Below are 57266 nucleotides of genomic sequence, written 5' to 3'. Positions count from 1 at the left end.
AAGGTGAGCCCTGCATGCCGAAGTCCGATCAGGCGTCGGAAGAGCAAGGCCGGGCTGCCCTGAGGGCGGCCCTCTTTGTACACCGACGCGCGCCGCTCTCCCGTCTGCTCGCTCGCCGCGGGCTCGGTCCCTACCGCGGGTACGGCGAGCTCCTGGAGGCGATCGAGCGGCTCGCCGACCGCGGGGCGCAGGTCACGCTGATCGGGCGCTCGATCCGGGGCGAGCCGCTGCTCGCCGTTCACCTCGGCGCAGCCAGCCTGGCCGCTGCGCGCGGCGAGAAGCAAGCTGCGGGCCTCCTGGCGCCGAGCGCTCAGGGAGGACACAGCGTTGCGAACGGCGTCTCGCTCCATCCGCTCGATGGAACGCCAGATGGCACGCCGGATGCTAGTGCGGATCCCAATGCGGGTGCCGATGGCAGCCGCGCGCCGGGCGGCGTGGACGACCCGGCGCCGAGCGACGCCACCCTCGCTCAGCTGGCCGAGCGCGCCGAGCGCGCCAGCCTGCGCCCCTCTACGGGAGCCGGCTTGCGCGAGCGCGTGCGGACCACGGTGATCCTGTCCGGGATCCACCCCCTCGAGTGGATCGGCATCGAGGCCCACCTCGCGCTGCTCGATCGCCTCGCGACCCAGGACCTCGGCGGCCGGTCGATCCTCGCCGTCCCGATCGTGAACCCGGACGGGCTCCTCCGCGTCGAGATGAACCTCCGCGCCGGGCGGCACCGGTACGTGCGGGGCAATGCCCGGGGCGTCGACCTGAACCGGAACTTCGACGCGGGATGGTACGAGCGCGGCCTCATCCAGCGCTTCATCGGGCTCCTCTTCTCGCCCGGCAGCCGCCCCGCCAGCGAGCCGGAGGTGGAGGCCATCGCGCACGCGCTGTCGTCGCGCCGGATCGACCGCGCCTTGTCGCTGCACAGCGCCGGCGGCGCCGTGCTGTACCCGCCGGCGCACAGCCTCTGGCCCGTGGCCGACGCCGCCGAGCACCGCGCCTTCGCGCTGCGCGTCGCGCGCGCCGCGGACCGCAGGCCGTACCGCGCCATGTCCTACGTCCGCTTCGCCTGGGGCGTCCGCAAGGTGGGCCTGGAGATCGACTGGCTCCACGATCGCCACGGGGCGCTGTCGCTCCTCGTGGAGTGCTCGCGCGGCAAGCTCGGCCTCCGGCCGTCGCGCCTCGTCGAGCCGTTCGCCTGGCACAACCCCCGGCGGCTCGACGACGCCACGCCGCCGCTCGTCGACGCCCTCCTCCCTTTTGTGAAGGGTGCGCGCGCCTGAGCAGGCCGCTCAGAGCTCGATCGGCTCGCGGACGGGGATCTTCTGCAGGCCGAGGAGGACGCCGAGGGCGGCGAAGGTCGCCGCCATCAGGCCGTAGGCCGCGAGCGCCCGGTGCTCGATCAGCCAGCCGGCGCCGATGGGGCCGATGATCTGCGAGATGCTCGCCAGCGACTGGCTCACGCCGAGCGCCGCGCCCTGCTCGTCGCGGCCGACGCTCTTCGTGAGGAGCGTGGTGATGGCCGGCCGCACCACCGCCGCGCCGAACGCCGCGATCCCCACGAGCGTGAGCAGCACGGGCAGGGTGTACGCGACGCCGAGCAGGCCGTAGCCGACCACCATCGCGCCGAAGCCGAGCAGCGCGAGCCGCTCCTCGCCGTACCGCTTCGCCAGCCGGCCGATCAGGCCGCCCTGGATGCTGCCGCCGATGAGCCCGGAGAAGGCGTAGAGGTAGCCCGTCTCCTTGACGCCGAACGCGAAGCGCCGCTCGAGGAAGAGCGCAAGGCCGCCGATGAGCGTCGAGAAGGAGAGGGAGAAGGCGAAGAACTCGAGCAGCCGGCGGCGCGGGAGCGGCCGGTCGAAGTACCGGCGGAAGGCGTCCCCGCGGCCGAGCGACGCCGGCCGGGCGGCCGCGGCGGTCGCCCCGTCCTGGGCCGCCGGCAAGGGCGGCTTCGCCGGGAGCAGCGTGGCCGTGAGGAGGACCGACAGGAGCGACAGCGCCGCCGCGCCGTACGCCGGCGCGCCGTAGCCGAAGCGGCTCGCGAGCTCCCCCGTGATGGCCGGGCCGAGCAGGAACCCGGAGCCGAAGGCGATGCCGATCAGGCCGAACGCCTTGGTGCGCTCCTCGGGCCGGGTCACGTCGCTGATGTACGCCTGCGCGATCGTCAGGTTCCCGGCCGTGAGCCCGTCGATGATCCTCCCGAGGAACAGCATCCACAGCGAGCTCGCCGAGCCGAGCACCAGGAACCCGAGGAACGTGCCGGTCTGGCTCGCGAGCAGCGTCGGTTTGCGGCCCACCCGGTCCGAGATCCGGCCGAGGATCGGCCCGGAGACGAGCTGACAGACCGCGTAGCTCGCCGCGAGCACGCCGACCACGAGCTCGCTGGCGCCGAAGTGCTCGGCGTAGAACGGGAGGAGGGGGAGGACGAGCGTGAGGCCGAGGACGTCGACGAAGACGGTAAGGAAGATCGGCAGGAGCGGCGAGCGGAGCATGGTGGCTTTCGGTGGCGATGGACTGCGGTGACGGCCGCCGGCGACCGGGCCGGCGATGGCCGGGCCTCCGCGCCTGGACGGCGCTGTCCTCATGACGCATCTGCGCCGCGGCGGGTACCCTCCAGCGCGCGTCCAGCGCTCGTGCGGGGCACGGGCCGGGCCGCGGGCGGGCCCGGGGACGCCCGCGCCGCGGCTCAGCGCTCCGACGGGGCGACCGCGCGCGGGTCGGGAGAGCGGAGCGCGAGGGTCATCTGGATGTCATCCAGGATGGCGCCGTCGACCCGGAACGCGTCCTCCCGGGTGCCGATCGGGACGAACCCCATCCCCGCGTAGAGCCGCCTGGCGCGCTCGTTGTTGGCGAAGACGCCGAGGTCGAGGTACTCGAGGCCCGCCTCGTCGCGGGCCCAGGCGATCGCGGTCTCGAGCAGGCGCCGGCCGTGGCCCTGCCCGGTGTGGGGGCCGAGGATGCCCATCGCGACGACGGCGCGGTGGCCCTCGGAAAAGACGCGGCCGCCGCGGAGCTCGATGTGCCCGATGATGCGCGCCCGCGGCTCGCTCGACCGGAGCAGCCAGGCCCGACCCCAGAGCGGCTCGTCGAGCCTCTTGCCCCAGCGGTCGCGCGCGCTGTGCTCGACCTCGTCGGGGGCGAGCGACGTCGCGATGGCGAAATGGGGCACTCCGCGCCGGCCGGACTCGGCGACGTGCTCGATGAGGTAGGCCGCGAAGGCCCGCGCGTCCGAGCGGTGGGCCGGGGCGATGGCGTGGAGGGCGGGGGAAGGGATCATGCCGCGGCGCGCGCAGCGCCACGGCGAGCGTAGTGCCGCCCTGGCGCCCGCGCGACCTCCAACGGCAGCAGGCCGGGCTCGGCCATCTCGGGCCCGAGGGACGCGGACGGCCGGACGCCGCGCAGGGCGTCACCAACGTGAACGTTTACGTGGTCGTGAACGTGAACGTTTACGTGGTCGTGAACGTGGTCGTGGTCGTCAACGATAGGTCGTGAACGACCACGTTCGGATGTAGGAGAACGCTGCGTGAAGCTTGGTTGACGCTTGTGAGGGGGAGCGCGGGGCCCCGGCGCGAGGCCCCGGCGTGGGGAGGCGCGGATCAGTCGAGGTAGATGCCCAGCTGCTCCGGGTCGGCGAGGCCGAACTGGGCCATCATCTTGAGCAGGTAGTCAGGCACCGACTTGTAGCCCTTCAGCTCGTACGCGTAGTGATTCTTGTAGATGGTGAGCTGGGTGCAGCTCTCGTTGATGTTCTGATCACACGCCGGCACCTCCTTGAGCGGGCCGACCGCGGGCACGTCCTTGATCGCCGGATCCGGGATGATGATCGCGGTGCCGTCCGGGTGGTACGTGATCATCGCGCGCCCGTACTTGTTGAAGCCGGGGCCGTAGTTGGCGACATACGCGGGATCCGCGGGGATGCTGTCTGCCGGGTTGCCCGGCTGCGCCTCGTGCCGCGTGTCGAGCTGGTAGCCCTTCGCGGTGAGGGCGTTGGCGTACTCGAGCACGCGCGCCGCGATGCCCTTCTGCACCCACCTGCCGCCGGAGTCCTCGCAGGCCACCCTGTTCTTGCCGGCCCCGAAGAGGCACTCCATGCCGTACGTGCGGGCGTAGTAGACCTGCCCGGACGTCGGGTCCTGCCACTCGATGCGCTGCTGGAAGCCCGGATCCGCGTCGTTGCCGAGCCGGTAGACGCGCATCATGTCGAGCCAGTTCGTCTTGCCGTTCGCGGGGATGTTCGCGAGCGTCCACGCGATCAGGAACTTCTGCACCTCCCAGCCGATCTGCGGATCGACCGCGATGGTCCTGTCCACGACGGCCGGGTCGAAGTCGCCGCCGGTGTAGTTCGTGCAGAGGTTCTTCCCGTTGGTCGGGAAGCAGACCTGCGGCCCCTCGTTCGGCCACCAGCTGACCCAGCCCATCGGGCGCGCCGGGAACTCCTTCGCCAGCGGGTCGGGATCCTTGCTCGCCGTGTCGAGCACCGGGAGGCCGTCCTCGCCGGCCTCGAGGCGAGGCGCGAGCAGCGAGCGGTCGCCGGTGAGGGCGTTGGCGAGCACGCGGCGGTAGCCCTCGGGCAGCACGTCGGCCATGCCGACCGCGCGGAAGCGGGCGTCGTAGAAGTCGCGGCGGGACTGGCTCACGAACCGGTCCTCCGACTCGGAGAGCAGGATGGCCGTGTTGATCTTGTCGTAGTAGCTGCCCGCGTTGGCCGTGTAGTCGTTGTTGAAGTCGCCGTTGTCCTCCGAGTTCCTGTTCTCGAGCGGGTGACCGCCGAACCCGATGTCCTTCAGGTAGCCGGTCGAGCCGTTCGGGATCTGCACCAGCACGGGGGTGTTGGTCGTGCCGCCGAAGCCGCTGAAGTCCTCGCCGGCGCCGTAGTCGTCGCCATCGAGGTTCGAGCGCAGGACGTTCCACTCGGACCACGGGTTGCTCGGAACGTTGGCGTCCCAGTTGCGCAGGTAGTGCGGCCCCTCCTCCGGGCGGGCGAGCTGCCTGGTGAACTGATCGAAGGCCACCGTCGCGGCCACGACGTTCTCCTGGAGGCCGCCTTCGATGAGGAGCGGCCACAGCGTGTCGAACGACAGGCCCTGGTTCGTCGCGAGATCCTGGTAGATCGTCCCGAAGAACCCGATGCCGCCGGCGATGCCGAGCATCTTCTCGTTGTAGCGGCCGTAGGACCTGTCCGCCGCGCCGCGGACGCTGAACGTCGTGAGGTTGCGCCGGAAGTTGTCGAAGATGTGCCTGTTCTCCTGGGTGGTGATCAGGAACATCAGCTGCTCGTACGGGTCGGCGCCGTTGTCGTGACGGAAGACCGAGACGTTGCCGAGGTCGGCCCAGTTGTCTGTCGCGAACGCGTACGGCACGCGGACGCGGCTCTGGGCGTCGACCGCCGGACCGCCGCGGAAGGCGCCGAGCGCGGTCTCGTTGTCCTGCGGCATGCGCAGCTGCTTCCAGCCGACGTAGTCGACCGGCTGCTGGCGGCAGCGCTTCGTCTCCTCGCCGACCGTGACGATGCCGCCGTCGAGGAGCGGGTGCCACTTGCCGTCGAGCTGCTCGTTCCACGCCGCGGGCGGGGTCGCCTCCACGTCGTAGCAGTCGCGGATGACCTCGTACTGCGATTGCAGCTGGGAGTAGTGGAAGTCGTTGACGCTGGGCGCGTTCGTGGCGTTGCCCTTCGCGAACATGCCGTACTTGATGCCGGCCAGCCCGCCGAAGTTGTCCGCGGCGGCGAGGAGCCCGCCGCCGATCCTGCCGCCGGCGAGGTAGTTGCGCTCGCCGTTGTCGTAGACGCTCACGGTGTCGCCGTAGAAGAAGCGCGCGGCCGCGAAGTCGTAGACGCCCAGGCCGACCAGGTCCTGCGAGACGTCGCCCGGGTAGTCCATGACCGTGGAGTGCTGGAACATCCAGATCATGTTCTTCTGCTCTTCGTCCGTGATCGCGTCGAAGTAGCGGGGGCCGACGCACTCCTCCGGGCTCTCGTCCGCCTCACCGGCGCACGCCGCCTTGACCTTTCCGTTCTTCGTCCTGAGCTGCCAGTACTGGGGCCGGAAGAAGAGCGAGGCGTAGCTGCTCACGAAGTTGTGCCGGAGGCCGACGGAGTGCCCCATCTCGTGCGCGATGACCGCGTACTGGTAACGGCGCTGGATGTACTTGAACATCTTCTCGTAGCGCCCCCGCCTCTCGTCGGCCGTCTCCTCGTCGCCGACGGGGAACTTCTCGCGGAGCGCCTCCGCGAGGCCCGTCATCGCCGTGGCCTCGGGGGCCTCGTGCAGGATGCAGGCGCCGCGCTCGGCGAGCGCGTTGTCGTGCATGTGCCGGAGCTGCGAGTGCAGCTTCGGGTTGTTCATCCCGAACGGCGACGCCGCGTCCGCGAGCGGGCCATCGATGGGCAGGCCGGCGGGGACGCCCGCGCGCTTCAGCATCGCCGGGTTCATGAGCTCCGACTCGGCGAGGCTGCCCCGGGCGGCCTTCATGCGGGCGCCCACGACCGCCTGCTGCGGGGAGGGGATGTCGCCCCGCACAGCGATGTCGGCGACCTTCGCCTTCATCGGCTCGATGAGCGCCTTGAGCTGCGGGGAGACGCCCTGCGCGACGAGGCTCTCGTACGCCTCGGGGTCGAGCTTCGTGGCGCTCGCGAGCCGCGACGTGACCTCGCGCTTCGTCATCGTGGGCCCCTGGCCGCCGCCGGAGATGCGGCTCGCCTGGGCCCAGTCGCGGATGTACTTGCCGTCGGTGATCTCGGAGGTCGGGATCTCGCCGTTGATGTAGCGGACGATGTCGACCAGCTGCTGCGCCGCGGAGTCGGTGACGTGGCTCCAGATGTTGATGCTGGCGGCCACCTTCTCGCCGGTGAGCGGGTCGTCCGCGTCGGCCATGATGCCCCAGGGCGACGGCTTCTGCGGCTTGTTGACGATGAGCACGCTGTTATAGCGGAGATCGCCGAGCCGCGGGGCGACGCGCTCCTCGAGGGGAACGCTCGTGTCGCCGCAGGCGGGGTGATCGCCCTCGATGATGGGGTTGTGGCAGAGCACGATCACGGACGGCTGCGTGACGACGCCTCCGATCGCGAGCGTCGCCGGGTCGCCGCCGCGCCGCTGAGAGAGCTGCTCCACGGCCTGCCTGACCTGGTCGTCGCACGCCGGCGCGTCCCAGCCCAGCTCGCGGCGGCACGCGTTCAGCTTGCGCGTGAGCGCGACGGCCTCGTCGATGTCGTCCTGCTGGCCCTTCCACATCGGGAACTTCGCGTCGCAGTCCTCGCCGCCCGTCTTCCGGCACTCGACGAGGCGCGAGGTCTGGATCGCGGTCTTCATCGCGAGATCCCACTCCTCGGCGGCCCACTGGGTCGCCTCGAAGATGTCCTCCGACGTGTCGCCGCCGACGTACCAGGGGATGACGACGGCCTCGCGCTCCGCGTAAGGCAGCGTGCACTTCTGCTTGTACACGTCGCACTGCGAGCCCGCGCCGGCCGCCGCGCACGCGTCCGCGGTGCCGTCATTGTCCTTGTCGAGGTTCGGATCGGCGTTCACGTCGCCGCCCGGGGCCGTCTCCCGGGTCGCGCAGGCGATCGCGCCCTCCATCGTCTCGGGGTTGTCGTAGAAGTGGCTGCGCTTCCAGAGGTTGTAGCGGGACGCGAAGCGCCGCCACTGGTTGTCCACGATGCCGTAGTTGCGCTCGTAGCCGTAGCGGGAATCGGCGGTGAAGATGCCGAACGCCTGGAACCTCACGCCGTCGAAGTCGACCGGCTCGTAGTCGTTGTCGACCACCTTCTTGAACGACTGCCGGATCGTGATCTCGACCGGGTTGCAGTTGCCGTACGGGTCGGTGCCGCCGGCGAAATCGCCCGGGAGCATGCAGGCCGGGAACTTGTCGATGCCCCAGCCGAGGCTCGAGAGGTCGAGCAGGACGGGCGTGGCGAACGCCTTCGTCGTGACGTCGAAGTAGCCGTCCTCCGCGTCGAACCGCGGGGCGTCGGCGGAGGCGGGATCGCTGACGTAATAGGCGAGCGGCTCGTACTCGACACCTCCGTAGATGCCGAGCTGCGACAGGGTGTCGAAGTTGTAGGCGTCGGTGGCGAGGTTGCGGGACCAGTCGACGCGGAAGTACTCGCGCTCGTACCAGAGCCGGTCGCTCGTGTTCTCGACGATGACGTTGGACTCCTCGCCGGTCGACGGGTTGTACTCGCGGACGATGTCGAAATGCGACTCGATCGCGTAGCTCGCGACGATCTGGCCGTCGTTCGTCGTCTTCTTGGCGAGCCCGTTGTAGGTGTTGCCCTTGCCGTCGGTCCCCTCGATGCGCTCGTAGGCGAGCCGGGCGTTGAGCTGACGCTCGGTGACCTCCCACTTGATCCGGGAGACGGGCTGGGCGTAGGTCGAGGTGAAGAGGCCATCTTGGGCAGCGCCGTACCCGACGTCGACGACCGTTCCCCGCATGTAGAACTCGGGGTCATCGACGATGTCTTTGAGGTCCTTTCCGACGAAGAAGGTCTTGGCGAGCGCATCGCTCTGCACCCTTCTGATGGACGGCCGCTCCTCGGCGCAGCCCGCCCCCACGACGGTCAGCGCGACGGTGCCGAGGAGCACCGCACGCCTAAAAATTCGATTCATCAACGATCCTCCGGAAGCTGCCTGTCGAGATCGACGCACAAGCTGACCCTTCACGGCGCACAGGGCGCAGCGCGAGGCAGTCCCCTCCAGGCAAGAATGTTGCCAACGCTCGCCAGCGTTCGATCGCGAGCTCTTTCGATAAGTTAAGCACCTGTCGCACATGCGCACCGGGGGTGGCGTTAAAGAGTTAACTGTTGCCGGACGAGCTCGCGACCGGCGCCCGTCTCCGGGGTGACGGCGGTCGGAGCGGTGCTCGGGACGGTCGACGGCGCGGGCGCGTGGACGCGCGCCCACGCGCCGCCGGGGGCCGACAAGTCGTCGGCTGTCGAGTTCTTTGGTATGGTCGCCGCGTGCACTCTCCCTCGCATCGGACGCGCGGGTCGCGCGGGCGCGCGGACAGCCATGGGCGCAGCGCTCTCCTGCGCGAGGGGCACGGCCGCCCTGGGGCGGGCATGCGGCGCGGCCGCGCGGGAGCGGGCGAGCGGGGCAGACGCCGGCAGGTGCCGGGCGCATGAGGCATGAGGCGCTCCTCGGCCGCAAGGTGGCCGGGCGGTTCACGATCACCCGCTTCCTCGGCGAGGGCGGCATGGCCAGCGTCTTCATCGCCGAGCGCGACGCCGAGCCCCGCCGGGTCGCGATCAAGATCATGAACCCGGAGTTCACCGGGGACCGCGCGTTCATCCGGCGCTTCCAGCGCGAGGCGAAGGCCGCGGCGCGGGTGAAGCACCCGAACTCCGTCAAGATCTTCGAGTACGGGGTCGAGGGCGCCCTCAGCTACATCGTGATGGAGCTGCTCTCGGGGGACGATCTCTACGTCCTCCTCGAGCGCCACGGCGCGATCGGCCAGGCGCGGGCGGTCCGCATCCTCTCGGAGGTGTGCGAGGCGCTCGCGGTCGCCCACGAGATGGGCGTCGTGCACCGCGATCTGAAGCCCGAGAACGTCATGGTGGTCCCCGATCCCATGCACCCTCACGGCGAGCGGGTGAAGGTGCTCGATTTCGGGATCGCCAAGATCCTCGACACGGGCTCGTCCGGCGAAGCGCCCGAGCTCCTCGCCGACCCGCTGTCCGTCGTGACGCGCGCGGGCACGTTCGTCGGCACGCCGGCCTACATGGCTCCGGAGCAGTGCGGGCTGCTGCCGGTGGATCAGCGGGCCGACCTGTACACGTGCGGGGTCCTCTTGTTCCAGCTCGTCACGGGGCGGCTGCCGTTCGAGGGCGAGACGCCGCTCCACACGGCGACGCTCCACATCCATGCGCCGGTGCCGGCGCCGAGCAGCTGCGCGCCCGGGATCCACCCGCGCCTGGAGGCGCTGATCGTGAAGGCGCTCGCGAAGGAGCCGGCGGACAGGTACCAGACGGCGCGCGAGCTCGGGTACACGCTGCACTGCCTGCTGGCCGAGCTGCCCGACACGGCCGTGGGGCTCGGGCCGATCTCGCGCCGGCAGCCGAGCTCGCTGTTCTCGCGGGACGCGTCGCTGCTGCGGGGGCCGATGTCGCTCCCGCCGTTGACGTCGCTGCCGAGCTCGACGTCGGCGCCGATCTCCGGCCAGGCGCCGAGGGCGGAGCTCTCGATCGAGTCGGCCCGGACGCTCGTCTCCGGGGGAGCAAACGCCGAGGCCGCGCGCCCGCCGCCGGTGGTGCTTCACCACGCGCCGCCCCCCTCGGAGCTCCCGCAGACGCTCGATCCGCAGGCGGTCGCGCCGGGGGCGGACGCCGAGCCGCAGCGCTGGGCCGGGGAGTCGGTGCCGGAGATCTCGCTGCAGCTCCCGTCGTGGTCCCACGGCCCCAGCGAGGCGCTGCTCTCGGGGAACGGCCTGGCCGAGCCGGGCGCGTACGACGACGCGAGCGGGGACGACGACAGCACGCTCACCATGGTCCGCCGCGACGAGCTCCTCGGTCCGGCGAAGGTGCGAGTCCACACGGCGGCCTATGACGAGGGCGACGAGCTCGACATCACCCCTCCTGGCCGCGACGTGAAGGCGACGCTCCGCTCCGCCGAGGACTTCGGGCTGGGCACGCCCGAGAAGCGGGCCGAGGTCGGCCTGGTGCGCGTCGATTCCGTGCCGGTCCCGGCGACGCCGCAGAGCCCGCTCGACGGGGCGGCGGCGGGGGTGTGGGACAGGAGATCGCCGCGCGCCACCAACACGCTCCGGCTTGTCTCGTCCCACCCTCCGGCCGAGAGCCAGATGCCCACGGTGACGCCCGGCGAGCTCCAGGCGGCGAGCCCGCAGGGGTTCGGGGCGATGGGGTTCGGCGCGGCGAGCGCGGAGACCGTCGGGGACTCCGCGGCGGTCGTGCGGAGAGCGCCGGCCGCGGCCGACAGCGCCTCGCCGGCGGCCCCGGCGGCGTCGGTGCCGTTCGAGCTCGCCGCGACCATCGCGGAGCAGCGCACGGCGCTGGAGCGCCGCGCGACGATGCCCGATCACGTCGTCGTGCCCCAGGCGCCGCCTGCGCCTGCGCCGGCGCCTCCGCAGGCGCGGGAGCCGAGCTGGCTGGCCGGCAAGCGAGGGCTCATCATCGGCTTCGTCGCCGGGATGCTCCTGACGGCGCTGGCGATGTTCCTTGTGATGCGCCTGCTCTCCTGACGTTTCGCACGTTTCGCACGTTTCGCACGTCTCGCACGTCTCGCACGTCTCGCACGCGCCCTCCCGCGCGGCGCGCCCTCTCCGACACCGCGCGCCGCTTCAGGGGATGTCGTACGTCAGCAGCCGGCACTCGATCGGGCCGTTGAACACGGTGAGCGAGCGCTCCGGCCTCCTGCGCATGGCGTGCTCGATGTCCTCGGTGCCGGCGAGGATGGCGACGCGGTGGCCCGCGAGCCGCGACAGCGCCGCCGCCATGTCGCGGTAGAGGGCCAGCGTCCCCGGCAGGCGCTCGCCGTACGGCGGGTTGGTCAGGACGTGGCCCGGCGGCGCGGTCGGGGCGAGCGCGGTGATGGACTGACAGCGGACCTCGATCTGCACGCCGGCCATCCGGGCATTGCCGCGGGTGATCTCAGCGGCGCGGGGGTCGATGTCGGCGGCGACGATCGCGGGGCCCTCGGGCCGGATCCGCGCGCGGGCGGCGTCGCGGAGCTCGGTCGTGCGCCGCGCTGCGGCCTGATCGTGGCACGCCCACCGCTCGAAGCCGAAGCGCTGCGCGCGCAGGCCGGGGGCGATGTCCCGCGCCCAGAGCGCGGCCTCGAGGGCGATGGTGCCGGCGCCGCACATCGGGTCGACGAACGGGCGGGCGCGGTCCCAGCCGGAGAGGCGGAGCAGCGCGGCGGCAAGCGTCTCCTTGAGCGGCGCGCCGCCGATGTGCGTGCGGTAGCCGCGGCGGTGGAGCGCGGCGCCGCCGAGATCGGCGTAGAGCGTCGCGCGGTCGCGGACGAGGTGGAGGAAGAGGGCGAGATCCGGGTCGTCGAGGTCGACCGACGGGCGGGCGCCGACGCGGCGCCGGATCTGGTCGACGATGGCGTCCTTGGTCCGCTGCGCGATGAACTGGGTGTGGGTCAGCGCGCTCGAGCGGCAGGAGGCGCGGACGGCGAGCGTGTGGACCGGGCTCAGGTAAGGGGCCCAGTCGACGCGCGAGACGCCCTCGTAGAGCGCGTCCCCGCTGGGCGCGTCGAAGGAGGCGAGCTCGACGAGCACGCGCACGGCGGTGCGGAGCTCGATGCACGCGCGGAAGCCCTCGTCCGGCGGGCCGGAGAAGTGGACGCCGCCGCGATCCGCGCGGACGCCGCGGAACCGGTGCTCGCGGAGCTCGTCGCGGAGGGCGGGCTCGGTTCCTTTGGCGGCGGTCGCGAAGAAGTCCATGGCGACGGGGCTTCTAGCCGAACCGCCGCGCGGCGGCCCTCACGAACGCGGCCTCTGGCCGCGCGCCCGCTCCCGGGGCGAGGCGCGTGGCACTGGATTCGCACGGCGTTCGCTGAGCTCTGGGGTGTGTGGACCGGGCGCAGGGACGCCGGCGCTCGGCGGGTGGGGTGAGCGGGCTCCGCGGTCGGCGGGCCGAGGCCGCTCGGGCAGGACACCTGGCCTGAGGCCGCGGCGAGCGGGCAGAGCGAGGGCGCCGGGGCGTCGCGCGGCGGAGGCGCCGGCACGGCGATCCGCGAGGGAGGGAGCCAATGGAGCATCGGATGGCGGCTTTGCGTGGCATCAACATCGCGCTCGGGATCTGGCTGTTGATCTCCGCGTTCCTCTGGCGCCACGGCCGGGACGAGTTCACCAACACCTGGGTGGTGGGCGCGCTGTGCGTCGTCTTCGCCCTGATCGCGCTCTGGGCGCCCAGGGCGCGTTACGCCACCGCGATCCTGGCGGTGTGGCTCTTCGTCAGCGCCTGGACGATACCGGCGCTGCTGATGGCGACGGTGTGGAACAACGCGCTCGTCGCCGTCGGCATCCTCGTCGTGTCGCTCCTCGCGACCGACGTCGCGGTGCGGGGCTCGCGCGCCGCGCGGCGCGTGTAGGCGCCGAACGGCCGCGCCGCGCGGGGAGCGCCGCCTCGGCCGGAGGGCCGGCCCGGGGGCGCCGGCGGCGCTCTCCCAGCTGCGCGCTCGGGGCGCGCTCCCGGCCGCGCGCCGGCGCGCGGCGTGTTCGCCTCGCGGCGTCGATCGTGTATAGCGGCGTCGCGAGCGCCGCGCACGGGCCGGCGACAGGATGTCCCATGAAGCTCAGCGTCAACGTGAACAAGATCGCGCTCCTGCGGAACTCGCGGGGACACGATGCCCCGAATGTCCTCTCCTTCGCCCGGAAGATCGTGGACTACGGAGCCCACGGCATCACCATCCATCCGAGGGCGGACCGGCGGCACATCACGCCGGACGACGCGCGGGCGGTGACTCGCCACATCACCACGGTGGAGACGAACTTCGAGGGTGATCTCCGCGAGGAGTTCCTGGACCTCACGCTCGAGCTCAGGCCGACGCAGTGCACGCTGGTCCCGGTCACGCCGGGCGAGCTCACCTCGCACCGCGGCTGGGACGTCGCGAAATGGCGCTTCGTCCTCCAGCCCGTGGTGAAGCGGCTCAAGGAGGAGGGGATCCGGACAAGCCTCTTCGTCGAGGCCGACCCGGCGGTGGTGCCCCTGGTCGCGGACATGGGGGCCGATCGCATCGAGATCTACACGGGCCCTTACGCCCAGGCGTTCGATCGCGGCGATCACCGCGCGGAGCTCGACAAGATCGTCGCGACCGTGAGGGCCGCCGTGGCGGCCGGGGTCGGGATCAACGCGGGGCACGACCTCACGGTGGAGAACCTCGCGCCGCTCGTCCGCGAGGCGCCGCAGATTCAAGAGGTGTCGATCGGTCACCACCTCGTGGCGCACGCGCTCGAGGTCGGGATGAAGCAGTCCGTGCGCGATTACCTCGCGGCGGTCGAGGGGCGCCCCGCGCCGGCGCCGTAGCGGGGCGGGGGCCGGCCGAGCGCGCCGGCCAGCGCTGCGCCGGCCGAGCTCGCCCCGCCGCGATCGCGTCGCCGGCGGCGCCAGCCCTGGTCAGCTCCGGTGTCTGCTCAGCGGATCGACCGCGACGTCATCCACCGGCGCGGCCGCGGACGGGCGGGACGCGGGGCTGCGCACCGGCAGCTCCACGATGAACTCCGCGTGGCGCCCCTTCTCGGTGTTCCCGAGCCGGATCGTGCCTCCATGGCCGTGACGCACGATCTCATAGCAGATGGAGAGCCCTAGCCCGGTGCCCTGCCCGTTGGGCTTGGTCGTGAAGAAGGGGTCGAAGATCCTCTCACGGATGAGCTCCGGCACCCCGGTGCCGTTGTCCCAGATCCGGATCTCGGCGATCGACCCGACCCGGCGCGTCGACACCCGGATGCGCGGTTGCTCCGCCGCGGCGCCCCTCTCCGCGCGCACCCGCTCACCCACCGAGTAGAGCGCGTTGTTGACCAGGTTGATGATCACGCGTGCGAGCTCCTGATCCATCACCTCGACAGGCGGGAGCGAAGCGTCGAACTCCTTCTCGACCACCACGTCCAGGGCGGGCGCCGCGGCGAGCTTGCCGACCATCGCGAGCTCGACCGACTTCTCGACGAGCGCGTTCAAATTCACCGGCTCTCGGGCGCCCGACAGGACACGGGAGTGCAGCAGCATGTTGTTCACGATGGCGTTCGCGCGCTTGCCGTGCTCCGCGATCTTGTTCGCGTTGAGCCTCAGCATCGGGAGCACCTCCCTGATCTTCGCCATGACCTCGCCGGTGCGCGGGCCGTCGAGGTGGAGCTCGGTCGAGAGGCTGACGAGCTCATCCGAGAATCGAACGGACAGCTCAGCGAAGTTGTTGACGAAATTGAGCGGGTTCTTGAGCTCGTGGGCGACCCCCGCGGTGAGGTTGCCGAGCGACGCCATCTTCTCCGCCTGGATCAGCTGCTGCTGGGTCTGCTGGAGGTGCTCGAGCGTCGACGCCAGCGCGATGTTCTTGCGCTTGAGCTCCTCGGTCCGCTCGTCGACCTTCCGCTCGAGATCGTTGTAGAGCCGCGCGTTCTCGATCGAGATCGCGACCTGCGACGAGAGCAGACGGAGCACCTTCAGCCGATCCGAGGTGAAGGTGTCGGTGATGAGGTTGTTCTCGAGATACAGCACACCGACGAGCTGTCCCTGATGAACGAGCGGGGCACAGAGCACCGACCTCGGCTGACAACGCACGACGTAGGGGTCGCTGACCAGCCGCTCATCCCGCGCCGCGTCGCGCAGCACGACGCTCTCCCGCGTCCTGGCGACGTAGTTCACCAGCGCGTGCGGGAGATCCGGGCTCTGATCCATCGGTATCGACTGCAGCACGGTGACCTCGCCGGACGCGACCGTCCCCTTGGCCTCGATGACGAGCTGGCCGGCTTCCTTGATGAGGAGGACGCCCTTCTCCGCGCCCGCGTTCTCGAGCATGATCTGCATGATCCTGTCCAGGAGCCGACCGAGCATGATCTCGCTGGAGAGCACCTGGGACGCCTTGACGACCGTGGTCAAGTCGAGGTCCTGGGGCGTCGGCGACACCGACGCGGCGGTGCCGCTCTGGTGCTTCACCTGCGCCGGAGACGACCGCATGAGGAGCACGGGATACTGCTCGTCGAGCGCGCGGACCTTGGTGTGCGCGCCCCAGGTGAGATAACAGCCGCGCGCCTCCTGGAGGTACGTGCCGGCCAGCTGCGGCTTGCCCCTGCTCAGATGGAACAGCGCCGCGCGCTCGCACGCCAAGGCCACCTCGTGGAGGTACTCGCTCTTCCGCGCCGCGGAGATCGCGTCGTCGTAGAGCCTCGCCGCCTGCCTGGATCGGCCCTCCACGCGCGCCTCCTCGGCCAGGACCAGCGCAAGCTTGTGGCGGGCGTTCACCGCGCTGTGCTCGGCCCACTTGTGCAAGATCCGCTTTGCCTTGTCGATCGTGCCGCGCAGGCGGCGCCTGTCCGCGCCGTCCGCGTCCGGAACCAGCGAGAGCGCCGCGAGCGCCCGGTAAAACGCGTGGTGCGGAACGAACGCCGAGCTCGGATCCAGCATGTCCTTGTAGGCCTCGAGCCGCGACGCGATCTCCAGCACCTCGTCATATCGCTCGAACAGGTAGCCGATCTGGAGCGCCAGCAGCAGGTGCTGCGCGCGCTGCATGTCCTCGGTGACGTATGCGTCCGGATCGAGCGAGTGCTCCTTCGAGCGCAGCGCGGAGGGGTCGGCGTCCTGCAGCTCTCGCGTCCAGCGCAGGGTGATCTGCATGCACTGGATCACCTTCTGGGCGTCGGTCCGCCGTCCGAACTCGAGATAGCGGCGCGCCTGCGCGGCCACCTCGGCGATCGGGGTGTCGACCAGAGAGGCCCAGTAGATGTTCAGGCACATGCAGTACGACGCCTGCACCAGGTTGCCGGAGTCGACGGCGCACTGGATCGCCTCCGCGAGCAGATCGAGCGCCTCGCGCAGGTGGGACGAGAACACCTCCAGGAAGCTCGCGATGACGAAGAGCGTCCTGCACGTCACCGATGGATCATTGAACTTGCGCGCCAGGACCAGGGCGAGCTTGCCGTACGCCGCGCCCGTCTTGGGATCGCGGAGCACCGAGCTGTTGAACATGCCGAAGCAGGCGAACGCGAACGAGGAGGCCTCGGTGTTGCCGTAGGTGAGCGACAGCTGCACGAGCTTGAGGATGATGAGCCCGATGAGCTGCTCGCGCTGCAGCAGGTAGGCAGGGAACCAGAGGGTGATGAGCAGACCCATCGCCGCCCGGATCTCCGGCGTCATGCGGTCCGGCAGCTCGCTGAGCTCGCTGATCTGCCTGCCCCGCAGCTTCCATCGAACCTGGGCGAGCTCGAGCAGCACGTCACCGATGTGCGGCTTGGACGACAGCCGTATGCCGAGCAGCTGCAGCGCGAGCAAGCCAGTCTCCACGGCCTGCTCGTACTGGCACAGGTGCAGGAGCTGCGTCACACGGGCGGTGTGCACGGCGACCCGCTCGTCGTCGGCGCGGGCGTTGCGGAGCAGGAGCGCGAACCTCTCATCGGCGTCCGCGAATCGGGTCATGAGGTAGTCGCACTCGGCCCTCTCGAGGTGCAGCGCGAACGTCAGCTCATGACAGCGGCTCCACCCCTCCGCCCCGACGAGCTCGGTGCCGGCGGCGAGGTAGCGCAGCGCCGGTTCGTAGGCGGCGGACGCCTTTGCCTTGCGACCGGCGGTGAGATCGAGCTGCGCGATCTCCTGGCGCTCCGTCGTGTCGCGCACCACCTCGGCGCCGGCGTTCAGGTGATTGACCACCTCGAAGAGCCGCTCCGCGACGCGCTCGGCCGGGAGGCGCTGCCGGAGGAGGCGGCCGATGTCGAGGTGGGTCTTCTTCCGGTCGTGGTCGGGGATGAGCGAATAGGCCGCCTGCTGCACGCGGTCGTGCAGGAACTCGTACGGGACGGCGAGCTCCTCCAGCGACGCATCGAAGGGATCTCCCGGCTCGGCGCCGAGGAGCAGCTTGTACGACTGATCCGTGGGCAGGATGAGGCCCGCTTGCACGGCCTCCCACAGGGCGTCGGCCGTCTCCCGCGGAGAGCGCTCGAACACGATGGACAGGATGTTCGAGTCGAAGCGGCTCCCGACGCAGGCCGCCAGCTTCACCGCGCTCTGCGCCGCGAGCGGGAGCCTCTGCAGCTGGCCGACCAGGAGGTCGACCACGTTGTCCGTGACCCCGACGGACATGAGCTGATCCATGTCCCAGCGCCACGCGCCCACGCCGCGCTCGTCCGAGAGCGCCGGGTCGAACACGAGCAGCCGCTCTTGATGGAGCGTCTTCAAGAACTCCATGACGAAGAACGGATTGCCGTGGGTCTTGCTGGCCAGGAGCGACGCGAGCGGCCCCGCGCGCTCCGCCGTGCACGAGAGGACGTCGACGAGCCACCCCGTGAGATCGTCCTGGGAGAGCGGCGCCAGCGCGAGGCGGGTGACCCTCGTCGCCTCCAGCTGGAGGCGCTCGAACGCGCGGCCCAGCGGGTGGCCGTCCGTGACCTCGTTGTCCCGGTACGCGCCGATCAGCAGCAGGTAGCCGCTGGCCGGGTTCTCGCTCAGGTACCGGAGCAGATCCAGGGACGCGGCGTCGGCCCACTGCAGGTCGTCGAGGAAGAGCACGAGGAGGTGCTCCCTCTGGGCGAAGGCCTGAATGAAGCTCTGGAAGACCTGACGAAACCGGTTCTGAGACTCCGCTGGACCGAGCTGGGGCACGGCCGGCTGCTGGCCGAGGACGAGCTCGAGCTCCGGGATCACGTCGACGATGATCTGGCCGTTGGGGCCCAGCGCGCGTCCGAGCCGCGTCCTCCAGACGGAGAGCCGTGCCTCGTCCTCGGCGAGCAGCTGGCGGATGCTCTGCCGGAACGCCTCGATGAGGGAGCTGTAAGGTAGACCCCGGTTGAACTGATCGAACTTGCCGGAGAGGAAGCTGCCGGTCTGGCCGACGACGAGCCTGTGAAGCTCGTTGACCAGCGTCGATTTACCGACGCCGGAATAGCCATGGACGAGCACGATCTCGGTGGCGCCTCGGGCCACGCGCTCGAAGGCGCCCGTGAGGGCGGCGACCTCCGCGTCGCGCCCGTAGAGCTTCTGCGGGAACTGCAGCCTCTCCGAGCGATCCTGCCTGCCTGTCGGAAACGGGGCTATCTCGCCGGCGGAGCTCCACTCGGCGAGGCAGGTCTCGAGGTCGATGCGCAGCCCGCGCGCGCTCTGGTAACGGTCCTCGGCCGCCTTGGCCAAGAGGCGCATGACGACGCTCGACAGCGGGACAGGCACCCCCGGCCGCAGCTCCTCCGGCGGCGTCGGCCGCCGGGCGATGTGACAGTGCACGAGCTCGAGCAGATCGGTGGCCAGGAACGGCGGCCGGCCCGTGAGCATCTGGTACAGCGTCGCCCCGAGCGAGTAGAAATCGGTGCGATGGTCGAGGGCCCGGTTCATCCGGCCGGTCTGCTCGGGTGACATGTAGGCCAGGGGCCCCTCGATCCGGGCGACGCTCTCGATCGTCTGGCTCTCGCGAGGCAGCCGGGAAGCGATGCTGAAATCCGTGAGCTTGGCGCGGCCGGCCTCCCGGTCGAACAGGATGCTTCCCGGATGGATGTTCTTGTGGGTGATCTCCCGTTCATTCAGGGCCTCGAGCGCCCGGCAGAGCTGGATCGCGACGCGGAGGAGCAGCTCGATGTCCAGCCCTTCGGCAGGGATGGCGGCGTGCAGCGGCTCACCCGCGAAATCCTCGAGGACGAGCACCGGCACGCCCTGGTGCTTCTCCAGCCGCTGCACCTTCAGGATGTACGGGCTGTCGAGCATCTGGGCGAGCTGGTGCTCGTGCTTGATGCGCGTGATGTCGAGCAGGGTCGGGTAAGCGACGTGGAGCGCCTTGAGCAGCGCTGGCTGCCCGTCGGCGGATCGGATGGCTCGATAGGTGGCAGTCCGCGCCTCTTCGACGACGGTCGCGGTCACATCGTAGCCCTGGAGGATCTGCATGAGCTCGCCCTTCGCGTGCAGCTACTTCCGCTGCTTCGGCTGAGCGTCGGCCGCGGCCGCGCTCGTCATTCCAGAGGCCTGCCCGTCGCCCGCCGGGGCGGACTTCGGTCTGGCCTTCTTCTCATAGCTCAGCAAGAAATCACCGCTGCCGCGCTCTCCCCACGTGATGCTCTCCTGCGACCTTCCCCTGGCGATCTTCGCGTCGGAGTGGCAGCCCATGCAGCTCGACGTGTGGAATATCCGGGTCGTCTCGGGGCGCAGAGCGTCGTTCACCTTGGCAGCGACCGTGTTGCCTTTCTGCATGTATGTCTCCAGGACAGTGTTCACGAGGTAAGGTCGGTACGGCCGGCCGCCGGACTCGTTCGTGATGGCATCGGGGAGCTTGTCCGACGGCGACGGCTCGCTCACGCCGTTCGTCGGCCACTGCGTGCCGACGAGCTCGTAGAACTGCAGGGCAGAGCGGTTCTTCTCGAGCTGCGCCTGGACCTGGCTGTTCAGGGCGGCTGTGTCCTCCCGGATCGGCTGCTGCCGGTGCACCTGGGTGCGGTTGACCCACGGACCCTCCGAGGGCGGCCAGACGCGCTCATCCGGCGGCTCATTGACGGGGCACAGCGGGCAATCCGGATCGTTGAACGAGGGCTTGAGCGGCTTGCCATTGTGCATCTCGAGCGGGTTGACATCGACGTTGTCGATGTGCTCGAACGCAGCCCAGATCCACTGTTTCTTGGCCGAGAGCGTCTTGATCATGATATTCGCGCCCACGAGACCGAACGTCTGCAGCGACGAGCCTGCGTCCGTGCGGAGGTACGCCTTCCGGAGGATGAAGCGCCCCTCGAGGTGCCTCTCGCTCTCGTCCAGCAGCTTCCACGCGAGCTTGAGCGCGATCGAGGGCGTCTGACCCTCGTTCAGCGGGTTGCCCCAGGGCGCGTCGAGGTTGGTGCAGTGTTTTTCGGGGGCGGCGCAGTGTTTGGCGCTGTAGGCGATCTGTCCATCGATGTTGTACAGCTCGTTGCCGTAGAGGTACTTGAACAAACGCTCGCTGTACAGCACCTCGTAATACACCTTGTTGCCGTTCTGGTCCCAGAGGATGCGCGAATCGGCCTGTCTGTCATCCTGCAGCGTGCGGGAGGCATCCATCGCGAAGCTCGTGTCCGGAGCGCTCCGCTTGGCCTGCTGCTCGGCAGGGTTCCAGGCATCGGGTGGGCTGCCGTCCGCCCTGAAGATGTCGTAACTGGTCTTCCAGGTATCCCACCCATGGGCGCCACCATCCTCGAGGCGAGGCCGCGCGCGGCCGTCCTCGGTCACCGGCCATGCCATCGCGATGAAGGACTGCCACGCCAGAATGTCGTAGAGACGGTTGCGTTCCGCGTAGTTCCCCGCCTCTATGGTTCTTTTCTGCAGCTCGGGGTCGATGTCTCGGGGGAGGGCCGAGCACAGCTTGTCGGTGAAATTGGGGAACTTGCTCCACAGCTCCCTCCGGCATGTCTCGTCGTCGACCGGCGAGGACACGCCCGCGTTCTCCGGCGGGGAGGGCGGGGGAGAGGAGCTCTGCAGGTGGACTGTCGCGGAGCACGACAGGTGTGCGGCGCCTGCCAGGATCATCGAGGCCGATCTGTAGATGGAGGACGAAGGGCGTTTCATGGTGACGCTCCAGAGTACAGCGTGTGTGTCGGTTCTCAGGCGAGGGAGAAGCAGCGTAAGACACCAAGGTAGGCTTTGGCCGACAGCGCTCGATTCGGGCCGAGGACGATCTTCAGGTCGATCCAGCGGCGCGCGCGGGACGGCCATTCGCCCTCCCGGCAGCGCTCGCGCGAGGACCCGGGCCACGCGGCGAGCGCCTCGCGCTGCGAGGGCGTGCAGAGGCCGAGCGACGAGAGGCGCTCGAGCGTCGCGCTCCGGCCCGGGTCCACCTCCCGGGTCGCGAGATCGAAGAGCTCGATCCCGAGCCGAGGAGCGACGTCGTCTCCGAGGGTGACGTCGATCGTGACGTGCTCGTCATCGACGCGCAGCGCTTCCAGCAGCTCCTCGACCTCACCGGGGTTGCCCGGCCAGCCCACCCCGAGCAGGTAGCCGGTGAGCCGGTCGCGCGGCAGCGAGACGTTGAGCTTGAGCGTCGCAGGCTGCCTGGCGCTCATGACGGACAGATGAACGGCGTGGCCGCCGTCCGGCAACAGGGTGAAGCAACGGAGCAGCGCGGCCCGGGTCGCCGCCGGGACAGGCCCGTCGAGGAGCACGGAGAGGGCCGCCTCGACGAGCCGGAGCCGGCCTCCCGGGCTGAAGTCGCGCTCTGCCTCCGGGGCCTCCAGGTTCGTGAGGGGCCTCGGATCCAGGCAGAGGAGCGCGGACGGCTCGACAGGACCACGACGCGCGGCCGGCTGATCGAACTCGAACCAGAGCAGGGGAACCTGCTCGAACAGGAGGGTGCCGGGCGTGGTCCACGCGGCGAGCAGACGCCCTGGAGGGCCCCGGAGCGGAGCGGCGCCTTCCGCCGGCGGAGGGCCGCCGGGGGCGACCGGATCTTCGCGGCGCGAGCGCGGGAGCCGGGACGCGAGGAGCTCTCTCCCTTCCGCCAGAATACAGGCAAGAAGGTCGACCCGCGCAGCGGCCGCCCCCAGATGACATTCGAGGGTCAGGACCGAGGCGGCGTCCAGCAGGGCCGGGGCGCAGCGGCCGAAGGCGCGCCAATCTCGCGGTGACACGAGCGCCGGCGGGACATGAGGCTCGACGAGCGCCAGCGTCTTCTCCATCGACCGAACGATCATGCAGCGACCCCTCGTCCTGCCGGGCCGTGCCCGCGCGATGACCACCGACCGCCGCGGTCAGCCTTCGAGCAGCGCCCGAGGCTACCCGCTCACCAGGCCTTGTACCAGTTGTCGCCGTTGAGCTCGGAAACGGCGAGATCCAGCAGGGCCTTGAGCGAATCGTCGTCGAACGGGCCCCTTGCGATGTGGTCGTCGAGCTTCTTCTTCTGCCGCTCGCTCAGCTTGAACTCGCTCATCAGCGAGCTCCTGGATTCGTTCTTGTGCGCTTCATCGTCGCGGTGGAAGCGATTGTAGACCTCCGCGGTGTGCACCAGATGATAAAGAAAGGACAGGAGACCCGGCTTGCGTGCCGCGCCGCTCGCCGATGGGGCGGGCGCCTCGTCGCTCGCGTTCTTGAAGAGCCTCGCGTTGACCTCATCCCTCGTGAGGTAGAGGACGTTCGCGATGCAGCCATCGTCGGGGTGCCCCATGTCGCCGCACTTGTCGAACACCGGCTTCTCGGTAGCGCTCAAGCGAAAGTCATCCAGCACTTTGTTCTTGTCTGTATTCACGCTGAGGCCCATGTGCCTCAGGTGATAGAGCAATGACAGGACGCCGGGCGGATATTTCGTTGTCTCTGTGGGCATCGTCGTTGTTTCCTCGCGTGCTGTAGTTGAAGGGCGCTTCGCGTGTCGCAGCAGGCGCGCGCGGTCCGGTGAGTCGCGTGCTCTGTGAGCTCTCCGGGGCCGTCGCTCGCTGGAAAGAGCCGCCTGCTCCGAGCCGCTCGATCCAGTCAAGAAGGACATTCGGGATGGAACCGAACCGTCTGTGAACGGGGATTGCACGGCGCGTACCAGCCGTGCGTGCATGTCGGCCGCCCGGCCGACGTGCGGGGATGCGGGCGTTTCCAGGCCGGGATGGGACGGCGGCCGCTGGCGTTCCGTCGAGCGCGTGCGGCAACCCGTCGGCCGACATGTCGGCCGACGTGTCGGCGGGCGTGCCGGCCGAGGTCTCGGTGCCGTGCCGGTGCCGTGCAGGCGGACATGCCGGCGCCGTGCGGCGCCCTGCCGGCCGACACGACGTCAGCGCGGCGCCAGCGCCGGCCTGGTCTCCAGGGAGATCTGGACCGTCTGCTCCCCCTCGAGCAGCGGCCGCGTCACGTCGCGCCCCGCCACCCTGTAGACGGTCGTCGATTCGCCCCTGGGCCAGATGCTCCGCGCGCCGGCGCTCTCGAACTTGAACTCCTGCCGGGCGGCACGGCAGACCGCCTCGTCGACGAGGATCTCCCCGGACAGCGCTGCGCGCGCGAGGTGGGAGGCGGCGTTCACGGCCTGCCCGAGCACCGTGTAGCCGAGCCGCGCGCACGCGTGCGAGCCGACCTCCGCCGCAAGGACGCTGCCGGTCGAGACGCCCGCGCAGACCCCGTGAGCGTAAGGCGAGTCGTTCCCCGTACGCCGAGCGACCGTCTCGAGCTGCTCGCGCACGGCGACGCATGCCGAGAGCGCCCGGTCGAGGTGCTCCGGCCCGTGGAACACCGCCATGACGGCGTCGCCCACGAATTTGTCCACGATGCCTCCATGCGCCAGGAGCTCAGGGACGATCACCTCGAAGTTGGCGTTGAGCAGCCGCGTGGCCTCGGCGGGCGGCCTCTCCTGCGCCACACGGGTGAACCGGAAGACATCGACGAACGCGACGGTCGCCTCCAGCGCCTCGCTCGCGGCTGCGCCCGCGGGCCCGAGCGCCCGGAGCCGCTCCACCAGGGCCGCGTTCGTGAACTTCCGCAGGATATCGTTCTCCTCGTTCGCCTGGGCTTTCTGTCGCTGCTGCTCCGCGGAGCGGAGGGACTTCTCCAGCGTGGTCTCGAGGTCGGCGAAATCGAGCGGCTTGAAGAGGAAGTCGAACGCCCCCCGGTTCATGGCGCGACGGATGTTGGTCATGTCGCCGTACGCGGACACGATCACCGTCCTCGCGAGCGGGTTCACCTCGGGGATGCGCTCGAGCAGGGTGATCCCGTCCATGACCGGCATGTTGATGTCGGCGACGACGACATCGATGTCCGGGTGTCGCCGGAGCTCCTCGAGGGCGCTCTGGCCGTTGTCGGCGAAGATGAGCTCGTAGGCGGAGCTCTTCTTGTTCTGCCGAAAATGCATCTTCAGCAGGAGCTGCATGTCGGGCTCGTCGTCGACGATGAGGATCTTGGCGGGCTTGCTCCCCGCGTCGCACACCGCGGCGAACGCCGTGATGAGCTCGCGGGACGACTGGAATCTCCGGGTCCGGTCCTTTGCCAGCGCGCGCTCGAAGAATCGATCGAACCCGGGGAGCAAGGCGGCGTCGAGCGACGACGGCGGCGGGAACGGATCGGCGCAGATGCTGATGATGAGCCCTGCCAGATCTTCTGTCGAGAACGGAAAGCGGCCGGTGAGCGCGCGGTAGGCGATGACGCCGAGCGACCAGAGATCGGCCAGGGGGTGGGGAACGGCGCCGCGGACCTGCTCCGGGCTCATGTACGCGGGGGTTCCGATGCGCGTGCCGCTCCAGTCGCGCGCGTCGAACAGCCGCCACCCCACCCCGAAATCGAGGATCTTCACGGACTCGCCGGACGCACCCCGGGCGAGGAAGATGTTCGCGGGCTTGAGATCACAGTGAACGATGCCTGCCGCGCTCGCCGCATCGAGGCCCGAGCTGAGCTGCCGGAGCAAAGACAGCACGGCCGCCGCCGGGAGCTGGCGCGTGCGGCGGAGCCGGCTCTCGAGGTCTTCACCCTCGAGCAGCTCCATGACGATATAGGGAGAACCCTCATCGATTCCGTAGTCGTGCACTTGGACGATGTGCTCGTTACGGAGACGGGCGACGGTCGTCGCCTCCTGCTCGAAGCTGCGCCTCGCGTCGAATGAGACGACGTTCTCGGGCATCATCCGCTTCAGCGCCACCGGCCGGCGGAGCAGCTGATCGAAGGCCTCCCAGACGATGCCCATGCCGCCGCGGCCGATCTCACGCAGCAGCGCGTATCTCCCGCCGACCGTTTGGCCCTTCACAAATGAAAATTAGTACGCGCGAGCGCACATCGTGTCAACTGGCGTTACGGTGTCCGCGCCCAGGCGACGACGGCGCCAAAGCGGCTCGGTGTGCTCGAATGTGCGCGTCGCGCATGGCGGAGGAACCGAACGCCGGCGCCGCTGAGCTTGCAAGTCTTTTCGGTGGGCGCGTATCCTCCCACCCCATGGTGACCGAGCGAACAGGGCTCACCACGATCGCGAACGCGACGACGCTGCACCCCGACACGAGCCCCTCACGGCGGGCATGCACACGCCTCGCTCCGTCCCTGTCCGTCCTCTACCATCCTCGTCTCGAGCGCATCGGTGAGCGCGCCGTCCTCGCAGACCTCGCGCTCCGCGATGCGGTCGCGCTGTCACGCATGGAGCCGTACTTCGGTCCACCGGGTGCGACCGGCGATGCGCCGCTCGGGGATACCCACCTGAGCCGCAAACCCCTGCGCATCATCGCGCTGCCCGACGACGGGATCCGGCTGGACGCGGCGGAGCGCGGCTCCCACGTCGCGGTGGATGGCGCCCCGCTGGAGGGGAGCCGCGATTTCTCGCTCGGCGAGGTGACCCGGGGGGTCGTCATCGAGCTCGCCAGTCGCGTCGTCCTGCTGCTCCACATGGTCGATCCGTCCCCGCGCGAGCCAGGGGAGCGCCTCGGCCTGGTTGGCGATAGCGACCTTCTGGAGCAAACGCGGTGGCATATCCGCCGCGTCGCCGACCTCGGGACTGCGGTGCTCCTCCGCGGCGAGACGGGCACGGGAAAGGAGCTCGTCGCGAGGGCGATCCACCAGGCCGGCAGTCGGCGCAATCAGCCCTTCGTGGCCGTCAACATGGCGGCGATCCCTCCGTTGCTGGCGGCCGCGGAGCTCTTCGGCGCCGAGCGAGGATCGTATACCGGCGCCCTGCGCGACCGTCCCGGTTACTTCGGCTCGGCCGAGGGAGGGACGCTCTTCCTCGACGAGATCGGCGAGGCGCCGCCCGACGTGCAGGCGATGCTCCTCAGGGCCCTCGAGACGGGCGAGATCCAGGCGGTGGGCGCCCAGCAGCCGAAGAAGACGCGCATTCGACTGATCACCGCCACGGACGCCGATCTGGAGGCCAAGGTGGCCGAGGGGGCTTTTCGCGCTCCGCTGCTCCACCGCCTGGCCGGTTATGAGATCGCGCTCCCTCCGCTCCGCGATCGCCGAGACGATCTCGGGCGCCTGCTCCTTCACTTCCTGCGCGAGGAGCTTTCGGCCTCGGGCGACGCGCATCGGCTCGACGCGCCGCGGCCCGACGGCGCCCCGTGGTTGCCGGCGTCCGTGGTGGCCCGGCTCGCGCGGTACGACTGGCCGGGGAACATCCGTCAGCTCCGGAACGTGGCGCGGCAGCTCGTCGTGGGGAGCCAGGGCGCGGCGCGCCTGGAGGGGGCGCCGGCGCTCGAGCACCTGCTCCAGCGGGCAGCCCCGGCGCAGCGGAGCCACGCCGACGGCGATCGCGCGGCCGCGGCGAGAGCGGCGCGGCCGGAGACCGCCACGGCGGCGCGGGCGAGCTCGGGGAAGGGCGCCGGCTGGCGCAAGCCCTCCGACGTGCGGGAAGAGGAGCTGATCGACGCGCTCCGCCGGAGCCGGTGGGATTTCAAGGCCGCCGCCGAGCAGCTCGGGATCTCGCGGACATCGCTCTATGCGCTCGTGGAGAGCTGCCCGCAGGTCCGCCAGGCGAGCCACCTTGCGCCGGACGAGGTCGCCCGCTGCTACGCGGAGTGCGGTGGACACATCGACGCGATGGTGGAGCGCCTCATGGTCTCCAAGCGGGCGCTTCAGCGCAGGATCCGAGAGCTGCGTCTGGCTTAGTCGACCCGGAGCCGGAACGAGAGCGCCGGATCGAGAGGCGGTCAGCGCGCCAAGGGAGACCGCTCGACCGCGACGCCGAGGGCGAGCGTCGAACGATTCCTCTTCTCGGCGCGTCCGGCGGGCGAGCGCGTCTCGAGGTGTCATGAGCCCGCTCGTGCGCTGCTCGTGCAGGATAACCAGCATCGCTTCATCTGGCGAGTTGGAATTCAAGAGCGATTCTGATGTGCCCTGTCGCACAGATTGGCAATTGATGATTGCCAGCGGTGAATCGAGTCCTGTAGGGTCATCCCAGTACGGCTTGCGGTGAAGAGCGCCGCTCAAGACCTCCTGCGCCAGGCAGCCGAGGGCGGGCCCATCGCGTCGCTGCTCCGCGTCGCCCTGCTTCATCAGGGCACATCGTCGCGCCCAGCGCCGCGCCCACCCTGGGCTTCCTTGCTCGATCCGGCCTTGTTCGGCGCCTGATACGTACGAAAGGGGAACGAGACACATGGCATTCCTTCCTACTTGCTCTTCCATCGGCGCACAGGGGCTCCGCCGCTTCGGCTGCGCGATCGCCGCGGTCTCTGCGCTCACGGCGATATCGATGCCAGCCAGCGCGCTCCCGTCGTTTCCGGGGGCAGAGGGCTTTGGCGCCGTCGCGACCGGCGGGCGCGGCGGGCGCGTCATCAAGGTCACCAACCTGCGCACGAGCGGGTCAGGGAGCCTCCAGGCGGCCCTCGACGCGAGCGGGCCTCGCATCATCGTCTTCGACGTGAGCGGCGTGATCGAAGGGGATGTCGTCATCCGGAACGGCGACGTGACGATCGCGGGCCAGACGGCCCCCGGCGCCGGCATCACCATCCGCGGTCGCCTGACCGCCAGGTACTCCACCGCGGTCAACAACATCATCGCACGGTTCTTGCGAGTCCGGCCCGTGTACAACGGCTCGGCCGGAGAGCAGTTCGACGCGACGCAGATCTCGCGGAACTCGAAGGTGATGCTCGATCACATGTCGATCGCCTGGGGCGTCGACGAGACCGTGGACCTCTATGAGGCAGATGACGTCACGGTCCAGTGGTCCACCATCGAATCGTCGGCGACCACGGGGCATCCAGAGGGGATGCATAATTACGGTCTCATCAACGGCCCTGATGGCCACCGGATCACGCTCCACCACAACCTGTTCGCCCATCACAAGGCGCGTTGCCCCGCGGTCGCGAACGGCCCGGCCGACATCCGCAACAACGTGGCCTACAACGTGAGGCACGGGTTCGTGCACCACAACCGGGCGAGCGGCCAGTTCAACATCGTGGGCAACACCTACATCAAGGGGCCGAGCGATCAGCTGATCCCGTTCTACTTCGACGGCAGCGCCGGCGCGGGGCTCAAGTACTTCCTCGGCGACAACTACATCGATGATCCCGGGAAGTTCACGGGCACCGTCGAGAACCCCTGGAAGCAGCCGTACCTCCACCCGAGCTTCAGCAAGCTCAACAAGGCCGAGTCGTACCGCTCGGCGACGCAGTTCAATTTCACGCGGGATGTCCCGGGGTACATCCCGGTGACGACCCAGCGCGCGCAGGACGCGGCTCGGCTCGTCGCCGCGCAGGCGGGCTCGCTGCCGCGCGACGTGGTGACGAAGGGCGTCTTCAAGAACATGGAGCGCCGCGACGGCTCGTGGGGCGCCCGCTACGTGAGCAACCTGATGGACGGGCTCAGCCCGGGGACGGCCCCCGCGGACGCCGACCGCGACGGCATGGCGGACGCGTGGGAGCGGGCGCACGGCCTCAGCTCATCGAACGCGAGCGACCACACCAAGGTGATGCCGTCCGGATACACAGCGATCGAGGAGTACATCAACGAGCTCGCCGCCGCGCTGATCAGCAAGGCGGCGGGCAGCTCGTCGATGCTCCCTGACGAGGGGGAAATGGAGGAGCAGATCGAGTAGCGCGCTCCAGGAGCGCGCGATCGAGGGGCCGCGGTGTGGCCCACGCATACCGCGCCGCTCCGCCCAGCGGAGCGGGAGCGGCGGCGACGCTGCGGCCTCGCGACGCGGCGCGGCGCCGGCCTGCCTGTTGCGCAGGCCGTCGCCGCTGCTAGGTTCCCCGCGGCGCTCCTTCAGACAGAGCGTCCCGGACGAGACGCGCCGTACCCGGTCAGGATAAGACGACGCAGCCGCATCACGAGGAGAGTCGTCATGTCCTGGCTGGCGTTGCTCCTGGCAGGTCTGCTCGAGGTCTGCTGGGCTATCGGTCTCAAGTACACACACGGCTTCACGCGCCCGTTGCCAACGGCGCTCACGGTCGGCGCGATCATCACGAGCATCGCGCTCCTCGAGATCGCCTCGCGGACCTTGCCCATCGGCACGGCGTACGCCGTCTGGGTCGGCATCGGCGCGTTCGGGGCGGCGATCGCGGGCATCCTCCTGTTCGGCGAGCCCGCCACGGCCGCGAGGCTCGGTTTCCTCGCGCTGCTCGTCGTGTCCATCCTCGGCCTCAAGCTGGCGAGCCCCTGAGCCCTCGTCGCCCGGCGCGCGACCGGCCGCCTCGGGTCGACTAGCCTTCCCTCCATGCACGGAACACCCGAAGCCCGCGCCCTGCACGCGCAGTACCCCGCCATCGATCTCCACGCCGACAGCCTCATGTGGGCGCGCTGGGTCGGTTACGATCTGCAGGAGCGGCACGAGCCGCCGCTGCCGCTCGCTGCCCTCGGCGGGCACGTCGACGTCCCGCGGCTCCGCGAGGGCGGCGTCGGCGCGCAGTTCTTCGGGCTTGTCTCGCTGCCCATCGGGCAGCGGCGCGGGCTCGCCGCCGTCGTCGAGGAGCAGATCGATCTCCTGGAGCAGGCCGTCCGCGCGCGGCCCGGTGGCCTCGTGAAGGCGCTCACGGCCGAGGACATCGAGGCGGCGAGGGCCCGCGGCGCCGTCGCGGCCCTGCTCGGCGTCGAGGGGGCGCACGCGCTCGAGGGCGATCTCGACACCCTCGCTCGCTTCGCGCGGCGCGGCGTGCGCTACCTCGGGCTCTGCCACTTCAGCGCCAACGAGGCGTGTTATCCCGCCTACGGCAGCGGCCGCAGGGATGGTGAAGGCCTCACCGCCTTCGGCCGCGACGTCGTGCGCCTCGCCGAGGACCTCGGCGTCATCGTCGATCTCGCGCACATCAACCGGGCAGGCTTCCTCGATGCATGCGCGCTCGCTCGCCGCCCACCCATGGTCAGCCACACGGGTATCGCCGGCGCGTTCGAACACTGGCGCAACATCGATGACGAACAGCTCCGCGCGCTCGCCGATCGCGGCGGGTGCGCCGGGATCATCTTCTGTCCGCGCTATCTCGGCGGAAACGGGCTCGCGCCCGTCGTCAAGCACCTCGTGCACATCATCAACGTTGCCGGCGAGGACACGCCAGCGCTCGGATCCGATTGGGACGGTTTCATCATTCCCACACGTGAGCTGCGTGATGCGGCCCATCTTCCGCTCTTGACGGATGCGCTGCTGCGAGCTGGCTTGAGCGAGCGTGTGATCGCCAAGGTGCTTCGAGAGAACGTGATGCGGATTTTGAGCGACAACCCGCTTCCAACGCGGCTCCCGGTTGCGTAGCCTCTCTCGACGGGCCGTCGGGGTGGGTGGTCCCTCCGGCGCTGCGCGAGATCCTCCTTAACGCGGAGCGGATGCCGGCCATGACTCTCCATCGCCTCGCTGCACAGGGCTACGCGACTGCAGCGGATGCTTACGAGAAGGGGCGCCCGGACTACCCGCGCGGCGCGATCGAGCTCCTGCGCGACACGCTCCGCATCGACGCGACGAGCACGGTGCTCGATCTCGGGGCCGGCACCGGCAAGCTCACGCGCCTCCTGGTGCCCACGGGCGCGCGGCTGCTCGCGCTCGAGCCGGTCGAGGGGATGCGCCGCAAGCTGGGCCAGATGGTCCCGTCCGCCATCCCGCTCGATGGGGTCGCCGAGGCCATCCCCTTGCCCGAGACATCGGTCGACGCCGCGGTCGCCGCGCAGTCGTTCCACTGGTTTCACGGTGATCTCGCGCTCGCCGAGATCCACCGCGTGCTCCGGCCGAGAGGGCGCCTCTCCCTGCTCTTCAACCTGCGCGACGAGCGCGTCGACTGGGTCGCCCGCATCTCCCGCATCCTCGACCGCCACGGCCGGGATGCTCCGATACACAGGTTCGGCGCGTGGCGCCGGACGTTCTCCGACTCCCGCCTCTTCGCGCCGCTCGGAGAGCACGAGTTCACCCATACGCAGGAGCTCGACCTCGACGGGCTCCTCGAGCGCGTCGCGTCGATCAGCTACATCTCGGCGCTCCCCCTGCAGGAGCGTTATGCGGTCCTGAACGAGATCCGCGAGCTGGCCGCGAACCACCCGGACCTCGCGGGGAAGAGCGTGTACCTCTTCCCCTACCGGACGCTGGTGCCGCTGTACGAGCGGCGGTGAGCGTCCGGCGAGCCCGCCGACGGGGGCGCCGTGCTAGAGCGGCCCCCGCATGGCGGCGCATGAAGTCGTGATCGTCGGGGGCGGGCCGGCGGGCGTGAGCACGGCGCTCTTCCTCGCCCACCATCGCCCGGCCCTCGCCGACAGGATCGTTGTGCTCGAAAAGGAGCGCTACCCGCGGGACAAGTCCTGCGCAGGCGGCCTCGGCGAGCGAGCGGACAGGGCGCTCTCGTCGATCGGGGTGACGATCGACGTGCCCTCGGTCGTGGTGCACGGCATCAGCGCGGCCTTCCAGGCCGGCGAGGTCGCGCTCCGCGAGGGCAACATCGGCCGCGTCGTCCGGCGCGCCGAGTTCGATCGCGCGCTCGCGCTCGCCGCGCGGGCGCGGGGCGTCCGGATCGTGGAGGGGGCGCGGGTGACCGGCGCCGCGCTGAGCGAGGACGGCGCCCGCGTCGAGAGCTCGGCCGGGGTGTTCGACGGCCGCGTCGTCGTCGGCGCGGACGGCGTCGGCAGCGTCGTTCGCCGCGCGATGGGGCTGCCGTTCGGCAGGCTGCGCGCGCAGGCCGTCGAGGTCGACACCGAGCCCGTCGCGGGGGACCGGGCGCGCGACCTCCTGCACTTCGAGATGCGGGACCGCTCGTTCGCCGGCTATCTGTGGGACTTCCCCACGCTCGTCGACGGGCGCGAGCTCGTCTGCCGGGGGGCCTACGTGCTGCACGAGGGCGCGCTCGGCGTGGCGCGCCCCGCGCCCGACGCCGAGCGCGTGCTCCGGAGCAGGCTCGAGGCGCTCGGCCTCGACCCGGACCGCTACCGGCGAAAGCGCTTCGCCGAGCGAGGCCTCGACCGGCGGGCCGTGATCGCGCGGCCCGCCGCCCTGCTCGTCGGCGAGGCCGCGGGCATCGATCCGATGCTGGGCGAGGGGATCGCCCAGGCGATCGCGTACGGGGCCCTCGCGGGCGAGTACCTCGCCGAGAAGCTCGACGCCCGCGATCTCGGGTTCCACGACTGGGGCCGGCGCGTCGACCGATCGCTGCTGGGCCTCGACCTGCGCTTCCGGCGCCGGGTGATGCGCGCCTTCTACGGCGCGCCGCGGGAGCGCGTCGAGCGTTACCTCCTCGGCGAGCCGTCGTTCCTGCGCTTCGGCGTCCGGCATTTCGCCGGCAGAGCCCAGCCGGCGGGCGACGCGCTCCGCGCCGCGGCGACGGGCGCGCTCGTCGCGGGCCGGATCGGGATCGAGCGCCTCGTCGCGTCGCTCCCGCCGCGCGCGCGCAGCGCGGGCAGCGCCGACGGCGCGCACGCCTGACGAGGCGGCGAGGCGGCGAGGCGAATCACGCGCGCCGCGCCCGTGAGCCCCGACACCCCCGCGACGGCCACCATGCTAGCATCGCCCGCCATGGTCGCGCCGTTCCAGCCGGCGGTCGGGATGCTCTTCGGAGAGTTCCGGATCGTTCGGCCCCTCAGCGCCGGGGGCATGGGCGCCGTGTACATCGCCGAGCAGGCGAGCACTGGCAAGCTGCGGGCCCTCAAGCTCATGCACCCGCAGCTCTGCGCGGACGCCCGGCTGCGCGAGCGCTTCGAGCAGGAGGCGCGCGTCGGCGCGCTGGTGGAGAGCGATCACGTCGTGCAGGTGATCGGCGCCGGCGTGGACGCGGCCAGCGGCGTGCCCTGGCTCGCGATGGAGCTGCTCGAGGGGGAGGACCTCTCGCAGCGGATGAGGCGCAGCGGCCTGCTCTCGGCGCAGGACGTGCACGAGATCTTCCGGCAGCTCTGCCACGCGCTCGGCGCCGCCCACCGCGCGGGCGTGGTCCACCGGGACATGAAGCCGCAGAACGTGTTCCTCGCGAAGACGCAGAGCGCGACGGCGCGCTGGTCGGTCAAGGTCCTCGACTTCGGCATCGCGAAGATCGCCGCGGAGGCGAGCACGATGGCGACCGCGTCGCTCGGCACGCCCCTCTGGATGGCGCCCGAGCAGTCCGACCCGCGCGGGCAGATCTCGCCGGCGACCGACGTGTGGGCGCTCGGGCTGATCGCGTTCGCGCTGCTCACCGGGCGCATGTACTGGCGCGCAGCGAACGACCCGATGGGCACCGCGATGCCGGTGCTGCTCCGCGAGATCCTCTTCGAGCCGATCGACCCGGCGTCGGTGCGCGCGACCGCGCTCGGGCGCGCCGGCTGCATCGTTCACCCGTTCGACGCCTGGTTCGCGCGCTGCGTCGCGCGGGAGCCGTCGCAGCGCTTCCAGACGGCGCAGGAGGCGTTCGACGCGCTCGGCCCGGCGCTCTTCGTCAACCCGCTCGACCCGCGCAGCGTGCGCGCCGCCGGCGGCGCGATCTCGGTGGTGCCGTTCAGCGCCGCGGCGGCGCTCACCCCGGCGGGGGCTGCCTCGCGCCTGTCGATGACCGGACCGACCGAGATGGCCTCGGACGCGCGGCGCGCGCCGTCGTCGCCCGCTGCTGCGGGCGCATCGTCGTCGCCCGCCGGCGCGGGCGCCTCGCCGTCGCCCGTCAGCGCGCGCCCCCCGGTGACGCCCGCGCCCGTCCTGGCGAGCAGCGCGCCGCCGGAGGCCCCTCGCAAGCCCGCGCGGTGGGGGCCGCTGCTCCTCGCGTGCAGCCTGGCCGGCGGCGTCGCGACGGCGGCGATCTCCTTTTACGCCGGCCGCGCGCAGGGCGACGTCCGGCTGGTGCAGCGCCTGCCGGTGCCGGCGCGCCCGACGGTGGTCAGCCCGGGCCGCGGCGGCGAGGCGCGCTCGCCGGCGCTGGCGGGCGACGCGAACGACACGAGCGGCGCGGGCGAGCGGCAGCCGTCGCCTGGCCCTCGCGACGCTCCGGCGCCGGCGCCCGCGCCGAGGTCCCCGCGCCCCACGCGCGGAGGCGCCGCGCCGGCGGCGACGGCGACGGCGGCGCCGCAGCCGAGCGCGGCGAGGCCGTTCGATCGCGGCGCGGCCCACGCGGCGCTGCAAGCGAAGGGCGCCGCCGCGCGGATCCACTGCAAGGGCAAGGCGGGGCCGAAGGCGGTGACGGCGCGCGTGTTCTTCAACCCCGCGGGCGCCGTGCAGCGCATCTCGAGCGAGCCGCAGGTCGCGATGACCCCGGCCGGGAGCTGCGTGCAGATGCTGCTCGGCTCCGCGCGCGTGCCGGCGTTCGACGGGAGCGAGCTCCAGGACGTCACGACGACGGTCGGGATCGAGTGATCGCCGCGGGCGAGCCCGCGGCCGGCCCCGTCACGGATCGACGGAGATGCACTCGCCCTCGCCGCGGTAGTGCCCGATCGTGCGCGAGAGCGCCGCGACGAACGCCCCGAGATCATTGATATTTCCGGCGCTGCCCGTCCCGTAGGTGCCCTCCGCGATCGCGACGAGGCGCACCGCGGCGAGCTCCTCCAGGGTGACGGCCCCGTCGTCGTCGGCGTCCGCGGCGGCGATGGGCGCGAACCGGCGCGCGGCGGTCGCGGCCTGGAGGTCGTCGTAGAAGAAGTGGTCGCCGTGGATGGTGAGCTCCACGTCGTCGGTGCCGCCGTTCGTGACGAGGACGCCCTCGGTCTCCTTGCCGGCCTTGTCGCCCTTGCAGTCGGCGTAGCGCGTCGCGAGCGAGAAGGTCCAGTCGAGGCGCTTCTCGACCTCGCCGCCGCCGTCGCTCTTCCGCGCGATCGCCTCGATGTGCACGGACGCCCCCGCCGCGAGCATGAGCGCCTTGTCGTCCTCCGTCGCGCCCTCCAGCGCGGTGTCCGCGTCCACCGGGCCGATCTCGTAGGAGACGGCCTCCCAGGGCTTCGCCTCGAGGTCGTCGAAGGTCACCACCGGCTTCGCGCCGGCCTTGGTGTGGTCGAACAGGATCGAGCCCTGCATGCGCGCTCCGACGTTCCCCTCGCGATCGGCGACGGTGACGTTCCGGACGACGAACAGGAACTTCTCGTACTGGATGCTCCAGCCGTCCGCGAGATCGGCGGCCGGGATCTCCTGCTCGATGTAGTCCTCTCCCCACGTCGAGAACGCCACGCTCCCGGCCCCCGACGCGCCGTCGTCGCCGCAGCCGGCGACCGCCGCCGCGGCGAGCGTCGCCGCCGCAACCCACAGTCCCTTCGTGGTCCTCATCGTCATTCCTTCTCCTCCGGGGAGCCGGGCGCGAACGAGAGCGCGTAGGCCGTCCCCTTCTTGAGGCCCCGCGTGAAGCCGCGCTGGGCCTGGCTCTCGGGCTCGAGGTCGACCGGCGCGCCGCCGTCGCTCGAGGCGACGGCCTCGAAGTCGACCTGATCGAGCCAGACCGCCGGCTTCACGACGAGCGTGACGACGCCGGGCCCGTCGAGGAAGACCTCCTCGAACACGCACCCCTCCACCGACGGCTCGCCGGTCGCGTCGTCGAGCACGTCGGCGGCCAGCGCGCGCGCGCGGAACACCCGCGCGAGCTCCCCCTTCTCGGCGCGGCCCTCGACGGCGACGACGTGCCCGTCGAGCGCCGCGGCGAGCGGGCCCGCGGGCGGCGCGCCGAACGTGAAGCGCGCGGATCGCGCCACGCCGCTCACGGCGTCCGCGTCCGCGAGCGCCGTCGTCCCCTGCAGCAGGTCGACCGACGTCGGCTGCGTCATCTGGCCCCTCGCCTCGCCGGCCTGGTAGTGGCCCGGGTGCGCGTGCGCCTCGGGCACGGCCCACCGGGCGAGCCGCTCCAGCAGCGAGGGGCCGCCTCCCGGCGAGGGCCGCCGCGCCGTGAACGGGGCGCCCTCGAAGTAGTGGAGCGACCCGATCGCCAGGTGCGCCTTCGACAGCGTGATGGTCCAGCCGAGCGCGTTCGTGAACGGCGCGACCGACGCCGCGTCGGGCGCGATCTGCGTCGCCAGGGTCAGGCGCTTGCCGGAGGTCGCGTCGTCGCCTCCGGCGCCGCACCCGGCGGCGAGCGCGCCCGCCGCGAGCGCCGCGGCGAGGCGCCCCGCCGCGGCGAGGGCGGCGCGCCGGCGGGATCGGGTCTGTGCGGTGGTGGATGTCATCGAGGTCCTCAGCCGATGTAGAGGGAGAGCGAAGCGAGGAAGCTCCGCGGGGCGCCGACGGTCACGTGCCGCGCGGGGAGGAGGTCGGGCGCCGCGCCGCGGCTGAAGCTCGAGGGGTAGACGAACTCGCCGTCGAACCACGCCGCGTCGAGGAGGTTGTAGACGTCGAGCCCGAGCTCGACGCGGTGGTAGCGGACGTGCGCCGTCACGTCGGTGACGAGCGCGTCGTGGCCCTGCTCTCCGAACGGCAGGGGGCGGCCGTGGAGCAGCGTCACGCCCGCGCCGGCGCGGGCCTCGAGGCGCCGGCCGAAGAGCGCGCCGAGGCGCGGCGTCACCGCGAGATCGGCGCGGGCGACGACCTGGGGCACGAAGGGGAGGAGATCGCCCGCCGCGTAGCGCCCCCCCGACGCGGTGAAGGCGGCCCGGGTGTACGTCAGGCCGACGCTCGACACGAGCCACGGCGCCGGGTGCGCCACCGCGTCGAGGGCCACCCCGGTGCGGGCCGTGGCGGGCACGGGCTCGTTGCGGGCGGTCGCCTCGTCGAAGACGAGATCCTCGCTGAGGCGCGTGTGGAACAGCGCCGCCGACGCCCGCACGAGCTCGTCGGCGTAGCGGAGCCCGGCCTCGGCGGAGAGCACCCGCGTGAACGGGGTCCGCTCGCCGTCGCCGAGGCTGCGCGCCTGGGGCGAGCGGAACCCCTGGCCCACGCTGGCGAGCGCGCGGAGCCCGGGGAGCAGCGCCACGTCGACCGTGCCCTTGCCGCCCACGTGGACGCCTTGCGCGCCGCGCGCCTGGGCCCCCTGGCCGACATTGTCGACGACCTGGTACGCGAGGCCGTCGGCGCGCAGCCCGCCGCGCAGCGTGATCCGCCGCGCCGGCCGGATCGACGCGTCGAGGTAGCCGGCGATGTCGGTCGCGCGGACCTTCGCGTCGACCAGCGTGGCGGTCGGCCTGTCGTCGACGGCCGCGAGGCGCCGCTGCGACTGCTCGATCCAGTCGGTGCGCGCGACGACGCCCGCCTCGAACGTGTCGCGGTCGGAGAGCAGCGGGAAGGTGAGCCGGTACGACGCGGTGGCGCCCGCCGTGATCGCCTCGTTGAGCTGCTGGGTGGCGTCGCCGTTCGTGGGGTCCGCGAGGTAGCCGGTGAAGTTCGAGCGCAGCCGGAGCGCGCGCAGCACGACGAACGGCGTGAGCGAGAGGCCCTCCCCGCGGGCGGCGCCGTCGCCCGAGCCGCGCAGATCGACGACGAGCTGCGCGCGCGACGAGTCGCCGCCCTGATCGGGATCGTACGAGGCGAAGCGGTCGACCTTGCCCGACTCGATGTCGCAGAGGCGCAGGACGCCGGCGGAGCCGCAGCGGGAGGCGAACGCCGACGCCATCACCCGCGCGGAGACGCCGGCGAGCGGCCGGTAGACGGCCTGCGCGATGAGCGAGGCCCGGCCGGCGGCGCGGGCGGGCCCGAAGCCGTCGGTCCCGTACGCCTCGAAGGCCGCGAACGTGGCGTCGTCCGCGTTCTCGGGGTGGTAAGCGAGGAAGAGCCGGCGCGCGCCGGACGAGCCCGCGGAGGCGGTGGCGGTGATCCCCGGCTCGCCGTAGGCGAGATCGAAGCGCATCGTCCCGGCGACCGCGAAGTCGCCCTGGCGCGGGTCGTACGATCCGGGCTGCGCGCGGAGCTCGCCGATCACCTCCGGCATCACGAAATGGAGGTCGGTATAGCCCTGGCCGTGGACGTTGGAGACCTCGTTGACCGGCGCGCCCGCGACCCAGATCTCGAGGTCCTGCCCGTGGACCGCGTCGAAGCCGCGGAAGAAGATCTGGTGCGCCTTGCACTCGCCGCTGTGCTGGGAGGTGAACACGCCCGGCACGAGCTGCAGCACGTCGCTCGCCGTCCGGTGGGGCGCCGCCCGGATCTCCGCCTGCCCGCGCACCGACTCCGAGGCGCTGCGCGGCGGCGCCGCGCCCTGCACCACGACCGTGATGGGCGCGGCGCCGTCGCCGGCAGGTGCAGGTGCGGCACCATCGCCGGCGCGCGCAGGTGCGGCACCGTCGCCGGCGCGCGCAGGCGCGGCGGACGTGATGACAAGAAGCAGCGGGAGCGCCGTGCTCAGGGAGCGGATCACAGGTGGGCAGGCCAGTAGCACGATTTTATCGGTTCGTGTTATCCTGTGGACGCGCACGCTCGCCCGGCGGGCGCGCCGGTGGTTTGGTCGACGTCGCAGGCGGCGAGCGCGTTCGTGCGTCCGTCGGCGGCGTCGCTGTCTGCTGGCCGCCGAAGATTGCTCCGGGGCCGTCCGCGAGCCCTCTTCCGACGCCGTATCGACTCGCGCTCTCGGGCGGATCGCGATAGCGACAACATGTCGCATTCAGGCGAGGGGCGGCGCGGCCTATCGTGGCGCGCATCGTTCCCCGGGAGGACGCTCATGGAATCCGGTCTTCGTGCATCACGGCTCTGGTTCCCGCTGGTCGGGGCGGCCCTCGCGCTCACGGCGTGCGGCGACGATGCGCCTGCCGACGGCGCGTCGACCTCGACGATCACTGTCGCGCTGCAGTTCGAAGGCCGCGTCCGCGACGAGGTGTTCTCCTGCAGCGAGACGTATGCTGTCGGCAGCGCCTCGACGGACGTGGGGCTGAACGATTTCCGCCTCTACATCCACGACGTGCGCCTGCGCCGCGCGGACGGCGAGGAGGTGCCGCTCACGCTCGAACAGGACGGGCTGTGGCAGTACCAGGACGTCGTGCTCCTCGATTTCGAGGACCGATCGGGCACCTGCGCCAACGGGACGGAGGAGACGAACGGCGTGGTGCGCGGGACGGTCCCGGCCGGGGACTACGACGGGCTGTCGTTCAAGCTGGGCGTCCCGTTCGACCTGAACCACGGCGACGCGTCGAGCGCGCCGTCGCCGCTCAACCTGACGGGGCTGTTCTGGAGCTGGAACGACGGGTACAAGTTCCTGCGCCTCGACAGCGTCTCCGCGGCAGACGCCAAGCCGTTCCTCGTGCACATCGGCAGCACTGGCTGCATGCCCGGCGCGAACGGCGAGCTGACCGCCTGTGATCGCCCCAACGTCGCCGAGATCGCCTTCGAGGGCATCGACCCGCTCACGACGAAGGTGCTCGTCGATTATGCGGCGCTCGTCGCGGAGAGCGACCTGTCGGGGAGCGCCGACGACATCCCCGGCTGCATGTCGGATCCGTCGGATTCCGAGTGTCTGCCGCTCTTCACCTATCTCGGCATCGACATCACCGACGGCTCGCCGCGCCCCGATCAGCAGTCGTTCTTCAGGATAGACTAGGCGCCATGGCGATGTTCGCTTCGATGCCCGCTCTCCGCCGCTCGGCGATCTCCTCCGCCCTCGCCGCGCTCGCGGCCCTCTGCTGTGCCTGCGGCGACGACGATGGCCCGGGCGGGTCGACGGGGGAGGGCGCTGGCGGCCAGGACGCCTATGCGTGGGGGCTGCCGGCGGGCTTTCCGGTGCCCAAGGTCCCCGAGGACAACCCGATGTCGCCGGTGAAGGTCGAGCTCGGCAGGCGGCTGTTCTACGACGTGCGCCTGTCCGGCAACGGCACGTACTCGTGCGGCTCGTGCCATCGCCAGGAGCTCGCGTTCACCGACGGCCTCGCGAACGCCAGGGGCTCGACCGACCAGCTGCACTCGCGCAGCTCGATGAGCCTGGCCAACATCGCTTACCTCACGACGCTGACCTGGGCGAATCCGCTCATCGAAGCGCTCGAGGAGCAAGCGCTCCTCCCCATGTTCGGCGAGACGCCGGTCGAGCTCGGGCTCGCCGGCATGGAGGACGAGCTCCTGGAGCGGCTACAGGGCGAGCCGCTGTACCAGGACCTCTTTCCCGAGGCCTTCCCCGGCGACGACGCGCCCATCCGCCTCGCGAACATCACGAAGGCGATCGCCGCGTTCGAGCGGTCGCTGCTCTCCTACCGCGCCCCCTACGACCGCTACCGTTACGGCGGCGACCCCTCCGGGATGTCCGACGCGGCGCTGCGCGGGATGGATCTCTTCTTCTCCGAGAAGCTGGAGTGCTTCCATTGCCACGGCGGCTTCAACCTGTCGGACTCGGTGGAGCACGACGGCACCACCTTCACGGAGGTGATGTTCCACAACACGGGGCTCTACAACATCGACGGGAGCGGCGCTTACCCGGAGGGCAACGGGGGAGTCTACGAGATCTCCCACAAGGAGGCGGACATGGGCCGGTTCCGCGCGCCCACGCTGCGGAACATCGCCGTCACGGCGCCGTTCATGCATGACGGCAGCATCGAGACGCTCGAGGGGGTGCTCGACCATTACGCCGCCGGAGGGCGGACGATCGAGGCTGGCCTCCCCAACGCCGGCGTGGGAAGCGAGAACAAGTTCAAGAGCGAGCTCATCAGCGGGTTCGATCTCACAGAAGAGGAGAGAGCGGACGTGATCGCCTTCTTGCAAACCCTGACGGACGACGAGTTTCTGAAGGACCCGCGCTTCGCGGATCCCTGGGCGGAGGCGCCGTGAGCCGAAGACCTCTCCTGAGCCGGGCGCTCCTCGTGCCCGCGCTGGCGGCGCTCGCGTCGGCCGCGATGTACACCGGGGCGTGTGGTCACAGCCACGACCACACGTCGAGCGGGACGTCGACCGACCCGAGCCTGGCCGACGTCATCTTCGAGGGCGGCGCGACCGACGAGGCCCTGGAGGCGCTGCTCGCCGTGGAGCCGAAGGACGAGCCCTCGCAGGGCACGGTGTTCGACGCGCCCGAGGACGGCGCGATGCTCCCCGGCGACGCCGCGCCGGAGCTGACCTTCCACGTCGCGGGCGCGGCGCAGCGGACGGCGCCTCGGGCCGCGCCGGCGCTGCGGCTTCCGGCCGCCGCGGCGCCGGGGGCGCGGGAGCTCGCCGCCCCGGGGGCGTCGATCGTCGCGGAGCTCGGGGCGCTCCTTGGGCCGGCGCGCGCCGCCTGGGCTCACGGGACGCCCATCAACGGGCGCGCTTACTTCCTGGTCTTCACGACGGCGGAGAGCGAGCTGCTGCTCCGGGTGTTCACGACCAAGCTGAGCTACACGCCGGACGCGGCGGCCTGGGACAAGCTCCGCGCTGCCGGCGCGCCGATCACGGTCAGCGTGACCAGCGCGCTGTTCGAGAACAACCGCATCGTGCAGGGCGGCGGTCCCTTCACGGGCGCGCCGGTCACGTTCACCATCCTGCCCTGACGCCGCCGCGCTCGGCGCGGCGGTGCCGGCTCAGGACGAGCGCGGGAAGATGAGCGTGTACGAGCCCGGCGCGGGGTTGAAGAGCACCGCCTTGTCCGGGTGCTTCTCCCTGTCGAAATGGGGATACCACGGCAGCGCCCGCCAGGACTCCGACTCCTTGATGAACTCGCGGACGATGAGATCGAGCTCCACGTATTTCCCGGCGGTGATCGCGGAGAGCTCCGGTCCGAAGCTCCAGCGCTCTCGTCCAGGGCGCGGGGCGACGTCGTTGTGCAGCGCCCCGCCGTAGGCGATCACCATCTTTCCCGCGGCGTCCTCGCGGCCGAGCAGCGCCTTCGCGTCGGCGGCCGTCAGGCGCGCGATCATCTCGAGCATGGCCGTCACCGCGTCCGGCTCCGCGCGCACGATGGCGTCGATCTCCTGGCAGGAGGGCGTGAGCTGGTGGGGCCGGATGCCGAGCCGCTTCGCCGCGTGGCCGAGCGCGAGGAACTCGTCCTGGTTCTGCGCCGCCTGGCCCTGCGTGACCGTCCGCTGCTCCGCCTCGACCCGCGCGACCTGCTCCTTCTTGCAGCGCGGGTCCACGGCCCAGAGCTCGATGATCAGATCGGAGGCGCGGCCGGCGAGCGTCGGCAGGAAGAGCTCCGTGAAGCGTCGGGTCGTCGAGGGGACGCCCTCCGAGCCTCGCTGCGCGTGCGCCTCGCCCACCGCGAGCACGCGCGGGCCGCTCTCCAGGACGCGGGCGAAGGCCTGGGCCGGCGTATCGAAGGCGAGGCAGCCCAGCGCGCCGCAGGGCGCCGGCGCAGGGGAGGCCGCGGCGGGGGCCTGCGGCGCCGGCGGCGAGGCGGCCGTGGGCGAGCTGGAACCCGAGGCCGCGGCGCTCGCGGAAGGAGCGCTCGCGGAAGGCGCGTCGGCCGAAGGAGCACCGCCGGCCGGAGCGCCGCAGGCCGCGAGGAAGGCCGCGGCCACCAGGGAGGTTCGCGGAGTTCGCATGGGAGCATCTTACCGGGCTCCGAGCGATCCTGTTCAGCGCGGCGCTCCGGAGCAGCCGAGCGGCTCCCCGGCCGAGCCGCGGCCGCCCCCGCGGCCCCCCGAGGGCTACCCGCGCCCACGGTGCTGACCCATGTTGCGCAGCGCGCGACGTGGTGAGCGAGGGGCATCGTGTCCAGACGGAAGAGAAAACCTGGGGGAGCGAGCTCGGTGAGGCGTCGCGAGCGCGACGAAGCGAACCGGGAGCGCGATGACGAGCGAGCTCGGCTCGCCGAACGCGACACGCATGGCACGCACGGAGAGGGGGCCTTGATCATGACCATGAGGACGAGCGGGCGGGCGGAGCACGAAGCCACCGCGGGACACGCAGAGTCCGCGATCACCAACAGCCTGGAGCAGGTGCGCGACATCCTGTGCGGCGCCCAGTTCCGCGAGTTCGCTCGCCGGCTCTCGCACACCGACGCTCAGGTCGCCGCCCAGGCGGAGGAGCTGCGGCGTGAAGCGTGGCGGCGGCTGGACATGCTGGAGGCGCACATGCGCAGGGAGATCGAGGCGCTCGGCGCGTCGATCGAGGCCCAGCGCGCGGCCGCCGACGGCGCGCTCGGCAGCGTCGCGCGCGAGTCGCGGGAGGCGCTCGAGCTGATCGCGCAGCGGGTCCAGCGGCTGGAGGAGCTCGTGGCGCGCACGCAGCGCGAGCTCCGGCAGCAGCTGCTGGAGCAGTCCAAGGCGTTCGTCGACGAGACGCGGCGCACGCGGAGCGAGCTGAGCGCGATGCTCGAGCGCGAGCTGGCCGCCGTGTGGGCCGACGGCGCCGAAGCGGTCGCGCCGGACGCGCCGGCGCGCGAGGCGGCCGCGGAGTCGGAGCGGTACCAGAAGGCGGAGCGCCGCTCGGACGAGGCAGCGTGAGGCGGCCGCGCCGCTCCGGCCAGCGGAGCGGGCGCGGCGGTCCAGAGAAGGAACAACGATGCGAGAGCCGAGAGCGCGCCGCGAGGCGCCTCCGCCGAGGAAGACGCTCGAAGACCTCCGCCCCCTGCTCGTGGGCCCAGAGCAGCACCGGATCCAGCGGATCGAGGAGCGGCTGGACCAGTCCATGGTCGAGATGGTCGCGGGGGCGCTGCCCGAGGCCGTGATCGAGAGCCGCAAGAGGGGTGAGGCGCTCTCGTGGGCGCTGGAGCCGCTCCTCGCCAGCGCGATCCAGGAGCGCGTGCGCCGGGACCCGGGGGCGTTCGCGGACGCGATCTCCCCCGCCATGGGGCCGGCCATCCGCAAGGCCGTGCGCTGCGCTCTCCGGGCGATGATCCAGCGCCTCAACGAGGCGGCCGCCCTCGGCCTGTCCTGGCGGAGCATGCGCTGGCGCGTCGAGGCGCGCCGCACGGGGCGCCCCTTCGCGGAGGTGGTGCTGCTCCGCTCGATGGTCTACCGGACCGAGCAGCTCTTCCTCGTCCACCGGGGGACGGGGCTCGTCCTCGAGCACCTCAGCGCCGACGAGATCCCCTACAGGGATCCCGATCAGGTCACGGCGATGCTCACCGCCATCGACGCGTTCGCCCACGACGCGTTCCGGACCGACGCGCGGCTGGAGCGCTTCCGCGTCGGCGATCTGACAGGGTGGGTCGAGCACGGCCCGTCGGCGCTCCTCGTGTCCATCGTGCGCGGCGTGGCGCCGCCCGCGTACGGGCTCGTCCTGTGCGAGACGCTGGAGCGCGTCCACCTCGCGTACGGCGGTGAGCTCGCCGGCTTCCGCGGCGATCGGACGCCGTTCTCGGGCGCCCGCGAGCTGCTCTCGCGCTGCCTCCAGCAGCAGCGCCAGCCGATCCCGCGCCGAGCTCGGGCCGCGCCGATCGCGGCCGCCCTGCTGGCCGCGGTCGTCGCGGCCGCGCTCGCCTTCTCGGTGCGCGCCTCGCGGGAGGATCAGCGCCGCGTCGACGGCTGGGGCGAGGCGCTGCGGCGCGAGCCCGGCCTGCTGGTCACCGCGGCGGAGCGGCGCGCCGGCCAGGTCGTGTTCACGGGCCTTCGCGATCCGCTCGCCGCGGACCCGAGGGCCGTGCTCGAGCGCGGCGGCCCCGTGCCCCAGGAGGTCATCCTGCGCTTCGAGCCCTTCTACTCGCTCCACCCGCAGATCGTCGAGCGCCGGGTGGCGAGCGCTCTCGCGCCGCCGCCCGGGGTCACCCTGGCGCTGCGCGGCGGCGCCGTCGTGGCCAGCGGGGTCGCGCCTCAGCGCTGGATCGAGCGCGCGCGCTGGTCGGCGGCGGTGCTCCCCGGCGTCTCGGGGTTCGACGGCGAGGGCCTGACGGCGCAGGAGTCGATCGACCGCGCGCGCGCGGCGGCGCGATCCCTCGAGGCGATGGAGCTCTTCTTCCGCCGCGGCGCCGCGCGGCTCTCCGGCGAGCAGGCCGCGCGCCTCGACGAGGTCGCGGCCGCTGCCGAGCGGCTGATCGCCCGCGCGCGCGCGGCCGGCATGACCGCCGAGATCCGCGAGATCGGCTACGCGGATCCCGTCGGATCGGAGGCGTCGAACCGAGCGCTCAGCCAGGCCCGCGCGGAGCACGTCGCGGCCGAGCTCGTCGCGCGGGGGATCCCGGCCGATCGCCTGCGAGCGATCGGCGGGGGAACGCGGCGCGAGGTCGTGCCCCCGTCCTGCGCCGGGGGAGCGGCGCGGGCCGAGTGCCTCGCCGTCGCGGACGAGCGCCGCGCGCGCAGCGTGATCTTCCTTGTGGACCTGCACGCGGAGAGCAAGGACTGAGTCATGGCGGAGAAACGCAAGGTCTGCGTGCTGGGCGCGACGGGGGTCGGCAAGACAAGCCTCGTCGCCCGCTTCGTGCGCAGCATCTTCTCCGAGTCCTACCGGACGACCATCGGCGTGACGATCGAGACGCGGCGCGTGAGGTGCGATGAACGCGAGCTCGACCTCATCCTCTGGGACCTGAGCGGAGAGGACGAGTTCCAGGCCGTCCAGACGTCGTACCTTCGCGGCTCCGCCGGCTGGCTCCTCGTCGTCGACGGCACGCGGCGCCTCACGGCGGAGACCGGGCTCCGCCTCTACACCGCCGCGCGGACGATCGTCGGAGAGGTCCCGGCCGTCGTCGTCCTGAACAAGGCCGATCTCACCGCGGCGTGGGACATCGACGACGCCACCGAGGCCAGGCTGAAGAGGGCGGGCCTCTGGATCACGAGGACGAGCGCCAAGACCGGCGCCGGGGTCGAAGGCGCGTTCAACGCGCTGGCGCGCGCCATGCTGGCGAGCGAAGCGCCTTCGTTGCGAGGTTGATGGACGTGGACACGTGGCTCCTCGCGGCGCTGGACAAGCTCGTCCTCGAGCGTTTGCACGACGGGACCTTCGTCATCCGCGGCGAGCCGCCGCCGTGGTTCCGGAGGCTCGGGTTCGCGCCGCCGTGGCGCGACGCGCCGCTCCCGATCGATCGCGCGCTGCCCTTCCTGGAGGTGTTCCTCCCCGAGGCGGAGCGGGCCTGGTCCGCGGATGGCGCGCCGGGCGTGCAATCCGACTTCTGGACGCAGATGATCGGCGACGAGGCGCTTCACCTCGAGGCGACGGCGCTCCGCGTGGGCTCGTCGCGGCTGCTCGTGATCACCCGGAACGACGCGCTGTTCCAGGCGCGCCGCCGCGTCCTCCAGCGGGCGCGCGAGCTTCGCCTCGTGCACGAGGCGCTGTCGCGCGAGGTCGAGCGGAAGGATGTCCTCGTCCACTGCATCGTCCACGACCTCTCCGGCCCGCTGAACAGCCTCCTCGGCGCGCTGTCCCTGCTGGGAGAGCAGCCGCTGCCGGAGAAGAGCGGCGCGCTCGCCGCGGTCGCGTTGAAGGCCGCCCTGCGGCAGCGCGAGCTGATCCGGGAGATCCTCGACGTGTTCACCGTCGAGGGCATGGCGTCCGACGCCTCCAGCGGCGACCTCGCCGCGGTGGTCGACGTGTGCGGCACCGTCGCTCGGGTCGTCGAGGCGCTCCTGCCGATGGCGCGCAGCCGGGGGGTGTGCCTGGAGACGCCGCCGGAGCTCGGCTGCGCGCGGCCGTGCGCCGTCGTCGGTGAGGAGCGCAGGCTCGCGCGCGTGGTCTCCAACCTCGTCGAGAACGCGCTCCGGTTCACGCCTCCGCGCAGGTCGGTGCGCGTCGCGGTGCACGATGAGCCCCGGTGGGCTCGCGTGACGGTGGAGGACGATGGGCCTGGCGTCTCCCCTGCCATCGCGCCGCGCCTGTTCCAGAAGTTCGCGCACGGCCACGACCCTGGCGCGGGCAGCGGCCTCGGGCTCTACGGCGCCCGGATCGCGGTGGAGCGGTGGGGCGGGGCGATCGGGTACGAGGCGCGGCCGGAAGGCGGGGCGCGGTTCTGGCTCCGGCTGCGGCGTGTCGGCGCGGCAGGCGAGGCGGGCGGCGGCGAGGCGCAAGGGGAGTGATGCCATGGCCAAGCTCATGCTGGTCGACGATGACTCGGGGACGCTCGCGTGGATGGCCGAGGCGCTGCAAGGCGCGGCGTACGACGTCCGGACCGTGCGCGGCGGGAGCGCGGCGCTGGAGCTCCTCCGGACGTGGACGCCGGATCTCATCCTGGCCGATTTCCTGATGCCCGAGATGGATGGCTTCGCCTTCAACCGGCTCGTGCAGTCGCGCGAGCGGGTGCCCGTGATGCTCGTCTCCGTCGTGAACCAGCCGGCAGAGGCGATCCTGCGAGGGGTCGCCGGCTACGTGCGCAAGCCCGTCACCGCGGCGGAGCTCCGCGCCGCCGTCGAGCGCGTGCTCGGCGCCGTCGAGGGGGTAGCCATCCTCGTCGTGGACGACGACGCGGACATCCGGGAGTGCTACCGGCTGATCCTCGAGCCGCGCTTCAGCGTGCTCGAGGCCGAGAACGGGCGCGACGCCCTGGAGCTGCTCGCGCGCGAGCCCGTGGCGCTGGCCATCGTGGACGTCCACATGCCCGTCATGAACGGGGTGGAGTTCATCCGCGCGATGCGCGACGACGCGAGGTTCTGCACGATCCCGGTCGTGGTGCAGACGAGCGACAGGGCGGCCGCGCGCGCGCCCGTCTGGACCGATCTGCACGTGGCGCAGACGATCCTGAAGGACGAGTTCCTCGACTGGCTCATGACCCAGATCGACGCGCACCTCGCGCCGGCGTCGCCGCGCGAGGCCGAGTGCGCCTGGTCGGCCGCGAGCCGGTGAGCGCCGAGCGTCGCTCCTTCGGCGAGCGCGGCTCGCCCGGGCGCCGTCAGCCTGGCGTCCACTGCGGGTTCGCGGTGAACAGCCCGGACCCGAAGCTGATGTCGTAGGCCAGGAACAGGCCGAACCCCACGCTGAGGAGGCTGGCGACGGCGCCGAAGGCGTTGTGTATCCCGCTGGTGCGAGCGCGCGCGTAGGCGAACGGCAGCGCGAGCACCCCGGTGATGAGCGTCATCCCGGCGATCGTGCCCACGCCGAACAGCGCGATGTAGCCGATGCCCCACCGCGGGTCGCGCACCGTGGTGAGCACGAGGAGCGCCACGGCGGCCGAGCCCGCGAGGCCGTGGACCACGCCGATGAGCAGCGGCCGGAGGCTCGCGTAGACGCGCGAGCCGCCGAACACGCGGTCCGCCCAGCCGAGGTCGTGCCGGTGGCCGTCGTGGTGAGCAACATGCGCAACAGGCGCAGCAGGCGCAGCAGGCGCAGCATGCTCGACCGGAGCGACGTCGGGCGCCGGCGGCTCGCCCCGCCGGACCGCCCGGTAGAGCCGCGCCAGGTGGTACACCCCGAGGCCGATCAGCATCAGGGCGACCGAGAGCTCCATGGCCAGGCCGACGTGCGGCGGCACCACGAGCCCGAACAGCAGGATGCCGCCGCCGATCACCATCAGCGTGAGCGTGTGGCCGACGCCCCACATCGCGCCGATCAGCAGCGCCGTCCCGAGGCTCCGCACCCGGCTCACGACGGTCGCCACCGCGATCACATGGTCCGCGTCGGTGGCGTGGCGCATCCCGAGAGAGAAGCCGAGGAGCAGCAGCGGAAACGCCGAGGCGAGCATGTCCCCTCTCGTAGCACGGACGGCGCGTGTCGTGTCACGCTGTGCGCGGCCGCCTGCTCCTGCCTCCGGCCGGCTCGCTTCGGCCTGTCGCGGCGAGCCCTGTTTCAGCTCAGCATGTCAGTTCGCGCGGTCTCGACTGAGCGCGTCGATGGCCTGCTGCATCCAGACCGCGTCTTCTTCGGCCTGCTTCAGGCCGTGCATCATCTGCTGGCGCAGCACACCCGTGGTCTGACGGATACCTCGTCGAAAGACATCGGCCGCGCGCTCGTGGACGACCTTGAGCCACGGGGCGAGGTCGCGCTTGTCGAGCGGCCCTGGAGCGTCCAGGACGGTGATGCAGGCATCGATGGCCTCGCGCATGGATCGGGACTCGAGCGCGTCGGCGAAAGCGGAGAACTGGAGCAGCGACTCTCGCAGCGCAGCGCGTCCGGTCGATGAGACTCTGTCTGTCATGGCCGCGCTCAGCCTACCACCTGGGCGACGCCTCCGCCCGTGCGCGCGCTGCGATTGCGCGTCAGCGCAGGCGGGATCGCCCCGCCGTCTCCAGCAACATCGCGAGGACGAGCGGATCGCCGAGGCCTTGCTCTGCGCCCATGTGCGCGCGGAGGCGCGACAGGCGCGCCGCGTCCTCCAGGAACAGCGGCTCGCCCAGCCGGGTCGCGGCCTCGTGCAGGATGCCCTCGCGCTCGGAGAGGAGCGCGGCGGCGCCGGCGCGATCGCCGCGCGCCACGCGGGCAGCGGCCTCCGCGAGCGACTCGCCCGCGGCGAAGCCCTGGAGCGCGCGCGTCATCGACGCGTCGACGGACGCCGCGCTGGCGGCGTCGCTGTCCGCATAACGCACCTCGATGGGGATCTCCTCGATCACGTTCTTCCTGGCGAGCCGATCTTTGTACTTCAGCTCGACGGTCGCGACGGCGCGCTTCCCCGCGCCGGGGCCGGCGCTCAGCTTGAGCAGCAGCGCGTGCCGATCATCGCGGGCGAACACGGGCATGAAGAAGCGCATGCCGCCCTCGGCGTCGTCGCGTCGGTCGGCCGCGATCCGGTCCCGCGACTGTGCGGCGACGTCGGCCGCGATCTCCTGGGCGCGGACGCGGGAGGCCTCGGCGCCGTCCAGCCGGCGCGAACCGTAGGCGCGGAGCAGATCGACGCCCGCCTTCAGGCGCACGCGCACCTCGACCGCGGTCGCGACAGGGTCGAGGCGCTTGTCGAGCTCGGTCGATAGCGCGGGCGCGATCTGCTCCGGGTGTCGCAGGTAGTAGTAGCCGCCGGCCCCGTCGCTCGCGATCGCGCTCATGAGCTGGCCGTCGAAGTCGTCGCCGAGCCCGAGCGCGCTCGTCTGGATGCCGCGCTGGAAGGCGTCGAGGGCGAGCCACGCCAGGCGTTCGCTGCGGGTGAGGCCGCTCGTCGCTCGGCCGTCGGAGACGAGCAGCACCACGCGCACGGCGTCCTCGGGGATGCCCGGCCGGCTCGCCTGCGCGTAGCCCAGCGAGAGCCCCGCGCCGATGTTGGTGCCGCCGCCCTCGCGGAGCCCCTCGATGGCGCGGCGGATCGCCGCGCGGCGCGGGCCGACGGGGCCGTCCTCGATCACCACCTCGGCGTCGCTGGAGAAGGTGGTGAGCGAGAAGTCGTCGGCCGGCGCGAGCCGATCGACGAGCGCCTGCGCGGCGCGGCGGGCGCTGTCGATCGGCGCGCCGGCCATCGAGCCGCTCGTGTCGAGGACGAGGTGCACCGAGAGGTGCGGCCGCGCCGCCGCCGCCGCCGCCGCGGAGCGGAGCGCGAGGCGCAGGTGGAAGGCGCCGCCGCCCGGGCCGAGCGCGGCGCGCTCCAGGTCGGCGCGCAGGCCGAGCGCCTTGTCGGGGGCGAGCGGGACCTCCGGGGCGTAGCGGGCGGCGACGTCGCCGACGAGCTCGCGCTCCGCCGCGGGCACGACGCCGCGCGCGAGGGCGGCCTCGAACGCGGCGAGGTGGCCGCCGCCGGGCCTGTACGTGGTGGCGAAGCGGCCGTTCGGATCGAGGGCGACCTCGGGCTCCTTCGCGTAGGCGGCCGCGCTCCGCGCCGGGACCGGCGGCGAGGAGGCGCCGGCGCGCCCGTGGCCGCTCCCGAACCCCTGGCCCGACCCGGCGCCCGCGCCGTGCCCGATCGTCCCGATGGATCCGAGCCCGAGCGGCGCGCTCTCGCCGGCGAGGCCCCCGTGGCCGGCGAGGGGGAGGCCCGCGCCGCCTGCGGGCGACGCGGCGCCGTCGAGCCCCCACGGCGCCGTGGGGGCGCTCGGATCGCCGCCGCCCCCGGCGTTGAGCAGCCCGATCATCCCGAACTCGGCCGCGTCGCGCAGCGCCTCCTGCCGCGCCACGTGGGGATCGGGGCTGTCGCTCGGGCCCTCGACCCCCCACATGTTCCCCGTCGCCAGCGCGCGCGGCGTGGACGACGATTCGTGGCCCATCGACCCTTCCTCGCCCTTGGCTCGCGTCCCTGTGCCGCCCTCCTTCGCGTCGGCGGCGGGCTCGCCCTCGCGCTCGAGCGCCGCGCTCAGCTCGCGCTCATCGGCGGACGCGAGGTACTGCTGCACGAGCGCGATCCGATCCGCGCTCATGCCCGTGGACGGGTCGACGAGGGGCGGCGCCCAGCGAGCGAGGGCGCCGAGGAGCCCGAGGTGCAGGGCCGCGGAGACGGCGTGGAGGGCGAGGCTCTTCCGGTTCACGAGCGAGCGGCGCACGCGCTCGCCCGCGGCGGCGTCGGCGCGGATCTGGATCCGCACGCCCGCGATCTCGACGTCCACGCGCCCTTGCGCGGGCAGGGGCACGAGCGTGGCCCCGGGGATCGCCGCGCGCGCCGCGCGCTCCACGCCGACATGCAGCTCCCGCGCCTCGGCCGCGGAAAGCGGCGCGCCGCCGGGGGTGAGCGTGAGCGTCCCCGTCGCGGCGCCCGGCAGGACGAAGCCGACGCGCCCGGCGCCGTCGACCTCGAGGAGCGGCGCGCGGCGCGCCCCGAGCAGGCGCCCGGGGAGGAAGCAGTCGCACGGGCGGCCGTCGTCGCGCCCCTCGCCGACGTCGAACGCGCGCGGCGGCGTCAGGTGCTGGACGAAGAGCACGGTCGTGCCCCAGGAGATGACGATCTCCACGGAGCGCACCGGCCCTTCGGCCTCGCCGGCGCTCGCCGCGTCGGGCTGCCTCGCGGCGGTGAGGTTCGGATCGGTGGCGGCGCCGCCATCCGCGGCGTCCGTCGTGTTCGCGCTGGGCATAGATCTCCCCTGTGCGCCGCGCGGAGCGGCGCGCTCACGTCCTCTGGAACCGCGCGGAGGACGCGCGGATCCGCGTCCTTCAGGCGGGCGCTCGGCCGCGCTGGCCGGCAGTCCGTCGTGCCTGCGGAATGACAGCGGCGGCGCGCGGAGGTTCCGGGGGCGAGGGGGTTGCGCTGCCGGTGAGGTGAGGCGGGTGGAGCGCCCCCGCGATGACCTACTCGAGGACGGGGTGGTACCGCCCGCTCGGCGTGACGATGACGTGCGCCTGGAGCGGGACGTTCAGCGCGCAGGAGAGATCGCGGAGCTCCTGGGTCATCGCGTGGTCCTCCGCGGTCGGCGTCGGATCGCCGCTCGGGTGGTTGTGGGCCAGGACGAAGCCGACGGCCGCCATGTCCAGCGCCGTGCGCAGGATGGTCGAGCGACCTGCGTGGAGGGCGTCGTCGACGCCGCGGGCGAGCATGCGCGTCTCGCGCACGCGGCCGTGGCTGTCGAGCGCCGCGATCCAGAGCTCCTCGTGGACGAGGTGCGCGAGCCTCGGGCCGAAGTACCGCGCCACGCGGGCGGCGTCCGTGAGGAGCGCGCCTCGGCGAGCCCGCGCGGCGTGGGCGCGGCGGCCGAGCTCGAAGGCCGCGGCGAGCCGGGTCGCGTCCACGAGCGCGATCTGGGTTCGCTCGGCGATGGCCGCCGGAGAGAGGCGACCAAGGGACGGGAGGGCGGCCGTGCCGAGGATGCGCGGCCCCACGGCCGGGATGCCGAGCACCATCTCGATCAGGCCGGCCTCGGTCGCGGTCGGGATCTCTGCCGCCGTCTCGGCGGGGGCGTCGACGGGTGCGCCGCTCATCGGGGCCACCTCCGCCGGCGGGTGAGGGACCGCGCGAAGAGGCGCCGCGCGAGGCGGAGGCGCGTGGCCACCGTCGGCCTCGGGATCGCGAGCTCCGCCGCGATCTCGCGTGTCGTCAGGCCGGCGGCGGTGAGCGTCAGGACCTCGCGGAGCTCCGCGCGGAGACGGTGGAAGGCGCGGAGCAGCCCGCGCGCGACGATGCGCTCCTCCGGAGAGGGTGCTGCGAGGGAAGCGAGCCGGTCGGGATCGTCCGCGGGCACCTCGTGCCGCCGGTGCGCCTCGTCGCGGTGGTGCGACGCCTGCCGCAGGGCGACCGCGGCCAGCCAGGCGCGCAACGCGTCGCCCGGCGCCTGATCGGGGGACGGCCGGAAGCGCCCGGCGCGCATGCTGCAAAGGCGCCGAGCACGGTGTCCTGCGTGACGTCGTCGAGATCCGCGGCGTGGACGCCGCGGGCGCGCAGCGCGCTGCGGATGAACGGGCGCTGTTCGAGGAGCGCGGCGGCGTCGAGGTAGACGGCGGGGTGAAGCGGCTGGTGATGGGGCTGGGGCGGGCGGAGCCGGCCGCGCGCCGTGGAGCGCGGCCGGCGGCGTGAGGGCGGATCGATCTCTTGGCCCTGTTCGGGGCGTGGACGTACTCTTTCCATGTCGGACCTCGTTGCTGCGGGGTTCGGCCACGCTGCCCGGACGGTTGGCGCCGTCGCGGGCAGCACTTGCTTGTACGGAGATTACGGTGGTGAAAGGGGACCGGGCAATCGAAATGTGCCCCAGCGGGCACTATTCCAGCTCGCACGAGAGCCGACGACCTCCCCATGGATGATCCCCGGCTGCAGGAGGTGCTCAACTTCATCGGGGCCAATGTCCGAAGGATCCGCCTCAAGCGCGGGATGACGCAGCAAGAGCTCGCCGACGCGGCCGGGGTCGGCCTCCGCAACCTCAAGAAGGTAGAGCACGCCCAGACCAACGTCGGGGTGGCCGTCCTCGTGAAGCTGGCCGACGTGCTCGGCGTCCGGCCTGGCGCGCTGTTCCGCCAGCAGGAGCTACCGCCGGTGAAGCGGGGCCGGCCGCGCAAGGCACGACCCCGCGAGCTGTGATCCCGAACGTTGAGCAAGCGCTTCGAGGCCGCTGCGGAACGAGGCGGCGCCCACGTCACGTGCGTGGCGCGCGGCATAGCCCATGGCACGCTGGCGCCCAGATCCTGGGCCGCCCGCCTGCTTCGGGACGGAGCTGCCCCGGTGGGCGTGACGATGACGGGATCGGCGAGGGGGGTGCCCATCGCGAGCGCGCGACGTGGACGCCCCCGGCCGAGCTCGAATCGTCCAGTGTGAAGCCCGCACGAACACGCGCTGGTCTCCTTGACAAGGCGGGGCAGCCGTCAGCTACGCTACCTTTCCACGATGAGTGGGGCCGGCACGACGGGGTGGGATCGGAGCTCAAGGCGCTCCCCGCTGACGCGGCGGTCAGCGGCCAAGGGGGCTGATGACACCGAGAGCGCCACGGTCGACGATGTGGATGTCGATCATCGTGATCCGCCCATCTTTGTGGCCGAGCAGCGTCTGGATCGTCCGGATGTCGATGCTCGCCTCGAGCAGGTGGGTCGCGAAGCTGTGGCGGAGGGGTTGGCATGTCGCGCGCTTGGCGAGCTCCGCCGCGCGTCCGGCATCGTGCACGGCCCTTTGCACTGCCGACATTTGTCGTCGATCGAGGTCGACGTCTTTGACGCGAATCGAAAGCGCTTCGAGGAGCCAGAGGCCGTTTCCGTAGAGGAGCTCGCCGATGAGCCGAAGAGGCGGGACGAGGTGTTCGAGCAAGGTGAGCGTCTCCTGCCGCGAGAGGACCGAGGGGAGGTGCTTCGGCCGGCGTGCGCGTTCGAGCGCTTCGAGCCGGGGTATCTGCAGGTCGAGAACCCGCTTGTAAAGGAAGAGGCGGGCGCACAGCGCTTGGTTCTGCGTGAATGCCGCGGTGCGGCGTGCGACTGCAAGCTCGTCGAGGATGGCCGTGACCTCTTCCGCGCCCATCTGCCGTGGGGGCTTGCCCCTGTGGAAGCGGATGGGTACCCAGCCGTCGGCACGAATCTTACGCGACGACACGCCGTCGCCGTCCGAGACCTAGCAACGGGAATACGCAGGTACGCAGCGGCGGCCTATCTCCGCGATCCCGCAGATAGGCTGCGGAAGGTCGCGGCCTATCTGCGGGATTGCGGAGATAGGCCATGATGGGCCGCGGCTTATCCTCCGGAGTATGGAGATAGGGTGCCACGGTTCGCGGCCTACATCTGAAAATGCGTAGATATGTCGCACGTTACAGCTGATTGCGACGTTGGGCGGACGATCCAGCTACCACCAAGCGGCGAGGAACGCTGATGAGCAAGAAACGTTCGCGACGTGCTAGGGCACCCAATACCGCAGTTCCGGGCACGCTCAACTACGAACTGCCCGTCGACCTGGACGAGAAGCAGATCGAGGCCGACGTCGCCGGCGATTTCGGCTACGTCTCCGCAGTGGCGAACGCAGGACCGGGAGGCTTCCGCCTGATCGCAGACGACGAACAGGTAACCGGCGCCGACAAGAGCTTCACACACGGTGTCGTAACATACTATTTGCAGTTCAAAAAACCTTGCGCCCTTCGGCCAGTCTCGGATGCAGAAGCTCAAACTCGACTCCCGTCGAACGCAGGGCTCAAACAGCACATCCGACGGTTCCGCAAGAGCGAACGTCTCGCGCAGGATCCCTACTCGGTCTGCTTTCCGTTGCATGACATGGCGAAGACCGCCCTGGACTTTTAACATAATATCCTTCGTTCCTACGAGCAATACCCCTACAGTCGCGCATTTACATCTGTCCGTTGATCCTCACGGCAGCCGATTACGTTGCATCGATGCACGGTTCCATACCCGACATCTTCCCGTTCCTATGCCGGGAGGCACTATGGCTTCGAGATGGAGATCACGTTGCGCACGTCGCTCGGATGGTTCCGTTCCTTCGCGGACATGCGGCAATCGTGCCCCACAAGGATGTCGACTCGGCCAATCATTACTATTCTTTTTCGCGTCACGCCACGGACGTCGCGTTTCATTCGCCGGAACTAGTTTTGGAGGGGCCTATTCGGTTGTCTGACTTTGTGGCCGCTGAAGTTCAACGACTTGCGCACGCCGAGGAGGAGTGGCCGAATGTTAATGACGTCAACGGGCACCTCCGTGAACGACTCGGGAGTTGGGCCAACGAGGAAGACCTCAGCCGGCTTCGAGGAGAGGAAGGGGACCCGTTCCTTTGGCTTCATTTGCACGGTCGCCTGCTCCGCAAGCGAGCTGGGATTCGGCAAGTCGTCCTTCTCAGGCTCAAGCCACGGCAGTAAACGTGTGCGCCGCCCAACAAGGTGTTGCAGCAGAGTGTCGCCGTCGCTCGCGTGCGGCTCGCTCTGGCGCCCGCTGCTGAACACCAGAGCGTTGGGCGGGCGGAGAGTGCGAGCAGACGAGCCTGCGACGGGGAAGCGCCGCACCGCCTGGCCGGGGCGGCCGTTCAGCGGCACGCACTTCCGCGTCGACGCCGTCTACCAGCGCACGGTCGGCGAGCTGCGGGCGCGCGGCAGCGTGCTCTGGCTGGTGTTCGCCCCGCTCGCCCGGGACGCGACGGAGGCGGCCTTGCAGGAGGTCGTCGCGGAGATCCATGCGAGGGCGGCGACCGCCCAGGAACGGGCCGAGCTGTACACGGCGCTCCTGGTGATGGCGACCATCGATCCCTGGGGGCATAATCTGCGGAAGGAGCTCGTCATGATGGTGGAGGACAAGGAAGAAGGGCTGCTCCGGCGCACGCCGATCATCGGGGAGCTGATCATCGAGGCCGAGCGACGAGGGGAGCTACGGGGAGAGCAGCGCGGAGAGCGACGAGGAGAGCTACGCGGCGAGCAACGAGGAGAGAAACGAGGAGAGCAGCGCGGGCAGCAGAAGGCGATTGCGGAGCTGCTCGGTCGCCTCTTCGCGCGGCGCATCGGGCGACGGCCGACCGCCGAGGAAGAGCGCTCGATCATCGAGCGAGCCCGCGCGCTCGGTCCCGGCGAGGTCGAGGATGCCTTGCTCGACCTCGAGGGCGAGGCGCTGGTTCGCTGGCTCGCGGAGCCGATGTCCCGATCGTGAGCTCCCGCTAGAACACGGAGCGCCCGACGCGCGACCCGCGGATCAGCGCAAGGATGCATTCGACGTGCGCAGCCCAGGCTGGGAACCCAGGCCGCCCGGGCCACACGCTGCCCACCAGCCGCCGCCGGCCCTGCCGGTCCACGTCCAGGCGCAAGTCGCCGTGGGTGGGCTGGCCGGCTCGAGCCGTCCATTGCACTACGCCGGAAGGTCTGGCGCGCTCACTGTAGGATTGCTGTGCTGGTGCCCCATGCCTGGACCGCCGTGCGCAAGTAGTTGATCGGCGCGTGATCAGCCCAGGAGACGCGCAGCTTAAGTTTTTCGAGGATGGGGAGGCCGACCAGTTGC

General features: G+C 71.4%; 43 protein-coding genes, 1 pseudogene and 1 riboswitch (1 of these 45 running past the window's edge). Of the genes and pseudogenes, 24 read left to right on the top strand and 20 right to left on the bottom strand.

The window, feature by feature from the left end:
* Positions 1–14 precede the first annotated feature (14 nt).
* Complete coding sequence (locus WMF22_RS32050) at positions 15–1271, top strand: M14 family metallopeptidase (RefSeq protein WP_437293763.1); 1257 nt, start codon at positions 15–17, stop codon at positions 1269–1271.
* Between the two features lie 9 nt (positions 1272–1280).
* On the opposite strand, the gene WMF22_RS32045 is transcribed toward WMF22_RS32050, so the two are convergent.
* Both WMF22_RS32045 and WMF22_RS32040 read right to left on the bottom strand, forming a co-directional pair.
* A complete protein-coding gene (locus WMF22_RS32045) occupies positions 1281–2480 on the bottom strand; it encodes an MFS transporter (protein ID WP_437293762.1) in 1200 nt (399 codons plus the stop codon).
* A gap of 194 nt (positions 2481–2674) precedes the next feature.
* Entirely contained in the window at positions 2675–3265 is a 591-nt protein-coding gene (locus tag WMF22_RS32040; protein WP_437293761.1) for an N-acetyltransferase family protein, read from the bottom strand.
* 32 nt (positions 3266–3297) lie between these two features.
* On the opposite strand from WMF22_RS32040, the gene WMF22_RS32035 reads away from it, so the two are divergent.
* Complete coding sequence (locus WMF22_RS32035; RefSeq protein WP_438032254.1) at positions 3298–3480, top strand: hypothetical protein; 183 nt, start codon at positions 3298–3300, stop codon at positions 3478–3480.
* 104 nt (positions 3481–3584) lie between these two features.
* On the opposite strand, the gene WMF22_RS32030 is transcribed toward WMF22_RS32035, so the two are convergent.
* A complete protein-coding gene (locus tag WMF22_RS32030) occupies positions 3585–8591 on the bottom strand; it encodes a hypothetical protein (protein ID WP_438032253.1) in 5007 nt (1668 codons plus the stop codon).
* A 511-nt stretch (positions 8592–9102) separates the two neighbouring features.
* On the opposite strand from WMF22_RS32030, the gene WMF22_RS32025 reads away from it, so the two are divergent.
* Positions 9103–11178 carry a protein kinase domain-containing protein gene (locus tag WMF22_RS32025; RefSeq protein ID WP_438032252.1) on the top strand — a complete coding sequence of 692 codons (2076 nt, stop codon included), beginning with the start codon at positions 9103–9105 and terminating at the stop codon, positions 11176–11178.
* A 99-nt stretch (positions 11179–11277) separates the two neighbouring features.
* Here WMF22_RS32025 and WMF22_RS32020 read toward each other — a convergent pair whose 3' ends face one another.
* Positions 11278–12387 carry a THUMP domain-containing class I SAM-dependent RNA methyltransferase gene (locus WMF22_RS32020; RefSeq protein ID WP_437293757.1) on the bottom strand — a complete coding sequence of 370 codons (1110 nt, stop codon included), beginning with the start codon at positions 12385–12387 and terminating at the stop codon, positions 11278–11280.
* A gap of 320 nt (positions 12388–12707) precedes the next feature.
* Between WMF22_RS32020 and WMF22_RS32015 the strand changes: the two genes are divergently transcribed.
* Together WMF22_RS32015 and WMF22_RS32010 are read left to right on the top strand one after the other, a co-directional pair.
* Positions 12708–13037, top strand: a complete 330-nt coding sequence (locus tag WMF22_RS32015) for an SPW repeat domain-containing protein (RefSeq protein WP_437293756.1) — start codon at positions 12708–12710, stop codon at positions 13035–13037.
* A gap of 197 nt (positions 13038–13234) precedes the next feature.
* Positions 13235–13972, top strand: a complete 738-nt coding sequence (locus WMF22_RS32010) for a pyridoxine 5'-phosphate synthase (protein WP_438032251.1) — start codon at positions 13235–13237, stop codon at positions 13970–13972.
* Positions 13973–14062: 90 nt separating this feature from the next.
* Here WMF22_RS32010 and WMF22_RS32005 read toward each other — a convergent pair whose 3' ends face one another.
* The 5 genes from WMF22_RS32005 to WMF22_RS31985 all read right to left on the bottom strand — a co-directional run bounded on the left by WMF22_RS32005 (position 14063) and on the right by WMF22_RS31985 (position 25289).
* Positions 14063–19513 (bottom strand): trifunctional serine/threonine-protein kinase/ATP-binding protein/sensor histidine kinase, encoded by a 5451-nt coding sequence (locus WMF22_RS32005; protein ID WP_438032250.1) that lies wholly within the window; start codon positions 19511–19513, stop codon positions 14063–14065.
* 21 nt (positions 19514–19534) lie between these two features.
* Positions 19535–21154, bottom strand: a complete 1620-nt coding sequence (locus tag WMF22_RS32000; protein WP_438032249.1) for a hypothetical protein — start codon at positions 21152–21154, stop codon at positions 19535–19537.
* 35 nt (positions 21155–21189) lie between these two features.
* On the bottom strand, positions 21190–22275 hold the full coding sequence (locus WMF22_RS31995) for a hypothetical protein (protein ID WP_438032248.1): 1086 nt from the start codon (positions 22273–22275) through the stop codon (positions 21190–21192).
* Positions 22276–22364: 89 nt separating this feature from the next.
* On the bottom strand, positions 22365–22901 hold the full coding sequence (locus tag WMF22_RS31990) for a hypothetical protein (RefSeq protein ID WP_438032247.1): 537 nt from the start codon (positions 22899–22901) through the stop codon (positions 22365–22367).
* Between the two features lie 435 nt (positions 22902–23336).
* The gene (locus WMF22_RS31985) at positions 23337–25289 is read right to left on the bottom strand and encodes a protein kinase domain-containing protein (RefSeq protein ID WP_438032246.1); all 1953 of its coding nucleotides are present in this window, start codon (positions 25287–25289) and stop codon (positions 23337–23339) included.
* 185 nt (positions 25290–25474) lie between these two features.
* Here WMF22_RS31985 and WMF22_RS31980 point away from each other — a divergent pair, with 185 nt between their 5' ends.
* The 7 genes from WMF22_RS31980 to WMF22_RS31950 all read left to right on the top strand — a co-directional run bounded on the left by WMF22_RS31980 (position 25475) and on the right by WMF22_RS31950 (position 34736).
* A complete protein-coding gene (locus WMF22_RS31980) occupies positions 25475–27130 on the top strand; it encodes a sigma 54-interacting transcriptional regulator (RefSeq protein ID WP_438032245.1) in 1656 nt (551 codons plus the stop codon).
* A gap of 487 nt (positions 27131–27617) precedes the next feature.
* A complete protein-coding gene (locus WMF22_RS31975) occupies positions 27618–29057 on the top strand; it encodes a pectate lyase family protein (protein WP_438032244.1) in 1440 nt (479 codons plus the stop codon).
* Positions 29058–29216: 159 nt separating this feature from the next.
* A riboswitch (guanidine-III (ykkC-III) riboswitch) is annotated at positions 29217–29285 on the top strand.
* 21 nt (positions 29286–29306) lie between these two features.
* Positions 29307–29624, top strand: coding sequence for a quaternary ammonium compound efflux SMR transporter SugE (sugE, locus tag WMF22_RS31970; RefSeq protein WP_012238459.1), 318 nt, complete (start codon positions 29307–29309; stop codon positions 29622–29624).
* A 54-nt stretch (positions 29625–29678) separates the two neighbouring features.
* Positions 29679–30704: a dipeptidase gene (locus WMF22_RS31965; RefSeq protein ID WP_438032243.1), complete on the top strand. Its 1026-nt coding sequence runs from the start codon at positions 29679–29681 to the stop codon at positions 30702–30704.
* Positions 30705–30784: 80 nt separating this feature from the next.
* Complete coding sequence (locus WMF22_RS31960; protein WP_438032242.1) at positions 30785–31549, top strand: class I SAM-dependent methyltransferase; 765 nt, start codon at positions 30785–30787, stop codon at positions 31547–31549.
* Between the two features lie 49 nt (positions 31550–31598).
* Entirely contained in the window at positions 31599–32849 is a 1251-nt protein-coding gene (locus WMF22_RS31955) for an NAD(P)/FAD-dependent oxidoreductase (RefSeq protein WP_438032241.1), read from the top strand.
* Positions 32850–32939: 90 nt separating this feature from the next.
* Positions 32940–34736 (top strand): serine/threonine-protein kinase, encoded by a 1797-nt coding sequence (locus WMF22_RS31950; RefSeq protein ID WP_438032240.1) that lies wholly within the window; start codon positions 32940–32942, stop codon positions 34734–34736.
* A gap of 30 nt (positions 34737–34766) precedes the next feature.
* Here WMF22_RS31950 and WMF22_RS31945 read toward each other — a convergent pair whose 3' ends face one another.
* From WMF22_RS31945 to WMF22_RS31935, 3 genes are read right to left on the bottom strand one after another with little or no spacing between them, the layout of a single operon-like run.
* Positions 34767–35642: a hypothetical protein gene (locus WMF22_RS31945; protein ID WP_438032239.1), complete on the bottom strand. Its 876-nt coding sequence runs from the start codon at positions 35640–35642 to the stop codon at positions 34767–34769.
* Positions 35639–36523, bottom strand: a complete 885-nt coding sequence (locus WMF22_RS31940) for a hypothetical protein (protein ID WP_438032238.1) — start codon at positions 36521–36523, stop codon at positions 35639–35641. The genes WMF22_RS31945 and WMF22_RS31940 overlap by 4 nt, the downstream gene beginning before the upstream one ends.
* 8 nt (positions 36524–36531) lie before the next feature.
* The gene (locus WMF22_RS31935) at positions 36532–38643 is read right to left on the bottom strand and encodes a TonB-dependent receptor (protein WP_438032237.1); all 2112 of its coding nucleotides are present in this window, start codon (positions 38641–38643) and stop codon (positions 36532–36534) included.
* 300 nt (positions 38644–38943) lie between these two features.
* Here WMF22_RS31935 and WMF22_RS31930 point away from each other — a divergent pair, with 300 nt between their 5' ends.
* The 3 genes from WMF22_RS31930 to WMF22_RS31920 are packed head-to-tail and all read left to right on the top strand — an operon-like array spanning position 38944 to position 41722.
* Positions 38944–39816 carry an MbnP family copper-binding protein gene (locus WMF22_RS31930; RefSeq protein WP_438032236.1) on the top strand — a complete coding sequence of 291 codons (873 nt, stop codon included), beginning with the start codon at positions 38944–38946 and terminating at the stop codon, positions 39814–39816.
* Between the two features lie 5 nt (positions 39817–39821).
* A complete protein-coding gene (locus WMF22_RS31925; protein ID WP_438032235.1) occupies positions 39822–41030 on the top strand; it encodes an MbnH family di-heme enzyme in 1209 nt (402 codons plus the stop codon).
* Entirely contained in the window at positions 41027–41722 is a 696-nt protein-coding gene (locus tag WMF22_RS31920; RefSeq protein ID WP_438032234.1) for a hypothetical protein, read from the top strand. The genes WMF22_RS31925 and WMF22_RS31920 overlap by 4 nt, the downstream gene beginning before the upstream one ends.
* Before the next feature lie 30 nt (positions 41723–41752).
* On the opposite strand, the gene WMF22_RS31915 is transcribed toward WMF22_RS31920, so the two are convergent.
* The gene (locus WMF22_RS31915; RefSeq protein WP_438032233.1) at positions 41753–42712 is read right to left on the bottom strand and encodes a hypothetical protein; all 960 of its coding nucleotides are present in this window, start codon (positions 42710–42712) and stop codon (positions 41753–41755) included.
* A gap of 312 nt (positions 42713–43024) precedes the next feature.
* Here WMF22_RS31915 and WMF22_RS31910 point away from each other — a divergent pair, with 312 nt between their 5' ends.
* The 5 genes from WMF22_RS31910 to WMF22_RS31890 are packed head-to-tail and all read left to right on the top strand — an operon-like array spanning position 43025 to position 47879.
* Positions 43025–43615 carry a hypothetical protein gene (locus tag WMF22_RS31910; RefSeq protein WP_438032232.1) on the top strand — a complete coding sequence of 197 codons (591 nt, stop codon included), beginning with the start codon at positions 43025–43027 and terminating at the stop codon, positions 43613–43615.
* A 58-nt stretch (positions 43616–43673) separates the two neighbouring features.
* Complete coding sequence (locus tag WMF22_RS31905; RefSeq protein ID WP_438032231.1) at positions 43674–45452, top strand: OmpA family protein; 1779 nt, start codon at positions 43674–43676, stop codon at positions 45450–45452.
* 3 nt (positions 45453–45455) lie between these two features.
* Positions 45456–45977 (top strand): Rab family GTPase, encoded by a 522-nt coding sequence (locus WMF22_RS31900; RefSeq protein ID WP_438032230.1) that lies wholly within the window; start codon positions 45456–45458, stop codon positions 45975–45977.
* Positions 45977–47116, top strand: coding sequence for an ATP-binding protein (locus WMF22_RS31895; RefSeq protein WP_437293733.1), 1140 nt, complete (start codon positions 45977–45979; stop codon positions 47114–47116). The genes WMF22_RS31900 and WMF22_RS31895 overlap by 1 nt, the downstream gene beginning before the upstream one ends.
* 4 nt (positions 47117–47120) lie before the next feature.
* Entirely contained in the window at positions 47121–47879 is a 759-nt protein-coding gene (locus WMF22_RS31890) for a response regulator (RefSeq protein WP_437293732.1), read from the top strand.
* Between the two features lie 46 nt (positions 47880–47925).
* Here WMF22_RS31890 and WMF22_RS31885 read toward each other — a convergent pair whose 3' ends face one another.
* From WMF22_RS31885 to WMF22_RS31865, 5 genes are all read right to left on the bottom strand, one after another.
* Entirely contained in the window at positions 47926–48714 is a 789-nt protein-coding gene (locus WMF22_RS31885; RefSeq protein WP_438032229.1) for a high-affinity nickel-transport family protein, read from the bottom strand.
* Positions 48715–48831: 117 nt separating this feature from the next.
* A complete protein-coding gene (locus WMF22_RS31880) occupies positions 48832–49074 on the bottom strand; it encodes a hypothetical protein (protein ID WP_231864310.1) in 243 nt (80 codons plus the stop codon).
* Between the two features lie 154 nt (positions 49075–49228).
* A complete protein-coding gene (locus WMF22_RS31875) occupies positions 49229–51952 on the bottom strand; it encodes a vWA domain-containing protein (protein ID WP_438032228.1) in 2724 nt (907 codons plus the stop codon).
* Between the two features lie 214 nt (positions 51953–52166).
* Entirely contained in the window at positions 52167–52793 is a 627-nt protein-coding gene (locus tag WMF22_RS31870) for a JAB domain-containing protein (protein WP_438032227.1), read from the bottom strand.
* On the bottom strand, positions 52790–53179 hold the full coding sequence (locus tag WMF22_RS31865) for an RNA polymerase sigma factor (protein WP_438032226.1): 390 nt from the start codon (positions 53177–53179) through the stop codon (positions 52790–52792). Before WMF22_RS31865 ends, WMF22_RS31870 begins: the two co-directional genes overlap by 4 nt.
* A 53-nt stretch (positions 53180–53232) precedes the next feature.
* Here WMF22_RS31865 and WMF22_RS31860 point away from each other — a divergent pair, with 53 nt between their 5' ends.
* Together WMF22_RS31860 and WMF22_RS31855 are read left to right on the top strand one after the other, a co-directional pair.
* A complete protein-coding gene (locus WMF22_RS31860; RefSeq protein ID WP_438032225.1) occupies positions 53233–53385 on the top strand; it encodes a hypothetical protein in 153 nt (50 codons plus the stop codon).
* A gap of 216 nt (positions 53386–53601) precedes the next feature.
* Positions 53602–53883 (top strand): helix-turn-helix domain-containing protein, encoded by a 282-nt coding sequence (locus WMF22_RS31855; RefSeq protein ID WP_437708910.1) that lies wholly within the window; start codon positions 53602–53604, stop codon positions 53881–53883.
* A 366-nt stretch (positions 53884–54249) separates the two neighbouring features.
* On the opposite strand, the gene WMF22_RS31850 is transcribed toward WMF22_RS31855, so the two are convergent.
* Positions 54250–54879: a tyrosine-type recombinase/integrase gene (locus tag WMF22_RS31850; RefSeq protein WP_437765666.1), complete on the bottom strand. Its 630-nt coding sequence runs from the start codon at positions 54877–54879 to the stop codon at positions 54250–54252.
* Positions 54880–55151: 272 nt separating this feature from the next.
* Between WMF22_RS31850 and WMF22_RS31845 the strand changes: the two genes are divergently transcribed.
* Positions 55152–55574: a hypothetical protein gene (locus WMF22_RS31845; RefSeq protein WP_438032224.1), complete on the top strand. Its 423-nt coding sequence runs from the start codon at positions 55152–55154 to the stop codon at positions 55572–55574.
* A 660-nt stretch (positions 55575–56234) separates the two neighbouring features.
* A pseudogene (locus WMF22_RS31840) lies at positions 56235–56921 on the top strand (hypothetical protein); the annotation flags it as partial.
* A gap of 218 nt (positions 56922–57139) precedes the next feature.
* Here WMF22_RS31840 and WMF22_RS31835 read toward each other — a convergent pair.
* Positions 57140–57266: the 3' portion of a lipase family protein gene (locus WMF22_RS31835; RefSeq protein WP_438032223.1), read on the bottom strand. The gene runs 1034 nt beyond the window's last position; 127 of the gene's 1161 nt are visible here — the last part of the coding sequence; its start codon lies off the right edge, out of view; the stop codon is at positions 57140–57142.

Origin of the sequence: Sorangium sp. So ce204, from assembly GCF_051526795.1 — a bacterium.
GTDB classification, from domain to species: Bacteria; Myxococcota_A; Polyangia; order Polyangiales; family Polyangiaceae; genus Sorangium; species Sorangium cellulosum_B.
The sequence above is the reverse complement of the archived record's forward strand: the minus strand, read 5'-3'. Positions and strand labels throughout refer to the sequence as shown.

Excerpts from the sequence above, each read along its gene's own strand:
- WMF22_RS32040 (WP_437293761.1), bottom strand. The coding sequence starts at position 3,265 with ATGATCCCTTCCCCCGCCCTCCACGCCATCGCCCCGGCCCACCGCTCG.
- WMF22_RS31895 (WP_437293733.1), top strand. The coding sequence starts at position 45,977 with ATGGACGTGGACACGTGGCTCCTCGCGGCGCTGGACAAGCTCGTCCTC.
- WMF22_RS31875 (WP_438032228.1), bottom strand. The coding sequence starts at position 51,952 with ATGCCCAGCGCGAACACGACGGACGCCGCGGATGGCGGCGCCGCCACC.
- WMF22_RS31890 (WP_437293732.1), top strand. The coding sequence starts at position 47,121 with ATGGCCAAGCTCATGCTGGTCGACGATGACTCGGGGACGCTCGCGTGG.
- WMF22_RS32030 (WP_438032253.1), bottom strand. The coding sequence starts at position 8,591 with ATGAATCGAATTTTTAGGCGTGCGGTGCTCCTCGGCACCGTCGCGCTG.
- WMF22_RS31905 (WP_438032231.1), top strand. The coding sequence starts at position 43,674 with ATGCGAGAGCCGAGAGCGCGCCGCGAGGCGCCTCCGCCGAGGAAGACG.
- WMF22_RS31995 (WP_438032248.1), bottom strand. The coding sequence starts at position 22,275 with ATGATCGTTCGGTCGATGGAGAAGACGCTGGCGCTCGTCGAGCCTCAT.
- WMF22_RS31885 (WP_438032229.1), bottom strand. The coding sequence starts at position 48,714 with ATGCTCGCCTCGGCGTTTCCGCTGCTGCTCCTCGGCTTCTCTCTCGGG.
- WMF22_RS32000 (WP_438032249.1), bottom strand. The coding sequence starts at position 21,154 with ATGAAACGCCCTTCGTCCTCCATCTACAGATCGGCCTCGATGATCCTG.
- WMF22_RS31950 (WP_438032240.1), top strand. The coding sequence starts at position 32,940 with ATGGTCGCGCCGTTCCAGCCGGCGGTCGGGATGCTCTTCGGAGAGTTC.
- WMF22_RS31945 (WP_438032239.1), bottom strand. The coding sequence starts at position 35,642 with ATGACGATGAGGACCACGAAGGGACTGTGGGTTGCGGCGGCGACGCTC.
- WMF22_RS31940 (WP_438032238.1), bottom strand. The coding sequence starts at position 36,523 with ATGACATCCACCACCGCACAGACCCGATCCCGCCGGCGCGCCGCCCTC.
- WMF22_RS31870 (WP_438032227.1), bottom strand. The coding sequence starts at position 52,793 with ATGAGCGGCGCACCCGTCGACGCCCCCGCCGAGACGGCGGCAGAGATC.
- WMF22_RS32015 (WP_437293756.1), top strand. The coding sequence starts at position 12,708 with ATGGCGGCTTTGCGTGGCATCAACATCGCGCTCGGGATCTGGCTGTTG.
- WMF22_RS32005 (WP_438032250.1), bottom strand. The coding sequence starts at position 19,513 with ATGCAGATCCTCCAGGGCTACGATGTGACCGCGACCGTCGTCGAAGAG.
- WMF22_RS31960 (WP_438032242.1), top strand. The coding sequence starts at position 30,785 with ATGACTCTCCATCGCCTCGCTGCACAGGGCTACGCGACTGCAGCGGAT.
- WMF22_RS31915 (WP_438032233.1), bottom strand. The coding sequence starts at position 42,712 with ATGCGAACTCCGCGAACCTCCCTGGTGGCCGCGGCCTTCCTCGCGGCC.
- WMF22_RS31855 (WP_437708910.1), top strand. The coding sequence starts at position 53,602 with ATGGATGATCCCCGGCTGCAGGAGGTGCTCAACTTCATCGGGGCCAAT.
- WMF22_RS31900 (WP_438032230.1), top strand. The coding sequence starts at position 45,456 with ATGGCGGAGAAACGCAAGGTCTGCGTGCTGGGCGCGACGGGGGTCGGC.
- WMF22_RS32025 (WP_438032252.1), top strand. The coding sequence starts at position 9,103 with ATGAGGCATGAGGCGCTCCTCGGCCGCAAGGTGGCCGGGCGGTTCACG.
- WMF22_RS32050 (WP_437293763.1), top strand. The coding sequence starts at position 15 with ATGCCGAAGTCCGATCAGGCGTCGGAAGAGCAAGGCCGGGCTGCCCTG.
- WMF22_RS31925 (WP_438032235.1), top strand. The coding sequence starts at position 39,822 with ATGGCGATGTTCGCTTCGATGCCCGCTCTCCGCCGCTCGGCGATCTCC.
- WMF22_RS31930 (WP_438032236.1), top strand. The coding sequence starts at position 38,944 with ATGGAATCCGGTCTTCGTGCATCACGGCTCTGGTTCCCGCTGGTCGGG.
- sugE (WP_012238459.1), top strand. The coding sequence starts at position 29,307 with ATGTCCTGGCTGGCGTTGCTCCTGGCAGGTCTGCTCGAGGTCTGCTGG.
- WMF22_RS32020 (WP_437293757.1), bottom strand. The coding sequence starts at position 12,387 with ATGGACTTCTTCGCGACCGCCGCCAAAGGAACCGAGCCCGCCCTCCGC.
- WMF22_RS31975 (WP_438032244.1), top strand. The coding sequence starts at position 27,618 with ATGGCATTCCTTCCTACTTGCTCTTCCATCGGCGCACAGGGGCTCCGC.
- WMF22_RS31990 (WP_438032247.1), bottom strand. The coding sequence starts at position 22,901 with ATGCCCACAGAGACAACGAAATATCCGCCCGGCGTCCTGTCATTGCTC.
- WMF22_RS31880 (WP_231864310.1), bottom strand. The coding sequence starts at position 49,074 with ATGCGCGAGGCCATCGATGCCTGCATCACCGTCCTGGACGCTCCAGGG.
- WMF22_RS31955 (WP_438032241.1), top strand. The coding sequence starts at position 31,599 with ATGGCGGCGCATGAAGTCGTGATCGTCGGGGGCGGGCCGGCGGGCGTG.
- WMF22_RS32010 (WP_438032251.1), top strand. The coding sequence starts at position 13,235 with ATGAAGCTCAGCGTCAACGTGAACAAGATCGCGCTCCTGCGGAACTCG.
- WMF22_RS31965 (WP_438032243.1), top strand. The coding sequence starts at position 29,679 with ATGCACGGAACACCCGAAGCCCGCGCCCTGCACGCGCAGTACCCCGCC.
- WMF22_RS31845 (WP_438032224.1), top strand. The coding sequence starts at position 55,152 with ATGAGCAAGAAACGTTCGCGACGTGCTAGGGCACCCAATACCGCAGTT.
- WMF22_RS31865 (WP_438032226.1), bottom strand. The coding sequence starts at position 53,179 with ATGCGCGCCGGGCGCTTCCGGCCGTCCCCCGATCAGGCGCCGGGCGAC.
- WMF22_RS32045 (WP_437293762.1), bottom strand. The coding sequence starts at position 2,480 with ATGCTCCGCTCGCCGCTCCTGCCGATCTTCCTTACCGTCTTCGTCGAC.
- WMF22_RS31980 (WP_438032245.1), top strand. The coding sequence starts at position 25,475 with ATGGTGACCGAGCGAACAGGGCTCACCACGATCGCGAACGCGACGACG.
- WMF22_RS31910 (WP_438032232.1), top strand. The coding sequence starts at position 43,025 with ATGACCATGAGGACGAGCGGGCGGGCGGAGCACGAAGCCACCGCGGGA.